This is a genomic window from Desulfurococcus sp. (assembly GCF_038881575.1).
Taxonomy (GTDB): Archaea; Thermoproteota; Thermoprotei_A; order Sulfolobales; family Desulfurococcaceae; genus Desulfurococcus.
This window is the reverse complement of sequence record NZ_JAVZPN010000002.1, coordinates 171,177-228,428: the sequence shown is the minus strand read 5'-3', so window position 1 is coordinate 228,428 and position 57,252 is coordinate 171,177. Positions and strand designations below refer to the sequence as shown.

At 44.6% G+C, this 57,252-nt stretch carries 65 protein-coding genes, 1 tRNA gene and 1 pseudogene (1 of these 67 cut by a window edge); 42 read left to right on the top strand and 25 right to left on the bottom strand.

The features are described from left to right. Positions 1-346, bottom strand: the 5' portion of a protein-coding gene (locus QXV08_RS03015; RefSeq protein WP_342784803.1) for a hypothetical protein. It extends 62 nt beyond the left edge of the window; the window shows 346 of its 408 coding nt (coding positions 1-346); the start codon lies at positions 344-346; the stop codon falls past the left edge of the window. A 323-nt stretch (positions 347-669) separates the two neighbouring features. Between QXV08_RS03015 and QXV08_RS03010 the strand changes: the two genes are divergently transcribed. The 10 genes from QXV08_RS03010 to QXV08_RS02965 all read left to right on the top strand — a co-directional run bounded on the left by QXV08_RS03010 (position 670) and on the right by QXV08_RS02965 (position 7,683). Further along, entirely contained in the window at positions 670-1,335 is a 666-nt protein-coding gene (locus QXV08_RS03010) for an MATE family efflux transporter (RefSeq protein ID WP_342784801.1), read from the top strand. Continuing rightward, the gene (locus tag QXV08_RS03005) at positions 1,332-2,033 is read left to right on the top strand and encodes an MATE family efflux transporter (RefSeq protein WP_342784919.1); all 702 of its coding nucleotides are present in this window, start codon (positions 1,332-1,334) and stop codon (positions 2,031-2,033) included. The genes QXV08_RS03010 and QXV08_RS03005 overlap by 4 nt, the downstream gene beginning before the upstream one ends. Before the next feature lie 43 nt (positions 2,034-2,076). Further along, positions 2,077-2,325, top strand: a complete 249-nt coding sequence (locus tag QXV08_RS03000) for an ATP-binding cassette domain-containing protein (RefSeq protein ID WP_342784799.1) — start codon at positions 2,077-2,079, stop codon at positions 2,323-2,325. Next, complete coding sequence (locus tag QXV08_RS02995) at positions 2,289-2,525, top strand: hypothetical protein (protein ID WP_342784797.1); 237 nt, start codon at positions 2,289-2,291, stop codon at positions 2,523-2,525. The genes QXV08_RS03000 and QXV08_RS02995 overlap by 37 nt, the downstream gene beginning before the upstream one ends. 273 nt (positions 2,526-2,798) lie before the next feature. Further along, entirely contained in the window at positions 2,799-3,950 is a 1,152-nt protein-coding gene (locus QXV08_RS02990) for an alanine--glyoxylate aminotransferase family protein (RefSeq protein ID WP_342784795.1), read from the top strand. Between the two features lie 94 nt (positions 3,951-4,044). Then, positions 4,045-4,986: a D-2-hydroxyacid dehydrogenase gene (locus QXV08_RS02985; RefSeq protein WP_342788040.1), complete on the top strand. Its 942-nt coding sequence runs from the start codon at positions 4,045-4,047 to the stop codon at positions 4,984-4,986. A 2-nt stretch (positions 4,987-4,988) separates the two neighbouring features. Continuing rightward, positions 4,989-5,756, top strand: a complete 768-nt coding sequence (locus QXV08_RS02980; RefSeq protein ID WP_342784791.1) for a DUF5603 domain-containing protein — start codon at positions 4,989-4,991, stop codon at positions 5,754-5,756. Positions 5,757-6,327: 571 nt separating this feature from the next. Beyond that, positions 6,328-6,585 (top strand): zinc ribbon domain-containing protein, encoded by a 258-nt coding sequence (locus QXV08_RS02975; protein WP_342784789.1) that lies wholly within the window; start codon positions 6,328-6,330, stop codon positions 6,583-6,585. Then, positions 6,569-6,730 carry a hypothetical protein gene (locus QXV08_RS02970; protein WP_342784787.1) on the top strand — a complete coding sequence of 54 codons (162 nt, stop codon included), beginning with the start codon at positions 6,569-6,571 and terminating at the stop codon, positions 6,728-6,730. The genes QXV08_RS02975 and QXV08_RS02970 overlap by 17 nt, the downstream gene beginning before the upstream one ends. A gap of 134 nt (positions 6,731-6,864) precedes the next feature. Then, positions 6,865-7,683 (top strand): D-aminoacyl-tRNA deacylase, encoded by an 819-nt coding sequence (locus QXV08_RS02965; RefSeq protein ID WP_342784785.1) that lies wholly within the window; start codon positions 6,865-6,867, stop codon positions 7,681-7,683. Here the strand turns inward: QXV08_RS02965 and QXV08_RS02960 are convergent. After that, the gene (locus tag QXV08_RS02960; protein ID WP_342788041.1) at positions 7,680-8,735 is read right to left on the bottom strand and encodes a hypothetical protein; all 1,056 of its coding nucleotides are present in this window, start codon (positions 8,733-8,735) and stop codon (positions 7,680-7,682) included. The genes QXV08_RS02965 and QXV08_RS02960 overlap by 4 nt on opposite strands. 393 nt (positions 8,736-9,128) lie before the next feature. Here QXV08_RS02960 and QXV08_RS02955 point away from each other — a divergent pair. The 4 genes from QXV08_RS02955 (at position 9,129) to metG (ending at position 12,554) form a co-directional block, all read left to right on the top strand. Continuing rightward, positions 9,129-9,230 (top strand) — tRNA-Thr (locus QXV08_RS02955). 903 nt (positions 9,231-10,133) lie between these two features. Next, positions 10,134-11,390 carry a dicarboxylate/amino acid:cation symporter gene (locus QXV08_RS02950; RefSeq protein WP_342788042.1) on the top strand — a complete coding sequence of 419 codons (1,257 nt, stop codon included), beginning with the start codon at positions 10,134-10,136 and terminating at the stop codon, positions 11,388-11,390. 94 nt (positions 11,391-11,484) lie between these two features. Further along, entirely contained in the window at positions 11,485-12,213 is a 729-nt protein-coding gene (locus QXV08_RS02945; protein WP_342788043.1) for a tRNA-wybutosine modification methyltransferase TYW3, read from the top strand. Positions 12,214-12,227: 14 nt separating this feature from the next. Beyond that, the gene (gene metG, locus QXV08_RS02940; protein ID WP_342784777.1) at positions 12,228-12,554 is read left to right on the top strand and encodes a methionine--tRNA ligase subunit beta; all 327 of its coding nucleotides are present in this window, start codon (positions 12,228-12,230) and stop codon (positions 12,552-12,554) included. Here the strand turns inward: metG and acs are convergent. From acs to QXV08_RS02925, 3 genes are all read right to left on the bottom strand, one after another. Then, a complete protein-coding gene (gene acs / locus QXV08_RS02935; RefSeq protein ID WP_342784775.1) occupies positions 12,529-13,914 on the bottom strand; it encodes an acetate--CoA ligase alpha subunit in 1,386 nt (461 codons plus the stop codon). The two genes, metG and acs, sit on opposite strands and share 26 nt — an antisense overlap. A 145-nt stretch (positions 13,915-14,059) precedes the next feature. Then, on the bottom strand, positions 14,060-14,656 hold the full coding sequence (locus QXV08_RS02930; RefSeq protein WP_342784773.1) for a phosphoesterase: 597 nt from the start codon (positions 14,654-14,656) through the stop codon (positions 14,060-14,062). Next, a complete protein-coding gene (locus QXV08_RS02925; protein ID WP_342784771.1) occupies positions 14,653-15,654 on the bottom strand; it encodes a hypothetical protein in 1,002 nt (333 codons plus the stop codon). Before QXV08_RS02925 ends, QXV08_RS02930 begins: the two co-directional genes overlap by 4 nt. Before the next feature lie 58 nt (positions 15,655-15,712). On the opposite strand from QXV08_RS02925, the gene QXV08_RS02920 reads away from it, so the two are divergent. Beyond that, positions 15,713-16,387, top strand: coding sequence for a phosphatase (locus QXV08_RS02920; RefSeq protein ID WP_342784769.1), 675 nt, complete (start codon positions 15,713-15,715; stop codon positions 16,385-16,387). A 2-nt stretch (positions 16,388-16,389) separates the two neighbouring features. Here QXV08_RS02920 and QXV08_RS02915 read toward each other — a convergent pair whose 3' ends face one another. Both QXV08_RS02915 and QXV08_RS02910 read right to left on the bottom strand, forming a co-directional pair. Then, complete coding sequence (locus QXV08_RS02915; protein WP_342784767.1) at positions 16,390-17,565, bottom strand: nicotinate phosphoribosyltransferase; 1,176 nt, start codon at positions 17,563-17,565, stop codon at positions 16,390-16,392. Position 17,566: 1 nt separating this feature from the next. After that, positions 17,567-17,983, bottom strand: a complete 417-nt coding sequence (locus tag QXV08_RS02910) for a secondary thiamine-phosphate synthase enzyme YjbQ (protein ID WP_342784765.1) — start codon at positions 17,981-17,983, stop codon at positions 17,567-17,569. Between the two features lie 100 nt (positions 17,984-18,083). Between QXV08_RS02910 and hsp20 the strand changes: the two genes are divergently transcribed. From hsp20 to QXV08_RS02880, 6 genes are read left to right on the top strand one after another with little or no spacing between them, the layout of a single operon-like run. Beyond that, on the top strand, positions 18,084-18,662 hold the full coding sequence (gene hsp20, locus QXV08_RS02905) for an archaeal heat shock protein Hsp20 (protein WP_342784763.1): 579 nt from the start codon (positions 18,084-18,086) through the stop codon (positions 18,660-18,662). A gap of 55 nt (positions 18,663-18,717) precedes the next feature. Continuing rightward, positions 18,718-19,242, top strand: coding sequence for a metallophosphoesterase (locus QXV08_RS02900; RefSeq protein ID WP_342784761.1), 525 nt, complete (start codon positions 18,718-18,720; stop codon positions 19,240-19,242). A gap of 18 nt (positions 19,243-19,260) precedes the next feature. Beyond that, positions 19,261-20,115: a uridine phosphorylase gene (gene udp, locus QXV08_RS02895; RefSeq protein WP_342784759.1), complete on the top strand. Its 855-nt coding sequence runs from the start codon at positions 19,261-19,263 to the stop codon at positions 20,113-20,115. A 17-nt stretch (positions 20,116-20,132) separates the two neighbouring features. Beyond that, on the top strand, positions 20,133-21,059 hold the full coding sequence (locus QXV08_RS02890; RefSeq protein WP_342784758.1) for a PfkB family carbohydrate kinase: 927 nt from the start codon (positions 20,133-20,135) through the stop codon (positions 21,057-21,059). A 17-nt stretch (positions 21,060-21,076) separates the two neighbouring features. Continuing rightward, the gene (locus QXV08_RS02885; RefSeq protein WP_342784757.1) at positions 21,077-21,907 is read left to right on the top strand and encodes a hypothetical protein; all 831 of its coding nucleotides are present in this window, start codon (positions 21,077-21,079) and stop codon (positions 21,905-21,907) included. Next, a complete protein-coding gene (locus QXV08_RS02880) occupies positions 21,891-22,190 on the top strand; it encodes a hypothetical protein (protein WP_342784755.1) in 300 nt (99 codons plus the stop codon). The genes QXV08_RS02885 and QXV08_RS02880 overlap by 17 nt, the downstream gene beginning before the upstream one ends. Positions 22,191-22,241: 51 nt before the next feature. Here QXV08_RS02880 and QXV08_RS02875 read toward each other — a convergent pair whose 3' ends face one another. Further along, on the bottom strand, positions 22,242-23,189 hold the full coding sequence (locus QXV08_RS02875; RefSeq protein WP_342784753.1) for a cation transporter: 948 nt from the start codon (positions 23,187-23,189) through the stop codon (positions 22,242-22,244). 156 nt (positions 23,190-23,345) lie between these two features. Here QXV08_RS02875 and QXV08_RS02870 point away from each other — a divergent pair, with 156 nt between their 5' ends. From QXV08_RS02870 to QXV08_RS02860, 3 genes are read left to right on the top strand one after another with little or no spacing between them, the layout of a single operon-like run. Further along, complete coding sequence (locus tag QXV08_RS02870; protein WP_342784751.1) at positions 23,346-24,329, top strand: glycosyltransferase; 984 nt, start codon at positions 23,346-23,348, stop codon at positions 24,327-24,329. Continuing rightward, positions 24,329-25,672 carry an MATE family efflux transporter gene (locus QXV08_RS02865; protein WP_342784749.1) on the top strand — a complete coding sequence of 448 codons (1,344 nt, stop codon included), beginning with the start codon at positions 24,329-24,331 and terminating at the stop codon, positions 25,670-25,672. The genes QXV08_RS02870 and QXV08_RS02865 overlap by 1 nt, the downstream gene beginning before the upstream one ends. Positions 25,673-25,714: 42 nt before the next feature. Continuing rightward, positions 25,715-26,452: a nucleotidyltransferase family protein gene (locus QXV08_RS02860; protein WP_342784747.1), complete on the top strand. Its 738-nt coding sequence runs from the start codon at positions 25,715-25,717 to the stop codon at positions 26,450-26,452. Here QXV08_RS02860 and upp read toward each other — a convergent pair. Continuing rightward, positions 26,449-27,114, bottom strand: a complete 666-nt coding sequence (upp, locus tag QXV08_RS02855; RefSeq protein ID WP_342784745.1) for a uracil phosphoribosyltransferase — start codon at positions 27,112-27,114, stop codon at positions 26,449-26,451. The two genes, QXV08_RS02860 and upp, sit on opposite strands and share 4 nt — an antisense overlap. A 48-nt stretch (positions 27,115-27,162) precedes the next feature. Here upp and QXV08_RS02850 point away from each other — a divergent pair, with 48 nt between their 5' ends. Continuing rightward, positions 27,163-27,360 (top strand): hypothetical protein, encoded by a 198-nt coding sequence (locus tag QXV08_RS02850; RefSeq protein WP_342784743.1) that lies wholly within the window; start codon positions 27,163-27,165, stop codon positions 27,358-27,360. Here QXV08_RS02850 and QXV08_RS02845 read toward each other — a convergent pair. Continuing rightward, a complete protein-coding gene (locus QXV08_RS02845) occupies positions 27,347-28,372 on the bottom strand; it encodes a MarR family transcriptional regulator (protein ID WP_342784741.1) in 1,026 nt (341 codons plus the stop codon). The genes QXV08_RS02850 and QXV08_RS02845 overlap by 14 nt on opposite strands. 79 nt (positions 28,373-28,451) lie before the next feature. On the opposite strand from QXV08_RS02845, the gene QXV08_RS02840 reads away from it, so the two are divergent. From QXV08_RS02840 to QXV08_RS02820, 5 genes are read left to right on the top strand one after another with little or no spacing between them, the layout of a single operon-like run. Beyond that, complete coding sequence (locus tag QXV08_RS02840; protein ID WP_342784739.1) at positions 28,452-28,619, top strand: hypothetical protein; 168 nt, start codon at positions 28,452-28,454, stop codon at positions 28,617-28,619. A 10-nt stretch (positions 28,620-28,629) separates the two neighbouring features. Continuing rightward, positions 28,630-30,066: a sodium:solute symporter family protein gene (locus QXV08_RS02835; RefSeq protein ID WP_342788046.1), complete on the top strand. Its 1,437-nt coding sequence runs from the start codon at positions 28,630-28,632 to the stop codon at positions 30,064-30,066. A gap of 57 nt (positions 30,067-30,123) precedes the next feature. Beyond that, positions 30,124-34,152 carry a reverse gyrase gene (rgy, locus tag QXV08_RS02830; protein WP_342784735.1) on the top strand — a complete coding sequence of 1,343 codons (4,029 nt, stop codon included), beginning with the start codon at positions 30,124-30,126 and terminating at the stop codon, positions 34,150-34,152. A 5-nt stretch (positions 34,153-34,157) separates the two neighbouring features. Then, positions 34,158-35,039, top strand: a complete 882-nt coding sequence (locus tag QXV08_RS02825) for a carbon-nitrogen hydrolase family protein (protein ID WP_342784733.1) — start codon at positions 34,158-34,160, stop codon at positions 35,037-35,039. Between the two features lie 47 nt (positions 35,040-35,086). Further along, complete coding sequence (locus QXV08_RS02820; protein ID WP_342784731.1) at positions 35,087-35,440, top strand: hypothetical protein; 354 nt, start codon at positions 35,087-35,089, stop codon at positions 35,438-35,440. On the opposite strand, the gene QXV08_RS02815 is transcribed toward QXV08_RS02820, so the two are convergent. The 5 genes from QXV08_RS02815 to gatD all read right to left on the bottom strand — a co-directional run bounded on the left by QXV08_RS02815 (position 35,437) and on the right by gatD (position 41,030). Beyond that, positions 35,437-35,835 carry a translation initiation factor IF-5A gene (locus QXV08_RS02815; protein WP_012608490.1) on the bottom strand — a complete coding sequence of 133 codons (399 nt, stop codon included), beginning with the start codon at positions 35,833-35,835 and terminating at the stop codon, positions 35,437-35,439. The two genes, QXV08_RS02820 and QXV08_RS02815, sit on opposite strands and share 4 nt — an antisense overlap. Positions 35,836-35,962: 127 nt before the next feature. Further along, positions 35,963-36,841: a Fis family transcriptional regulator gene (locus QXV08_RS02810; protein WP_342788047.1), complete on the bottom strand. Its 879-nt coding sequence runs from the start codon at positions 36,839-36,841 to the stop codon at positions 35,963-35,965. Between the two features lie 51 nt (positions 36,842-36,892). Further along, the gene (locus QXV08_RS02805; protein WP_342784727.1) at positions 36,893-37,243 is read right to left on the bottom strand and encodes a hypothetical protein; all 351 of its coding nucleotides are present in this window, start codon (positions 37,241-37,243) and stop codon (positions 36,893-36,895) included. A 522-nt stretch (positions 37,244-37,765) separates the two neighbouring features. After that, entirely contained in the window at positions 37,766-39,682 is a 1,917-nt protein-coding gene (gene gatE, locus QXV08_RS02800) for a Glu-tRNA(Gln) amidotransferase subunit GatE (RefSeq protein ID WP_342784725.1), read from the bottom strand. Continuing rightward, positions 39,675-41,030, bottom strand: coding sequence for a Glu-tRNA(Gln) amidotransferase subunit GatD (gene gatD / locus QXV08_RS02795; protein WP_342784723.1), 1,356 nt, complete (start codon positions 41,028-41,030; stop codon positions 39,675-39,677). Before gatD ends, gatE begins: the two co-directional genes overlap by 8 nt. Positions 41,031-41,215: 185 nt before the next feature. On the opposite strand from gatD, the gene QXV08_RS02790 reads away from it, so the two are divergent. Together QXV08_RS02790 and QXV08_RS02785 are read left to right on the top strand one after the other, a co-directional pair. Then, positions 41,216-42,406 carry an aminotransferase class I/II-fold pyridoxal phosphate-dependent enzyme gene (locus tag QXV08_RS02790; RefSeq protein ID WP_342784721.1) on the top strand — a complete coding sequence of 397 codons (1,191 nt, stop codon included), beginning with the start codon at positions 41,216-41,218 and terminating at the stop codon, positions 42,404-42,406. A 14-nt stretch (positions 42,407-42,420) separates the two neighbouring features. Continuing rightward, a complete protein-coding gene (locus QXV08_RS02785; protein ID WP_342784718.1) occupies positions 42,421-43,386 on the top strand; it encodes an NAD-dependent epimerase/dehydratase family protein in 966 nt (321 codons plus the stop codon). Between the two features lie 9 nt (positions 43,387-43,395). Here the strand turns inward: QXV08_RS02785 and QXV08_RS02780 are convergent, their stop codons facing one another. Next, complete coding sequence (locus QXV08_RS02780; protein ID WP_012608483.1) at positions 43,396-43,548, bottom strand: 30S ribosomal protein S30e; 153 nt, start codon at positions 43,546-43,548, stop codon at positions 43,396-43,398. An 89-nt stretch (positions 43,549-43,637) separates the two neighbouring features. On the opposite strand from QXV08_RS02780, the gene QXV08_RS02775 reads away from it, so the two are divergent. The 7 genes from QXV08_RS02775 (at position 43,638) to QXV08_RS02745 (ending at position 49,225) form a co-directional block, all read left to right on the top strand. Further along, positions 43,638-44,858: a C/D box methylation guide ribonucleoprotein complex aNOP56 subunit gene (locus QXV08_RS02775; protein ID WP_342784715.1), complete on the top strand. Its 1,221-nt coding sequence runs from the start codon at positions 43,638-43,640 to the stop codon at positions 44,856-44,858. A gap of 5 nt (positions 44,859-44,863) precedes the next feature. Next, entirely contained in the window at positions 44,864-45,568 is a 705-nt protein-coding gene (locus tag QXV08_RS02770) for a fibrillarin-like rRNA/tRNA 2'-O-methyltransferase (protein ID WP_342784713.1), read from the top strand. Between the two features lie 65 nt (positions 45,569-45,633). Further along, positions 45,634-46,524 (top strand): helix-turn-helix domain-containing protein, encoded by an 891-nt coding sequence (locus QXV08_RS02765; RefSeq protein ID WP_342784711.1) that lies wholly within the window; start codon positions 45,634-45,636, stop codon positions 46,522-46,524. A gap of 121 nt (positions 46,525-46,645) precedes the next feature. Then, entirely contained in the window at positions 46,646-47,194 is a 549-nt protein-coding gene (locus QXV08_RS02760) for an NTPase (RefSeq protein ID WP_342784709.1), read from the top strand. A 40-nt stretch (positions 47,195-47,234) separates the two neighbouring features. Further along, positions 47,235-48,425: a tRNA (guanine(26)-N(2))-dimethyltransferase gene (locus QXV08_RS02755; protein WP_342784707.1), complete on the top strand. Its 1,191-nt coding sequence runs from the start codon at positions 47,235-47,237 to the stop codon at positions 48,423-48,425. 64 nt (positions 48,426-48,489) lie between these two features. After that, on the top strand, positions 48,490-48,825 hold the full coding sequence (locus QXV08_RS02750; protein ID WP_342788048.1) for a DUF167 domain-containing protein: 336 nt from the start codon (positions 48,490-48,492) through the stop codon (positions 48,823-48,825). A gap of 73 nt (positions 48,826-48,898) precedes the next feature. After that, entirely contained in the window at positions 48,899-49,225 is a 327-nt protein-coding gene (locus QXV08_RS02745; protein WP_342784703.1) for a transcriptional regulator, read from the top strand. Here QXV08_RS02745 and QXV08_RS02740 read toward each other — a convergent pair. Together QXV08_RS02740 and QXV08_RS02735 are read right to left on the bottom strand one after the other, a co-directional pair. Next, entirely contained in the window at positions 49,206-49,853 is a 648-nt protein-coding gene (locus QXV08_RS02740; RefSeq protein ID WP_342784701.1) for an HAD-IB family phosphatase, read from the bottom strand. The genes QXV08_RS02745 and QXV08_RS02740 overlap by 20 nt on opposite strands. Beyond that, positions 49,822-50,421 (bottom strand): hypothetical protein, encoded by a 600-nt coding sequence (locus QXV08_RS02735; protein ID WP_342784699.1) that lies wholly within the window; start codon positions 50,419-50,421, stop codon positions 49,822-49,824. Before QXV08_RS02735 ends, QXV08_RS02740 begins: the two co-directional genes overlap by 32 nt. Positions 50,422-50,552: 131 nt before the next feature. On the opposite strand from QXV08_RS02735, the gene QXV08_RS02730 reads away from it, so the two are divergent. Continuing rightward, positions 50,553-51,698, top strand: a complete 1,146-nt coding sequence (locus QXV08_RS02730) for a radical SAM protein (RefSeq protein WP_342784697.1) — start codon at positions 50,553-50,555, stop codon at positions 51,696-51,698. Here the strand turns inward: QXV08_RS02730 and QXV08_RS02725 are convergent. The 4 genes from QXV08_RS02725 to QXV08_RS02710 are packed head-to-tail and all read right to left on the bottom strand — an operon-like array spanning position 51,695 to position 55,216. Continuing rightward, positions 51,695-52,387 carry a recombinase RecB gene (locus QXV08_RS02725; protein ID WP_342784696.1) on the bottom strand — a complete coding sequence of 231 codons (693 nt, stop codon included), beginning with the start codon at positions 52,385-52,387 and terminating at the stop codon, positions 51,695-51,697. The two genes, QXV08_RS02730 and QXV08_RS02725, sit on opposite strands and share 4 nt — an antisense overlap. Then, positions 52,384-53,856, bottom strand: coding sequence for a cysteine--tRNA ligase (cysS, locus tag QXV08_RS02720; protein ID WP_342784694.1), 1,473 nt, complete (start codon positions 53,854-53,856; stop codon positions 52,384-52,386). The genes QXV08_RS02725 and cysS overlap by 4 nt, the downstream gene beginning before the upstream one ends. Further along, on the bottom strand, positions 53,834-54,556 hold the full coding sequence (locus tag QXV08_RS02715) for a purine-nucleoside phosphorylase (RefSeq protein ID WP_342784692.1): 723 nt from the start codon (positions 54,554-54,556) through the stop codon (positions 53,834-53,836). Before QXV08_RS02715 ends, cysS begins: the two co-directional genes overlap by 23 nt. A gap of 12 nt (positions 54,557-54,568) precedes the next feature. Next, on the bottom strand, positions 54,569-55,216 hold the full coding sequence (locus tag QXV08_RS02710; protein ID WP_342784690.1) for a hypothetical protein: 648 nt from the start codon (positions 55,214-55,216) through the stop codon (positions 54,569-54,571). Positions 55,217-55,297: 81 nt separating this feature from the next. On the opposite strand from QXV08_RS02710, the gene QXV08_RS02705 reads away from it, so the two are divergent. Further along, the gene (locus QXV08_RS02705) at positions 55,298-55,786 is read left to right on the top strand and encodes an adenosine-specific kinase (RefSeq protein ID WP_342784688.1); all 489 of its coding nucleotides are present in this window, start codon (positions 55,298-55,300) and stop codon (positions 55,784-55,786) included. A 3-nt stretch (positions 55,787-55,789) separates the two neighbouring features. Here QXV08_RS02705 and QXV08_RS02700 read toward each other — a convergent pair whose 3' ends face one another. Continuing rightward, positions 55,790-56,134 carry a hypothetical protein gene (locus tag QXV08_RS02700; protein WP_342784686.1) on the bottom strand — a complete coding sequence of 115 codons (345 nt, stop codon included), beginning with the start codon at positions 56,132-56,134 and terminating at the stop codon, positions 55,790-55,792. Then, positions 56,118-56,423, bottom strand: a complete 306-nt coding sequence (locus QXV08_RS02695) for a TRAM domain-containing protein (RefSeq protein WP_342784684.1) — start codon at positions 56,421-56,423, stop codon at positions 56,118-56,120. The genes QXV08_RS02700 and QXV08_RS02695 overlap by 17 nt, the downstream gene beginning before the upstream one ends. A gap of 131 nt (positions 56,424-56,554) precedes the next feature. On the opposite strand from QXV08_RS02695, the gene QXV08_RS02690 reads away from it, so the two are divergent. Beyond that, positions 56,555-56,776 carry a hypothetical protein gene (locus QXV08_RS02690; RefSeq protein WP_342784682.1) on the top strand — a complete coding sequence of 74 codons (222 nt, stop codon included), beginning with the start codon at positions 56,555-56,557 and terminating at the stop codon, positions 56,774-56,776. A 29-nt stretch (positions 56,777-56,805) separates the two neighbouring features. Here the strand turns inward: QXV08_RS02690 and QXV08_RS02685 are convergent. Further along, a pseudogene (locus QXV08_RS02685) lies at positions 56,806-57,252 on the bottom strand (hypothetical protein); the annotation flags it as partial.

Here is a 57,252-nt window from a genome sequence, read left to right as displayed (position 1 = left end):
CCCTTTGCATGGTTCTACCCTTAGCTACGAGGACATCTCTAATAGTTTTTCTAACTAGTTCAAGGGCCTCCATTGATTCCGTTTTAGCAACGTATTCGCTATCTTCACTCTTCTCAAATACAACTATGTGCCCTTTATTCTCCTCGATTAATTTGAGGATAAGCTTGTTAAGCCCGCCAGTAGGTACCTTCATCGAGTACCAGCTCTCGGTAGATGGGGGTTTATCAATTGTTTCACCAACTAACACGTATCTAAGGCTCTTCCTACCCTTAGATACAACCACCTGTTTCAATCTGCCTGTGACACGTATCCAGCGGTTTCCACGTAGCTCCAGGTATACCTCCATAGCTGTATCCTCCCATAAATTAATTACGACTAAACAGGAACTCTGGGTAAACTACCTTGATACCGCTATCATGGAGACCAATGTCTTATAGTGGTGAATGGACTTATAAGCTTTCAGCTTCATTCAACCAAGCTCTGAAATGCCACGGTGTGGTTGCCCGTGTCCATTACTTTGGTTATTTTAGTTTCTGTGGGCACGGGTTCATCCCACCTGCTTCTCTCCTCGACCCGCCTACGGCCGGTTGTTGACTAAAAACTGATCACAGCAATCATTATTCAAATATAACTGTGAGCATTATGTAATGTATTCAATAAGTGATTAAAATGGATGACAAGCAGTGGGTTGTTAAACAGCCAGTGTTGAAAACAATGTTTAAACTAGGACTTCCGATAGGGATCACGCAAGCTCTCCAAGTAGTCTACAATCTAACGGACATGTACTGGCTTGGGAGGCTTGGAAAAGACGCTCTCGCAGCAATAAATGCCACGTGGCCGGTCATATTCCTTGTTATAGCAGGCTTAGTGGGGTTGTTTCAAGCAGGCTTGGCTTTGATCTCGCAATTCTGGGGATCCGGTGAATATAGAAATGCATTGAAAGCCAGTGGGCAACTCTTGTTCATTGCTACCGCTATAGGAATCCCAATAGGTATGGTCTCGTACCTAGCCATACCTTTCCTGCTCGAAGTGATCGGGATTCCAAGCGAGGTTCGTCCTGCAGCCATTGTCTACGGAAGCATCTTCGCACTGGGTTTCCCCATATTTGGATTAATGGACTCAGCTCTCTCCATATACTCTGCCACAGGAGACACCATAACACCAATGAAAATTAGATCGCTAGGCGTTTTTCTGAACATGGTTCTAGACCCTATCTTCATTTTTGGAATGCTAGGCGTTCCAACCATGGGTATTGCTGGAGCAGCCTTGGCAACATTGATCAGTGATTTGATCGCTGGCTTGATATCATTGTTTCTACTGTTTAAAAAGGAATAAAGGGGGAAAGGTTATCCAAAATAGACCTCAAACCAGACGTCTCCATAATTAAAAGATTCTTCAAAATAGGGCTTCCAATATCGATTTCCTCGCTCAGTGATGCCGCAGGGTTCACCGTGCTCGCAGCAATCATAAGCATGTTAGGCTCTAGCGCTCTGGCTGCATGGGGCATCGGGGATCGTCCATTCGGGGTCTTAGACATTATAGTCGGGAGCATCCTAGCAGCATCCTCTACAATAATAGGCCAGAACCTGGGCGCTGGGAACTATGAAAAAGCTAGGGAGACAGCGTACAAAGCATTATTAATATCTATCGCAATAACGAGCCTAGGAGTCCTAGTAATGATTGCTTTAAGATACAATATTGCAAATCTCTTCATACCTTCAGACAGTGAGGTTATAGAGTACGCATCAGACTTTATCCTCATAATGGGGCCTTCAATAGTCTTCTTCACAATGCTCAGAACCGCTTTCAGCGTAGCCCAGGGCTCCGGCCACACCAGAGCTGTCATGTACATTTCAATAATAAGGCTATGGTTTCTACGAAATATTCTATCATACCTCTTTGGCCCGGGACCATTAGCCCTAGGAGTTCAAGGGCTATGGATCGGGATGTCTTTAAGCAATGTAATAACCGGGTTGATCTCATTAGCCTGGATATTCCGCGGTAAGTGGCTAAAACCCGTTATAAAAGATTAAGGTTTAAACCAGGGATAAACGTGATTTTCAAGGGAGAACCCTGTTGAACGCTATAGCTGTCGAACACTTAAGAAAGAAACACTGTGTCAGCGAAGAATTTAGAAAAGCAAGGTACATTGAAGCCGTAAAAGACGTGAGCTTCCAGATTGGAAAAGGGGCAATCCATGCTTTACTAGGGCCTAACGGTGCTGGAAAAACAACCATTACTAGGATACTTTCAGCACTTCTACTCCCAGACGGGGACGCGCAGAGGTTTTGGGATACAATGTTGTTAAAGATGCTAAAAGAGTAAGAGCACTTATTGGATTAGCGATCGATGTTTCAAAAGGATTCTACTCTTCTCTATCAGGCTTCGAAAACCTTGTTTTCTGCGGATTGTTAAATTGGATGACCTTATCAAACGCTAAGGGGAGAGCTAGGGAAGTATTGGGCATGATGGGTCCTGAGGACTTGAAAGTCTCAGACTCCCTATTTCAACAGAATATAGTTTAGGGATAAGGATCAGACTAACTATGGTGAAAGCCTCCTAACCGATCCTAAAGTTTTACATGAGATATATTCTTTAAGAATATGCCGAACCTTCTAGAAACGGGATCTTCCTTGGGATGTTGCCATGATGATTAAATAAGGAGTTTAGAGATAGCGAGGATCCGGGATGACCGGGCAGAGACGTACTGAGTTGATGATGTAGGTGGAGCGACTGGGACTCCTGAATAAATTATTTAACCAGGCTTCGACAATACCTTTTCACATGGGTGTGAATATATGTCAAGCTACATGGATGTTGTTAAGGAAGTGGAGAAAATCCTATGGCCTAAACCCATGAAGCTATTCACAGCAGGACCTGTTGCATGCTTTCCCGAAGTCCTTGAAGCCATGAAGATACAGCAATTAAGCCACAGGAGTAAGGAGTATCAGGAGCTACACAAGGACACTGTTAAAAGGCTCGCCGACTTCCTCCTGGCTAGAAAAGCCACTGTTTTACTGATACCATCAAGTGGTACAGGCTTCATGGAGGCGAGTGTGAGAAACGCTGTTACCCCTAGGGGTAAGGTGCTTGTAACAGTGATAGGCGAGTTCGGGAACAGGTATAAGGAGGCTGTGGAGAGGAATGGCAGGATACCAATAGTATTGGAGAAGCCACTGGGTAAGCCAGTCCTGCCAGAGGAGCTGGACGACGCGTTAAAGAAGAACCCTGATGTGGAGGCAGTCACGATAACATATAATGAAACCAGTACAGGAGTATTAAACCCGTTGAAAGAGCTGGCCAAGGTGGTGAAGGAGCATGGTAAACTACTCTTCGTCGACGCTGTTTCAGCTATGGGTGCAGCTGATATCAGGGTGGATGAATGGGGCATAGACCTGGTCTTCGCCAGCAGCCAGAAGGCATTTGGTGTTCCCCCAGGCCTCGCTATGGCTGCTGTAAGCGAGGAGGTATTTGAGAAAGCGAAAAAGATACCCGAGAGAGGACTATACTTCGACCTACTGGAGATAAAGGAGTTCCTTGAGAAACAGTGGTCTACACCAACGACGCCACCGATTCCACAAATAGCAGGCCTCAACGTCGCACTGAGAATAGTTGAGAAGATGGGTGGGAGAGAAGCATGGCTAAGAATGTATGCTGAGAGAGCTGAGAAGATTAGGAGGGGTGTGCTGGAACTCGGCTTAAAACTCTTCGCAGAACCAGGCTATTACAGCCCTACCATAACAGTTGTATATAATCCCCCCGGAGTCAAGGGGCCGGTAATATATGAGGAGCTTAGAAAGAGAGGTATTGAAATAGCTAAAGGATATGGTAAGGTGAAAGACGAGACCTTTAGGATAGGTCATATGGGCTATATAACCGAGAAGGATATAGAGGACTTATTCAGGAACCTGAAGGAGGTACTTACAGCCTTAAGTTTTAAACCAGGGTAATCCTTCCCTTAAGCTTTTTCAAGCTGTAAGAGCGGCTATATTCCTTAATATTTTTATTTGGTTGAAGCAATATGGTATGAGTAGGGGGATATAGATGAGTACATACAAGTATAGAGTTCTAGTTGCGAGCCACATTCATGAGAAGGCAATCGAGTTGTTGAGATCAAACGGGTTTGATGTCGTCGTGAGAGAGGAGCCAAGCGAGGATGAATTAGCCTCAATGATAAAGGGGTTCCACGCACTTATAGTCCGTAGCAAGCCCTTGGTCACAAAGAGGGTGATAGAATCATCCGATGTCCTCAAGGTGATTGCTAGAGCCGGTGTGGGATTAGACAACATAGATGTCGAAGCTGCTAAAGCCCGGGGGATAGAGGTCATCAATGCCCCTGCATCATCATCGGTGAGCGTTGCGGAGCTCGCAGTGGGATTAATGATTGCCGTGGCCAGAAAGATAGCCTTCAGTGACAGACGTATGCGGCTTGGCGAGTGGCCGAAGAAGCAGGCTATGGGGATCGAGTTGAATGGTAAGACCCTTGGTATAATTGGTGCTGGCAGAATAGGTTCAACTGTTGCAAAGATATGCAGGCTAGGTCTCGGGATGAGTATTCTCTATTATGATTGCGGTAGAAATGAGCAATTAGAGAGGGAGTTAGGGGCTAGATACGTTGATCTAGAGACTCTTCTAAAGGAATCAGATGTAGTCTCAATACATGTTCCCCTAACACCTGAGACGCGGCACTTGATAAATGAGAAGAGACTAAGGCTCATGAAGAAAACCGCGATACTTATAAATACCTCGAGGGGGCAGGTAGTGGACACTAATGCACTTATAAAGGCATTGAAGGAAGGCTGGATCGCTGGCGCCGGGCTAGACGTATTCGAGGAGGAACCCTTGCCAAAGGATCATGCATTACTAAAACTCGACAACGTAGTTTTAACTCCGCACATAGGCGCTAGCACTGTGGAGGCGCAGGAAAAAGCCGGCATAGAGGTTGCTGAGAAAATAGTAGACTATTTCAGGAAGCACGGTGCCTAGTTATGAGTAGTGAAGCAGGTAAAGTAATAATTAAGCTACCTAAGACAAGCATCCCCTACAAGTATGTTGAGCCAACGCTAATAGATGTGGATAAACTGGTTAACCACGAGGAACTAGTTGAGGCAAGGTTAAGAGAACTAGTTGATAAGATTCGGAGCGAGAACGCCGTAGACATGCCAATAATAGTCACCCCTATACCCGGCACCGATAAATTCCTCATTGTTGACGGGCATCATAGATGGGCGGCTGTAAAAGCACTCGGTTACAGGAAGATACCATGCGTGATCATAGACTACTTTAGCCCCGATGTGAAGCTGAAGACGTGGTTACCCGGCATAATAGGTGATGTTGAACCAGTGTTGAATGAGGTATCAAAGAGGGGATTGAAGATCTCCACGTGTAACTATGATCCCGATACGCTGGGAGAGATAGATGTGAAACTACTTGAAGAATCCTCCTTTATAGTACTGGGAAAGAATCTTTGCAGAGCGATAAGTGGAGGCATTGAAGGCCAGAAGATAGTTTCACAGGTATTGAACGAGCTCAATATGAAGGGATTATTCACCCTGGTATACTATGGCGAGCTCTCAGAGGCGTTAGAAGACCTTAAATCAGGGTGGCTTACATATTTATTCATACGTAAAATATTAACAAAAGAAGACGTAATGAACTATGTGAAGAAAGGACTCGTATACGCGCCTAAAACAACCAGACACATTCTACCATTCTATCCAGCCAAGACATATACTCCACTTAGTAAACTAGCCTAAATACCTCTTTTACCTCCTGTTTCTTTTTATTATCCTAACCTTCATTATAGCTTCCTGAATAGGATATTGGAAATTGCATCAAATAACGTCACGACCAGATCTAAACATTTCAGTATTATTACGGTAGTAGACTTGTATTGTTGTAGCAGTTATCGCTGTTACTATGGCTATGACGAACACCGCTATCACCACCGTTATTGGTTCAACTGCACGCATCTCATACCGTAAAGGATTTGATCTGCCAGGGTACTCGTGTATGTTATCAAGTGACTTATAGTTAGCTCGTTGATCCCCAGCTCTACAGCTGTCACTTAGGCTACAATTTCGAATTACGATGTGGGTTGAATTTTTAATTTAAATTAAAGATGTAATCCAAAATGCTTTGAGGGGATGGATTTAAGCTATTGTATAAAAAAAGGCTTTCTTCGTCAAAGCCGGACTGGGGGATTGAAGAAAAAGTTTATTGGAGCCACTAATCTTGCCACTGATCAATAACCCAGGTTAAGAGCTGTGAAGATTCTCCATAAGAACCCTCATGCATGTTAGGCTCCACTACTGGGTGAAGTGACACTTGGAGAAACATGGAGACCTAGTAGTAAAAGTCAACCCAAAGGAGACATCAACCACCTGCCCGGCATGCGGAAGCAAAATGATTAGCAATGGCTATAGAAAAATAAGGTGCTCAAACTGCGACTTCGAAGAGAATAGAGGTGTAGTAACAGTTCTAAACATCGAGAAAAGAGCTCTAGAAAAATGGGAAGAACCCTATCCTCTTCGACCGTCCGCGTATGGGGGGTGTAAACCCGGAATAGATGCAGGGAACCGGTGAACCACCCTTCAGGGCTGGAGGAGGTCAGCTCTACCACCAATATGGTGAAAGTAATGGTCTCATATACGTGTTAGACGCAGAGATTGTTAAGACCATGAGGAAGTTCCTAATATACCTGTCAAAGGAATACCGGGAAAACTATTAAAGCTATGTGGAAAGAAAGTAAAGGTCATAGTCATAGAGGAAAACGATTAAAAATAATGATAACAATGTAATTAAAAATCAACAAAAACCAGCTACGGCTTTTAATAGTGGAGAATAGATAGCGGGTGAAGCTAATTGATAGGCCTAGTTTATAGTGTCGGTGATCCGGCTGGTAGAGGAATAGCATCATATATAGTTGAGGCTCTTAAACCGCATAGGACTGCTAACCCGTATGCTGTGGAATACTATGAGGGAGACAGGTTTGTTTTAGCGGGCTTCAATGAGGATGTCATATACTTTGACTTCCTTGAGGAGAGGCTACCAATGGTCTCCGAGTACATTGTGCTCTCGCGGCATAGCAGTGAGGCAGGGGTTAAAAGCTATACTGTTCATCATACCGGGAACTATGGGGGTGAGGCATTATATGGTGGAAGACCCGGTGAACTCGGAATTGCTTCGCCACGTACAGCTTGGCTACTTCTCAGACTATTAAAAACATATAGAGATACCTACAGTAGAAACGGGTACGAGGTTAGCTATGAGGCAACGCACCACGGGCCCACAAGCCTCTCTAAGCCACTTGTATTCATAGAGATTGGCAGCAGATTAGATGAATGGGGGGATAGGGTAAACCACGCTGTTGTAGGCGATACCGTGGTAGAGTTTCTCCGGGGAAGCACCAGGGATGAATGCGTCCCTGTGATAGGTATTGGGGGTGGACATTATCCTAGGAAGCATACAGAACTAGCGTTGGTTGAGCCCGTATGTTACGGGCATATAATGGCTAAATACGCTCTCGAATACTTGTCGCGTGTAGTACTGGATAAGATGATTGAGAGGAGCGTGGTGAAACCGGTTGGAGTAATAGTTGAGAAGAAGGGAACAAGGCAGGAGCATAGGTCTTTACTAGAGGAGTATGTCTCTGAGAAGAAGCTTAGCCTGAGATATATCTAGGGCACGAGTATCTGCTTCTCAGTGAACCATGTTCTAGATAGCTTGCTCCAAACAATCCTCAGCGTGACGGTTTCACCTGTTTTAACCATGTCGGGGATGATTAATTCGCTGATACTGTGTTCGCTGGGCTTTAAAGGCTTATTAATCTTCATGCTTGTTAACATGCTTCCCTTATGTAGCACTGTGAAAACAATGAAGTCCGGCGATGACTCACCTTTATTCATTAGTGAGACGATGATCTTTAGTTGCCCCTCCACTCTACTCGCATTTATATCTTCAACCTCGATAACAGGGATAGGCATTCTTATCGAATACAGTATTATGTTGGAGGTGATGATTGCTCCTCCTTCTCCCTCATTAACCAATGCTATCTCGCCATCTCCTATGGAGGTATCAATGTTATTAATAATGTATTCCTCGAATCCCTCAGTATACGGGCTCGTTAACTCGTGCCTCATGCCATTAATGAGCATAATTAATCTGCTGGTCTTCTGAGGAATGTAGCTTGAAATCCTTATACTGTGGCCCCCTATATTTCTACACTTTGCTAAAGGATATGACTCACCTGGATATAGGACGAGCAGTCCTGTCCAGTATCTAAGGCTTGTGGAGGCATCTGCATCCTCGTATAATGTTGCAAGCTGGATCTTCCGCAGCTTTACTGGTGAACCCCCCTCGTGTTTAACTGTTAGATTCACCCATTCCCTCCTCATTGATTCCTCCGTGTTTAGGAGGGATGTTACATCATACACGAACTTAGAGATTAATCTATCCCTGTATCTAACCATGTAATGAGGCTTGTACTCTTTTGTAACACTTATACCGTTGAGTTTCAGCCTCCAGTCAACACTCTCACTACTCGACTCTGTCACAACCTCAAGTAATCCAAACTCTATTCTCCTACTCTTCCTGTTAGGTATATTCAACACTATGTTATCCTTCGAATGATATCCATGTAACTGGAGATCGAGAGGCTTAAATACTGTGTAGAGATCACCATTGAATACCTTATCTACTATATTATCGAATACCCCCTGCATTAAGACGTTCACTCTCCTAGCTATTAGTATAAAATCTCCTAGAGGGTTATTTAGTAATCGGATGAAGACGCCCTGCCGCACGTGATTGGTGAACGGCTTGAACCCCTGGCTGACCCACAGGAATGTATTACGTGGTGATGGTGTGCAAAGCGATAGCACGTATCAGGAGAACCAAGGGATGAAGCAAAGCAATCGAAAGAAAAAGCGGTTAAAAGTATCTTTCAGGCCTGAACCCTATATAGAGGAGAGTATTGTTGTAAAATATGGATGAGTTATTCATTAAGACATTAATAGTGAAGTACGAGAAAGAATGAGGAGAGGAACGCATCTATGCATCATATAGAAAGCTATAGATATCATGCTGAAATAATTTTAAACCCTGGATGCAATCATGGTTCAAATAGTGCCGCCGTAGCTCAGCCCGGTGGAGCGCCGGCCTTGTAAGCAAGTACTAGGTAGGCCCGTCGAGAAAGCCGGTGGACGCGGGTTCAAATCCCGCCGGCGGCTCTAGGGTTTATCAACCTTTTTCGGCCCCATCTATTGGAGAATTCTGAAACTCTTGTTTGGGCTCTGATACGACTTCAAGTGGTTTAAGAGTAGCAACATCGATGCAATTGAGGAAGCTATTACTGACCTCCTCCAGCCCTGAAGGGTGGTTCACCGGTTCCCTGCATCTATTCCGGGTTTACACCCCCCATACGCGGGAGCCAGGACTCCCTTCATCTTGGCTAGGCTTTCTCCTCCAGCTGTATTAAAGAATCATTGTCAATAAGCTATTAGACGCTTATAGCTAGGACTATAGTGGATCCAGGGGTCTTTAGATATGGAGATAAAGTGTTAGAGTTATTTCCGTTCATATGAGGGTAATTTGTTCAGTAACTACTCATGACGTTGAGGTTACTGGTTTAGAGGATAAAACTGGCAGTATTGAAAAGGGAAGCTAGTGGACATCATTATTATGGATGAAACCGTTTTACCTGGGCCATAGTATCATTTATCATTCTGTAGCATATGTACCTGCCATGGTTAGGCTCATCGTGGTGGTGCTCTGGCTCTTCACCGTGGTTTCCCAGGGTGTCTCTGGATCTAGGGTTCACCGGTAAATCTATAGCACCTATTTAAGATCCATGGGCCTCCCGGAGACAATATATTCAGCCCACCCATAGCCCTAAGACGCATAGAAGGACACACCCTAGCATTTCTATCCATCTTAAATCCCTGGGTCATCATGAATGAAGTCAAGATACTTATAGTAATAAGGAATGGAGTGATAGTTGATAATAACTCCTGAGATCCACTCATTGATCATAATATCTATTTATTCGTAACTCATACTTATTTATATTTATTTATAACTATAGGTTCTATGATTACGACAATGTTTTTATATACTATACTTACATATCTACTATGGGACCCGATATGAGTAGTGAAGAAGTTGTATTCCAAATAAGGCTTGGTAAGAGACCTATATTACTCCTTGTAGCGGCTATACTGGGATTAATAACAGGAGTGGTTGTTGGAGAACCGGTTAAAAATATATCGATACTCGGAGATATCTATGTCTCGCTACTGAAATTCATAGTAGGTCCACTAGTATTCCTAAGCATTGCATGGGCTGTTATGTCCATGAGTGACTTAGTTAAGCTCGGCAAGATCTTCATTGGGTTCCTTCCATACTGGTTAGTAATGGGCTTGCTCTCAGCGTGGACAGCCTATATAGTAGGTAGTACATTGAGGCCGGGCGAAGGTGTGCGACTTCCAGGAGGCGGCACTGTGACACCTGCATCGTTAACTATTACAGATTATATAAAAAACATTGTCCCATCGAACTTCGTAGACATGTTTCTCAACATGAAGATGCTTCAGATAATATTAACAGCCATACTAATAGGCATCGCTGTCGGCATGATTGGTAGAACAACGCCTCAAGTAAAGGATTTCATGACACGGTTATTCGAATCCCTTCTCGCAATAATATACAAGTTACTAGACTTCGTGCTATGGTATGGTCCCATAGGTGTCTTCGTGTTAATGGCGAATGTTGCCGCGGTAGTAGGGGTCCTGGCTGTTTCCGCGTTCGCTAAGTTAATACTATCATTCTATATAAGTGGCCTCATAATTCTACTGGTACTCCAGCCACTAATACTTGGATTAGTTGCAAGAGTGAACCCGCTTAGATTCTGGAAGAAGTTCTATCCTGCAATGTTGACAGCCTTCTCCACTGCAAGCAGTAATGCCACATTACCGGTCACTATAAGTTGCGCGATAAATACTGGGATATCAAGGGATGTCGCAACAGTTATACTACCTGTGGCAGCAACGATCAACATGCAGGGAGCCTGTGCAACTATCACATTATTCACCTTGTTCGCTTTCCAGGCACTTGGAATACCTATAGGATTCGGTGAAGTAATCACCCTAGTGGTTCTCGGATTCCTGGGTGCAACTGCGGCTGCCGGAGTGCCTGGTGGAGCAGCCATAATTGCTATAGCCACTGCTACAACACTGGGTATCCCAGTGGAGGCAGCCGGATGGATGGTTGGTATTCACCCAGCGGTAGATCCATTCGAGACCATGCTTAATGTAATAGGAGACCCTATAGGAGCCCTCCTAGTTTCAAAATACGTTACAAAAGACTTTGATGAAGAGAAGTGGAAACAATAATAATTTTTTCCAGCTTCTCCACCTACTATACCCATAAATACTATAAAAATCCCTCCAAGAGAAGACAATTATAGATGGTACCCTACAACGAGAGATGATCATAGTGAAAGTAGATAAGGATACGTGGCTTAAGCGGAAGAAGTCCTTTTGGCATAGAATGTTGGAGGACTTAGAGATAGGCTACCTGGATAAGGATCTCCTGCCATTATTAATAGTCTTAAACATAGAGCAGGGGATACATACTATGAGTAGTTGTAGCGGTAGGATCGTTGCAAGCGATTCCAGGTCACCGTGGAGCCGTGAAAGTGACTCCACTGTAATCTTCAAGAAGCATACACCGGTTAAACCAGAGGAGATACTAGAGCTATACAAGATACCTGTCTACAGGAAGATATGGCTTAACGTGACAGGGCCCATAATCCACTTGTCGGCAATGGATTTAGCCATAGCTATAAAAATACTCAGGATAGCTAGGCTGAGCGGCTATAAACACAGCGGTATAATAAGTCTTAGCAGGGATAAGGGGGTAGTCCTTGAATTGACAACGGGAGTCTACATGTCGACGCCTTTAAGAACGAGAAGCAAGGACATTGTTAAACCGGAAGAGGTGCCGGAGCTAGTGGAGCTGGTTAACAATATACTGTATGAAGGTAAGAAACGGCTTGCAAAGCTATACATGGAGTTAAAGAAAGCTCTACCATGGAGACCAGATGAAGAAATAGTTGAATACATCGAGAAACACGGCATAAGGATTCATGAGAGAAACCCTATCGAGGTCTTTGAAGAGTTATCAAGTAATTTAAGGGATAACCATAATAGCTAATCTAGGTGGCTCCCATGGAATTAATTGGAATAGATGAGTTCCAGAAGATCGATTTAAGGGTTGGACTGGTTAAATCAGCTGAGAAAGTCCCTGGTAGCGAGAAGCTAATCAGGCTCATAGTAGACCTGGGGGAACTTGGCGAGAGGCAGATTATAGCTGGACTCGGTAAATGGTATCAGCCAGAGTTCTTCCAAGGCAAATACGTTATCATAGTAGCTAATTTGAAACCTAAGAAAATGATGGGTTATGAGAGCCAGGGAATGCTTCTGGCAACGGATACTGATCCACCTGTTATAGCTACCGTTGAAAAAACAGTTAAGCCTGGGGCAAGGCTTTTCTAGCCTCTAGGTATCTCCTATACCATATCATTTTTGAAAGCGCGTAAACCGCTCTCTCAGGCGATGGATAAGCGGGTATATCATGCCTGTTCAGGTACTTTATTGCCTCATATGTGTCCTCGCCGCCTACGAAGCCGGCTACTGTCGTCTTACTTATATGCTCTGATTCATAGAGCTCTACTATGGCCTTGGCTAGTTCACGCGGATCCAGTACAGCTGTTCTACAATATAGTATGACTATGTTGTCGACCTCGCTTGATTCAGCAGCTATCTTTAATGCTTTAACATAGTTATCTACGATGGCCTGCCCGGTTAAGTCAACCGGGTTCTTCGCGCTACCGAACCATGGCATGGTAGTCTTAAGTTTCTCCTTGAGCTCCTGGCTTGGTTCAAGTAATTTCACATCATTAAATTCCGCGGCATCGGTGGCGAGGACTCCTACCCCGCCGCCATTAGTTATTATTATAGTGTTCTCGCCCTTGGGCAATGGTTGTGCCGCGAATGCCCTGGCTATGTCGAACATCTCCTCCACAGTGTATGCCCTAATAATGCCTGCTTGCTTAAATGCTGCCTCATAGAGGTTATCGCTGCCTGCCAAGCTACCAGTATGGCTTGCAGCTGCCGCTGCACCACGCCTGCTTCTACCTGCCTTTATTACTACAACGGGCTTCTTTAACGTGACCTCCCTCATCTTTTTAATGAATTCCCCTCCTCTGCCAGGTTTTATTCCCTCGAGATATATTGTTATAACCCTTGTATTGGGATCATCTGCAAGGTATTCTGAGAGCTCAGCTACATCCAGGTCTGCCATGTTTCCTACGCTCAACAGCGCTGACAAACCTATCTCATTCATTATCGTCCAACCCATTAACGCTATACCTAGTGCCCCGCTCTGTGAGATGAGTGCTATACTGCCTCTTGAAACCTCCAGAGGGCCGAAGGTAGCGTTTATGTTTGAAGGTGTATACACATATCCGAAGATATTGGGGCCAAGAATCCTCATTCCATATTTCCTAGCCGTCTCAACAATTTTGTTCTCTAACTCTACGTTACCGACTTCAGAGAAACCGGATGTAATTACAACCGCTACTTTAACGCCTTTCCTACCTGACTCCTCGATTACTTCTGGTACTGCATCGGCTGGTACAGTTACTATGGCTACGTCGACTTCATCCGGAACATCTAGTATCGATGGATACGCCTTATACCCTAGTATTTCGTCTGCATGAGGATTTATAGGGTATACCTTGCCCTGGAATCCGTATCCCTTGATGTTTCTAAGCACTATGTATCCTATTTTCCCTGGGGTACGGCTAGCACCTATCACGGCTATGCTTCTGGGCATGAATAATTCCTTAACCATGTTTCCGCACCAATCAATGCTAAACACCATTCATGTATTTAAATATAAATATCTCCCTGCTTCACAGGGTTAGAGTTAAAGCTACATGTCTTCTACCTTCATCACTTAAATGTATTCTAGACGTAAACCTCGCAAACACCCTATTTTAGAAAGACGGGGCTTCTAGGTGTAGATCACGTAGAAGTTTCCTGAGGCTAATTATTTCCGCAACATAGTCACCGCTCTTGAATTCCACGTATGCTAGGTAATCCTTCTGAATACTGCCCGGCGCGATCGCTTTGTCAGCCATACATGGGTCTCTGCATCCCCCGGCTAAGGTTAGTGATGGATTCATGGCCTCTATTATTCTCCCCACTACATCACTATACATGTTACAGCAGTTCATCCTGAAGCCGGGTTTAAACGTGGCGAGAACATCTATCTTTCCATGTACTTGGGCTATTGGTGAAGCCCCGAGCCCCGTTATTTTATAGCTCTTTAACTCGAGTACCCTGCCGTCCAGTAGGCCTCCAATACTCTTCAGATACTGGGGTATTGATTCGTCGTCAAGCCTACCTGTAACCCCGAGTACTCTGAGGCTGCATTTCTCATAAAGCCATTTAATAATTAACGGGGATACCGTGTCACCTAGAAGGATAACTGCGTCAACGCCAAGGATTCTCGCTGCTAGACATGTAAGCCTGGATAAAGTCCTTGAAGCATTTAGCTCATAGAGTGCGAGCACTCTAAGTATATTGTTCAAGGAGTCTCACCGGGCACAATGAATCCTTTCTCCTCTAATCCTCCAACTAGTATTCTACAAGTAGTATCGCTGCATTGGAGAAGCCCCTTTACCACAGCTTTACCACCCTCATAAAGAATGGGCGTATACAGCGACTCAAAGCTCTCAATATATGTAACATCCATCAATGGCTTAACGCCCTCGATGACAGTGTAATACTCGACACCGCTTACTGAGGGATAGCTTAACGCCTCTACACCCCCCTTAATCTCCACCCTTGCCAGTATGCTCCCAATAGTTTTAAACTCTGGTTCGCTGGTGAGAAAACCGCTTACATCATTATTGTACAGGATAGAGTACTCCCTGCCATTAAATAAGCCCCGTCTCCAGTTTCTATATAGGGATAAAACCTGCTTAAGTGTTAAACCTGTCTTACCGGCGATCCTGTGAGCCCATTCCAATAGCTTTCCCTCGGTGAATGGCTTAAATATATCTATGTTCTCCCTAATCGACTCCACTATATCCACTGCCCTCCTCCACCCGTAGACCACTATATCAACATCGCTGTAAAGTGGGTTATGTATACCGGGGAGGATAGAGCCTGAGACGCCGAGCCCCGTTAACCCGTTCACTAAGCCACTGAGTTGCTGGGCGAAGCCAGCGACGAGTTCTTCCAAGCTGTCTCTCGGGGAACTAATTATCTCGAGTAGGCGGTCCACCGGGTCATAGAGATCAACTATGAAACCCCTTGGAACATATGGTAGTACTGCATCATAGTGGGGCACGTAGATTTTCCACGGTGTAAAGCCATGAACCTCCCTGACATCATACCATTTGACAAGCCTCTCTAAGGGAACACCTTTAAACACCCATATTGATGAACCAGTTATTGATGGACAGTATTTAACATACCCTATGAAACCGTAGTCTAAGTGCTTGTTCCCTACCACGACGAATAAGCAATTGTTTACCAGTCTCAAGTAGTAGTGATCCAGTATACAGTGGTTAAAGCCTCTCATCCGCTATTATCCCCGTGATTTTAATTAGAATTACACTGATATAAGTTGGGTGCCCTACATGGCTAAGATAGCCGTTGCATTAGATTACGATGGAGTACTCATCGATAGCTATAGGGGAGTACCATTATTCTACCTTGAAGACTTCCCAGCTTTAACAGGGACGACTATAGATTACGCGAGGCAACTACTATACCTTGAGTACTTAACGGAGAGCCTTGGCATATTAAGGGAGGATTTATGGCCTAGATATATCCCGGGTTTCTCGAGCAGTTTATTCGACGAATTAATCACCAGGTATTGGGAGAGGAGGATAGAGTATTCGAGAAGCCTCCCAGGCGTGAAGCCGGTATTAAACACCCTGAAAAATCAGGTGGACCTGTACCACGTGGGGCACAGGGATGACATCTACGGGTTGAAAACACATAGAATCTATATAGATGGGTTTACAGATTATTTCAAATACATATACGTGGTCGAGGAGAATACTGAATCCAGGCTCCAAGCACTCATGGAAATCCTGAGCACTCATGACTTAGTAATATATGTCGACGATAAACCAGTGAACCTAGCCGTGATAGAACAAGGTTTGAAAGACCTCAGGGAACACGTAGTACTGGTTAGACAAGTATTTAAATCCATCTATGATACGCCATGGATTGATCCAGTTGAAAAATATATAGCTATCAATAATCTCTCCGAGTTAAGCAAGTTGATTGGGAGGCTTAAGCAGTAATACTACTCGAGAGAGGGCTCCGGCACCTCTCTAAGTTGCTCGATAACATATCTCCTAATGTCTTCTATACTGGGTGGCTTCCTCACTAGCTCACCATTATCAATGTATTTAACTAGGAGGGGGGTGTACCCGCTGGGTACTTCACCAGGGTTCTCCATTAGTGTAATGATGTCATTTAACCCTGGTCTTTTCCTGAATACCTGTTTTGCCCCAGGTAGTTTACCTCTCTTTGTGAAGGGTCTCCATGCATTGTTATCGTATACCTCAACAATATCAGCACTAATGTCAACACTGGGAGGCATTGATATGCTTGTTCCAACACCGAAGGCGTCTACGATGTCTCTAAGCCTCACAATTTCTTTTTCATCTAGCCCCCCGCTCACAACTATTTTAACATGTTTAAACCCGTTTACATCGAGGGTCCATCTAACCTCTTCTACTATTTGCCTCATATCGCCGCGTCTACTGCTGGGTGTATCCAATCTAACACCATGTAGCCTATTACCCAATAATTTAGCAGCCATCAATGCTTCCTCGCGTTCATCGAGTAATGTATCTACAAGCATAATCCTGGGTACACTGGGCTCCACCACTTCGTCAAATGCTTTCCACGCCTCTCTCTGGTCGCCAAAGACCAGTATTAATGCATGGGGCATTGTCCCCGATGGCTTAATCCCTAGATATTTCTCGCTTAGAACCCCTGAGACAGCGTCTGCCCCACCGATGTATGCTGCTCGATCAACCATGGGAGCTATTACAGGGTGGACGGCCCTAAGCCCGAAGAAGAGTATTGTTTTATCCATTGCAAGCCTCTTAATACGTGCCGCCTTACTAGCTATGCTTGAGTAGTGTCTAAGTATACCCAGTACAGCTGTCTCATATAATGCGAAGTCATCATAGTAGCCCTCTATGATAAGCAATGGCTCGCCAGCCTTGAATAATGTTCCCTCAGGCATAGAGTATACTGTTACCGGCTTATCCTTCAGTAAGTAGAGTACTTCCTCGAGCCCAGCATATACAGCCCACTCATAGCCCTTGGGTAGCCTCATTACATGGAATTCCATCCTAACCTTCTTCCTGACACCCTTGGCTTTAAGTATCTTATAGGTCCTCGTGAAGTACACGTCTGTTGCGGATCCATCCAATATCTCGTTCTCGCAGGCTATATAGAACCTCATATCACTCACCCATAACAGTTATCACAATCTCCCTATTTGAACGCGGTCCATCCATTTCAACGAAAAATATATTCTGCCAGGTTCCTCTAGCTATCCTCCCATTTATAACTGGGATGATCCTCTCAGCCCCGATAATTGCTGAGCCTATGTGTGCATGAGCATTATCATCTATCATGTTATGCCTCCACCTTCTGCTCCCCGGCTCCGTGAGATCCCTTAGCTTATCAAGTATATCATTGATCAATCCCTCCTCGTGTTCATTAAGCATTATGGCTGCTGTTGCATGAGGAGCATGGATGAGGACGATACCGTTTAAGACGCCTGATTTGGCCACAGCCTCCTCAACCATCCTCGTTACATCTATTAACTGGAACTGAGCATTGGTCGAGAACCTCACAGTGTGATGGTATATTTTCACAGTGATCACCTAGGAAATAATATTATCCACCAGCGTGTTTAAAACATTATCAAAAACTTAATATAGGCTGATACATTTATTTTAGTGATGGTGATACCCTGTGGAGGATGACTGGTGGTATCGTAGAAGGAGGAGGCCATTCTGGGGCGAGGACCTCTTCGACGAGATAGACAAGGTGTTTGAAGACATGGAGAGAATGGTGTGGGATTTAATGCGTAGATTCAGTAGAGGCTTCACTCCTGAAGAACTCAGGGAGATAGAGCGCCAGCTTGAAAGACAAGGGATAAGGCCATATGTGTATGGCTTCAGTATAACAATAGGCCCTGATGGAAAACCGGTGATCAGGGAGTTCGGCAATATGAGGAGGGAGCGCGGTAAGCCTGTGATCACGGAGGAAAGGGAGCCATTAATAGATGTATTTGAATCAGGCGATGAAGTCACGGTTATAGCTGAGATCCCTGGTGTAGAGAAGGATAAGATCGATGTAAAGGTATCCGATGACGGTAGAACACTTATCATCAGCGCCAGTGATACAAACAGGAGGTATTATAAGGAGGTCGAGCTACCGAGTAAGGTAGATCCATCCTCGGCTAAAGCCTCGTATAAGAATGGTGTTTTAGAAGTAAAACTCAAGAAAGCGGGTAAAGGAAGAGAGGGATTCAAGATTAGTGTTGAGTAGTTTTACTTGGGATCATGAATAGTTTTTCATAGCGTTTTAAACCTTGGTGTCCTCAATGATCATTGGCGTATTAAGCGATACACACGACAATATTCATGCAACCAGGAGGATTCTTAGAAGGTTATCCAACCATAACGTAGAGCTCATAATCCACCTCGGAGACATTGTGAGCCCATTCACCCTTAAAGCCGTAAGGGAGGAGATCGGGAATATTAAACTTATTATTGTTAAGGGAAATAACGATGGCGATGTATACCTATTGAATAAGCTGTCCTCGAGCTATGGATGGATGTTCTATAGCGAGCCAACCATACTGGAGATAGAGGGTAGAAGAATATTTATAATGCACGGATACGGAGACGCATCCACAACAGAGAAAATAGTAGACGCCCTCGCTAAATCCATCGACACCGATATACTGCTCTACGGGCACACCCATATAGCTAGGAGTAAGCACATAAATGGCAAGCTAGTATTAAACCCGGGCGAAGCATGCGGCTACATAACTGGGAGACATACCTACGGGATCATAGATATCACTACTTTAAATACTGAAATATTCGAAGAAGATATAAAGTAAAATACAGGGGGCGATGTCATGAGTGAGAGGCTCAAGAGTGCGAGTCGCCCCGAGAGCGGAGAGGGTAGACAATACCATTTACAAGTGAAGCCGGGGGATGTAAGCCGTTACATTCTCTTACCCGGGGACCCCGATAGAGTGCCATGGATAGCTAGCTTCTGGGATAAGGCATGGAGCGTTGCGAAGCATAGAGAATACGTGACGTATAGCGGCTATTATAAGGGAGTATTTATCTCAGCCACCAGTACCGGTATAGGAGCGCCGGCTACAGCGATAGCTATAGAGGAGCTTGTAAGAGTGGGTGGGGATACGTTTATACGGGTTGGGACAACCGGGGCTCTCACAAGGAGTATAAGCGTGGGAGATATAATAATATCCACTGGAGCAGTCAGGTTAGAGGGAACCAGTAAACACTATGTTATGCCTGAATACCCTGCTGTAGCAAGCTATGATGTAGTCTTAGCACTCATAGAGGCTGCTGAAACCCTTGGAGTAAGGTATCACGTGGGGTTAACGGCCAGTAGCGATAGCTTCTACGTGGGGCAGGAGAGACCCGGCTTCAAGGACTACCTACCCCCGTTTCAAAGAGGGCTCATACAGTATCTCAGGAGCATTAACGTGTTAAACTTTGAGATGGAGGCAGCCTTAATCTTCACGCTTGCAAATATATATGGGCTCAGAGCCGGAGCCGTGTGTGCAGCCATAGCTAATAGGGAGACCGAGGAATTCGTGGTGAACGCCGGGGTAGAAGACGCTATAAAAGTAGCTAATGAAGCAGTGAAAATACTGAGTGAATGGGATGAAGAGGTTAAGCGGAGGGGTAAGAAATATATAAGTGCATCAATTATTAAGCAAGCCGCATCTAAACACTAGGAGAGCCGTGGCTATATATGGGTACCCCGATACATGTAAGCATAGGTAATTTCAACATAGACATAGCCGTCTACATTGATAAAGCGCCGGGAATAGATGAAAGCGTGAACGCAAGGGAAATCGATATAAGGCCTGGTGGGGCAGCCTCGAATTATGCTGTAGCTGCATCGCACTATGGACACAGGGCTATACTTATAGCATCGGTTGCGGATCACCTACTGGTGAAAACCCACCTGGAATCAATAAGGAGACTAGGCGTTGACATATCGCATGTAGCATACATCAATGCATCACCAGGGATAGTTATATCAGTGATCTACCCGGATGGCTCAAGATCTATGATTAGGAGCCTCGGTGCTAACGCGTATCTATCACCGGATAAGATAAGCCAGGAAATACTTGATTCAGCCAGCATAGTTCACATGGCTACTTTACACCCTGAAAAAGCAGCCGGAATCGCAGAGAGGGTTCATGGAGCAATGGTAAGCTTTGACCCGGGAATCTACGTGAATACCCAGCGGGAAACATTGGAGACAGTGTTAAAGCACGTAGACATACTCTTCCTGAATAGTAGTGAATTCAAGGAGTTAACTAGTAAAATAAAGCCAGGTGAACTATTTAAACTAGGAGTAGAAGTCTTAGTGATTAAACTAGGCAGTAAGGGGGCGACTGCTGTACTAGGGGATGGCAGTATATATCACGCACATGTAAAACCCCTGGGCAACCCGGTTGATACAACAGGAGCTGGCGACGCATTCAATGCATTCTTCAACGCATCGTATATTGATACAAGGAATGTGATGATAGCTCTTAGACATGGAGTGGCTGCAGGAGCATTAAAGACTCTCTGCAAGGGAAGCATTCTATGCTGGGATAGAGATCTATTTATTAAGCACCTGGAGCTAAGTACTATTGGTAAGGAGACTGGAATACCTGGATTCTAGTTATAGGGCTACATAAAATGAAGATTAACGAGTTGGTTAAAGACCTGATTGAGGCGTGGGAGAGTAATTCTTTCAGGATTGAGGCATGCGAGCCCTACATCAAGATGGTTTTCACAGATCCTATACTGGTTAACAAGTATGGTAGGGAGTCATCGATCCCGGTGCATATTATACAGCTGGTTCCACCATTACTAGTGTTTGAGGAATCCGTTAACAGGTTACTGAGGCTATACAGGTACCTAGCTAGTTTCGCCTCGAGCACGAGGTGCTTCAGCATATTGGTAATAATAAATGATTGTGGCATAGAGGATCAACATGTGATCACCGTTTACACTGCTTTATCGAGGATCATGGGTGCTGGAGAGCCAGTGCTAGAGCTAAGCGTCGTGATCTCAAAGCTCCTGAGATTCAGTGAGAGACTGAAGAAGCTCCGCGGCATGAATGTAAGTGATGAAGAATACATCGAATATCAGAGGCTTCAAGGCGAAATTGAGAGATTAATCGTGAAAGGTATAAGATTAGCTGGCAGTGAAGCCAAGTTATTAAATGCCCTCAGGCTAGCTGAAGAAGCCGTTAAGAACACTGAAATACAGGCCAGCCATGCTGGGATACTGGACGAAGCGCTCAGGCTACTTATACACGAGAGCATAGGCACTGTTAGATTATCCAGCCTCGTCGATAACTGCAGTAAGCCACGCCTAGAACTATATCTCTCCGCCTTTAATAGATTATGCTCCACGCATATATACACATACCTAGTGGCCACACCAGAATACTCTTTCCTGAAAAATATACCTGGGTTAAGCGATAAGCTTATAGTAGTGGATCTAGATGAGCCACGGGATTAAGATATATAGGAATGAAGATGTCGAGGAAATAGTGGCATGCATACCTGAGGGACACCGACATGTTAGATTGATACTCAAATTAAGTGATCAAACAATAATACTACAGGAGGCAACGGTTGCAGCTATAGTCAGGGCATATCTAAATATCGCGCTTCATCCAACGCGGAAATACATAAGACTAGTTAAACGCAGCCTCACCGATTTAAAACAAGGATTCGCGAAAACACAATTAATGGAGGAGTCCGAGGATAATAAATGTCCCGATATTCCTCTGAATAAATAGAACAATCAGTTATTAAAGCCGTGGAGGCGCGGCAACCTGTTTCTACGAACACTATGAACCAAGCTTTTTCCTCCGTTTCCCTTTAAGCCTTGCTTTAGCCTTATACCTTGGATAGAATCTTACATCAACATGGTATATTAGTTCAGAGGAGTTCCTGATGGATCTCGTGATCCTCCTCCTTAAATCATGGATTTCATTTATCGTTGTATCTGGATCCACAAGTATTTTCACTGAGACAATGTAGAAGGAGCCTATTTTCCTAGCGTCGACATCGTCTATCTCTAGGTTCTTGTTTTTATACTCATCTATCAATAGCTCTTTTACCCTTGCCCTTAATTCATAGTCTATGTTGGCCCCGCTCAATGTCTTCACAACGTCTTTGAAGACCTCGAAGAGACTGTGTGCAACGAATATCATTGATATGAATGTGAATAAGAGCTCGACCGAGTAGTTTTTACTTAAATACGTTAAAACTATACCGAGCGACGCCAGTATAGAGGCTATGAAGTCTATTAGGGCGTGCTGGGCGTCCAGTTTCAATAATTCTATTTTATACCGTTGATAATTTCTCTTTTGTATAACATGCATCAGGAGTGTGATTACTCCTCCACTTACGGTGGCTATCAACGGTGTTAGGTTGCTTGTGGATACTTTCCCTATCCCCACTATAGAGGAAAGGTAATCTAGGAAGAAATAACCATAAAGCCCCAGGATAACCAGCAGAGCCAGCGTAACAGAGATGCTCTCGATTATTACAATGGACCAAGGGAATTTCCTTCCGATTCTACTCGCTAAGTATATAACCAATAGAAATATTACCTCGAGCACTGTGTCAACGCTCCAATGGAGTAGATCTGTTAAGAGAATTATACTGGGGGCTATTACAACTATTATTAATTCAATAATGAGCCCTACGAATGAGAGTACAGCGGACCTGACAAAGCCTTCACGGGCACTTCTTAATCTATGCTCTATATTGGTGTTAAACATTACGCTCATGCATGATCGCCTCTTCAAAAACTATGGGCTGGGTAAAACAATATGGTACCTGCTTAGATAGCAACCTTAAAATCTAATCGATAGTTAATTAATGGTTCCAATTATATATTTATCCGGCTCCAACACTACTAGAGCTACAGCTATAAGGGGGTGCCAGTGTCCAGGGTATTATTAATAGCTGGCTACGGCGGGCACAGCGGCTTCGCCTATACTATTGGGTATTACCTGGTTAAGAAAGGCGTGGAGCTAGATATCCTTGTGCCCAAGGGTTATGACTGGGTTAAAGAGAAGTTAAGGGGACTTGGAGAAGTATACGAGGTCACATTACCAAGGAGACCGGCTGAGCCTCTTTACAAGGGGATGGCGAGGTGGCTCCAGGCGTTCGGTGAGTCGGTAAAGTTATGTAGGAATAATAAATATCCAGTGGTGTTTGCATCAGGCTCGAATTTTTCTATACCTCCATCACTAGTCTGCTGGCTGAAGGATTCAAGGATCTTAACGATTGAGGATGTAGCAAGGTTCACTAGGAGGTCCAGAGCTACAAGCATTCTCTATAGGCTGGGTGCAGAGGTATTTCTTCACTGGGATGAACAACTACAGCTGTATAGGAGGGGTATAGTAGCTGGGCCAGTATACGAGCCTGCAATATATGAATCAAGGAATGAAGGCTACATATTAGTCACCACAGGGACCTTCGGGCATAAAGCACTCTTTGACACGTTGGATAGGCTGGAACCAGGTAGGAAAATAGTCCTACAAACAGGCGATGTAGATCCGGAGCCGTATAAGAGGAGGCATCCAGAATGGATAGTATTCCAGTATACTAGCGATATACATAAGTGGATAGCTGGGGCAAGCCTGGTGATTACTCATTACCCAGGCACAACAGCCTTAACAGCCAGGCTCTCATACAGTAAACCCGTTATAATGGTGTATTCCCCTAGACACAAGCTCGCTGCACCCAGAGAGGACTCCATTACCCTAGCTAGGAAACTAGGCGTTATATACCTGGAGAGCGTTGATCCCGGGAGCCTGGAGGAAGCCATTAGGGAAGCGCCGTTATTAAAGCCGCCGAAATACCGTAATGGCGGTGAATACATTGCTGAATACATTATGAGAATACTCCAGGGTGCAGGGTAATGAAGAATTATTTCTCAAAGCTCCTAAACGATCCAGAGGTAAAGTCTTCTCTAAGAATCTCATTACCACTGGTATTCGTGGAGTTGGCGAACAGCCTCTACTCATTGACTGATACATTCTTCGTTAAAGACCTTGGTAGTGAAGCATTAGCCGCAGTGGGTATCGCAGGCTACTTACTAATGCTATTACAGGTCTTCTTTACATTGTTTCAAACACCCTTACTCGTACTGGTCTCGCAGAGTATTGGAGCAGGTTATAGGGATAAAACCAGGCTTATAACCGGTGAAATCCTGATCGAGGGAAGCATATACGTGGTTTTTCTATCCGTTATATTCTACATGGCAGCACCGCTACTTATCACCGTACAGTCAGGGGCAGCCGGCCTCGCATTCCAATATACACTGGATTATCTCAGAATAAGGGTCGCCTGCTTTGTAATATTCTTTGTTTCAGCGTCATTCGACACGGTTTTCATAGCCAGCGGGAGATCAGATATATCATTAATATCAAATACTATTGGATTAGTCTCCAACATTATTCTAGACCCTATAATGATCTACGGGTTGGCAGGCTTCCCAAGGCTTGGAGTTGCTGGTGCAGCATGGGCGTCAGTCATTGCTTCATTCTTAGTTATACCGGTCCAGCTATATTACCTAGGGAAACTCCAGTTGCTACCCATGCGGCCTAGCTCATTTATTCTGCTAAGGAAAATAATAGACCTTGGGTTGCCAGCCTTCATAGAGAGAGGTGTTGTCTCGCTGGGAAACAATATATATGCTGGAGTAATATCAAGGTTAGGCAATACAGTTATGGCGGCCCATAATATCGGGCTTAGAATCGAGAGTATAATATACATGCCGGGCTTCGCATTCGCTATGACGGCCTCAACGATTGTTGGAAGGCATGTTGGCGAGGGGGATTTCAACCGTGCTAAGAGGATGGGGGAAAAGGTGATATATATGGGGGCTTCACTAATGGGGTTGCTGGGTGCTGTAGTTGCTTTATCCAGCTACTATATTACAGCCCCCTTCGCGCCGACAAGTGAGATCCGCGAGCTAGCATCACTCTACCTCATTCTAGCAGGATTCAGCGAGTTCGGTCTAGGATTAGCAATGGTCTCCAGTGGTGCTATAAGGGGAGCTGGTAACACCAGGGTACCATTTATCGCTAATACTGTTTCCCTACTATTATTCAGGGTCGTCCCCTCACTAATCCTGGTGAAGTCTCTAGGGGTGCTAGGTCCTTGGACGGCGATGTTTATCGAGGTGTATGCAAGGGGCATCATAGCTTACACGATATTCAAACGCTGTTTCAACCGGTTGGCCAGAAGACTTATTAGCTAATCTGGAGAAAAATAAATGATGGTTAATCAGCGGTGGATCATTTTGTCCGCAAACATCACCTCCCTTATACTGGCAGGGGGTCAGGGTGAGAGGTTCCGTCCCTATACCGATATAATTCCTAAACCAATGATACCTGTTGGAAACAATGAGAAACCGGTACTAGAGTTAATCGTGAAATGGCTTAGAAAACACGGCGTAGAAGACATGGTGTTCTTAGTTAACTATAAGTGGAGGTATATCTATAACTACTTCGAAGACGGCTCCCGCTTCAAAGTCAGGATAAGGTACTCCATCGACGAGGCAAACGGCTACACTAATACAGGGGGCTCAATACTGAAGGCTTACAGGGAGGGCTTGGTAAATAGGAGAACGCTTATATGGTACGGGGATATACTGGCTCCCCTGGACATTCAAGACCTACTTAAATATCATGTCGAATCAAAAAGCGATGTAACACTGGTTGTAACCAATAGATATCGTGTCCCTGTTGGAGTAGTGAGGATAGATAGCGATAACAATATTGTGGAGATGAGGGAGAAGCCCGAACTCGATATAAATGCCACAATAGGCATCGCCGTTATAGAGCCACATATCTTGGAGCTGAAGCTAGAGGATGAGCTGGGCAAGGACTTCGACTTCATGGGGGATCTCGTGCCATGGCTTATTATCAATGGATACCGGGTCAAGGCATACATATATAATGGGGAATGGTTTGATGTGGGAAGCCTTGAGAGATATAAAAAACTGGATATGGAGTGGATTACACGGGTATTTGGCTAAGAGCCGAATGCCCTATCTCCAGCGTCCCCGAGACCGGGGACTATGTATCCTTTTTCATTTATCTCTGGGTCAACCGCGATAGCGTATAGTTTTAAGTCCACCCCGGATTCCTCAGCATACTTCTTCAACCTGCTTATAGCGTGTGGTGTCGTTATAACTGATGCTACATAGTATTTCTTAGCCGCCCCCCTTTCCCTTATTTTCTCCAACACGTTCACCAGTGTCGAAGCCGTGGCAACCATTACATCGCTTATGACAACTATATCCCTGCTCGTTATTCTCGGTGTTTTCACATAGGATACTTCTATCTCGAAGGATCCAGCCTTCATCCCTTTCTCCTCTACACGCCTAGCAACGACTACCCCCTGTCTAGCTGTATACAGGATCTTAATTAATCCCTCGGTTAGAGGCCAAGCCGCTCTAAGCACTGTGATTACTATAATGTTGTCTAAATCCTTAATCCTACAGCCATGTACCTTAGTGCCCAGCGGTGTTTCAACCTCAATTGTTTCGCACTCAAGGTCCTCGATTATTTCTAATCCAAGTATCCGTCCTAACCTCACTAGCCCCTTGCGGAACTCTATCTGGCTGGTGTTCTTATCACGTAGAGTAGTGAGGATAGCCTGGGCGTATTTTCTATTAACTAATCTTACCTCAAACATCTATGCCCTGGTTTAAATATGCCATGGGAATTTTTAAAACTATGACTGGTGCCCTGTGTAGAGGGTTTTAAACACGACAGAGATGTCATAGGAGCCGTAAACCTAGTTAAGAAACGCCTCCTAGATGTGGGGAGGGTGCCGTTTGCCCCGAAGGGTGCCCATGACCCCTGCGTGGAGTGGCTTGTAGCCACAGTGAAGCACAGGATCGAGGCACAACCCATCCTAGCGAGACCTACAATGACCTAGGATAGGAAACGGCCTCATAATATATAGTGCTATCTGGGAGTCCATTATTTAGCTTGGAAACAATGTCTCTAATAGTCTGTATATCGACTTCCGGAGAGGGCTTATATGATTCAACCGCATCGCTTAATACTGAGACAGGTATTCCCGTTACGGCTGAGTAGTAGCTTAGATATCTATATGGGTCTCCAATATATCTGTTAATGGAGTCTAGGTATGTCTTCCTAATCAGCTCAACGGTTTCGCTGTCAAAGATAGTTGATACCGCGAGTGTACAGCAATTCCCAATGCTTATCCCGGTTTTACTGGTTAAATCCTGGAACCCCTTATTCCTAAATAAATGGTAAAGCGGATGCCATAGGATAACATATCCCTTAATCCTGTTGAGGTTGCTTACTAGGTCGGGATACTTGAAGTAAATCGTTTTAACTGCGCCCCTCAACCCAGATTTCTCAATGTATTCTGATCTAACATAATCCATGGTACTAATTCTACTTGAGTAAACCACAATGCCCTCTCCCTCATTAGGTGACCTAAGAATCTTAAAGCCTCCTGTCATGCCGCCAGCGATTATCCTGTAGGATTTATATAATGGATACATGTATAGCTGGCTGACTAATGGTGAGAGGGCTAGGTCTACCTCCCCCTCGGCTAGGGCGCGTGTGGTATCTAATCCATCCTTAAATACCTCTACATGGACACTATACCCTTTCTCCCTCAATTTATCAATAAAGTACCCTAGGAATAAGTACTCGCTTGAGTAGACTATGCCGAGTTTAAGTGTTTTTGGCTCGTGCTTGATGGTTTTCTCAGCGATACCTTTTTTGACATAGATAATCTTGCTTCTACCAATGCTTCTCCTCTCTATAAGGCCATCCCTCTCAAGCTCCTTAAGTATCTCGCTAACCCTGCTCTTGGAGGCGTTGAGCGCTCTATGTATGTATGACTGGGGTATCTCCCTGCCCTGCATACTGGAGAGTAGCTTCAGTATTGTTTCCCGTAAACCCTTATCCATGCCTTATGCCTCTAACCACTGGTTAAATTTATAAATTACTCCATATTTTTATTTTATCGAACATATGTTCGGTGATCCCATGTTAAGGAAACTCTATATGCTGGGAAGCATCCTCGTGATTATGGCTAGCTATATAGTGCCATATCTCATCCTGTATAATGCTAAAGGATTAGAATTATTCCTCTTCTGGATCCTACTAGCGATCACGTGGATCACCGTCTCAATAATATACTTGAGGCGCGTCTAGGGTGTGATCCATGAATATCTTGTTCATCGCTATACTAGTAATATATATAATCATGGGCACCGTAATAGCCTATGCATCCAGGAGAATGAATATCAAGACCACGAAAGACTATATTATTGCGGGAGGTAGAGTCGGTAGTATAGTCAGCTTCGGAACCTATGCAGCCACAACTTATAGCGCGTTTATGATGATAGGGCTAGTTGGATTAACCTATGCAACAGGTGTAGGGGCGTTAGGCTTTGAATTACTATATCTACTAGTAACGGTGATACTGCTTTCAACAATAGGCTACAAGATATGGGAGTTATCAAGGATAAATGGGTGGATGACTCCTTCACAAATGCTCAGCGACCTATATTCATCGAGATACCTGGGCGTACTTACCGCGTTCCTCTATTTATTCGTAATGGTGCCATACACAGCAGCACAAATACAGGGGCTCACAATAATCTTCAACTATGCTGGCCTAGACCCTATGGTGGGGACTATTATAAGTGCCGCTATAACATATACATGGATATTCATAGCTGGGATGTGGAGCATCGCTACAACTGATTTATATCAGGCTCTTCTCATGTTAGTTGGTGGATTACTATTTATTACCCAGTTAACGCTCCCTGGAGCAGTGTTTAATATTGAACCTGTAAAAGCGTTAATGTCTAGCGGTGAGAAAGGCTTCCTCGGGATAACTAGTTTCTGGTCGCCTCAAGTCTTTCTAGCATATACTATACCATGGATCTTCTTCGCTGTCACGAATCCACAGGTCGTTATAAGGTTATTCATTCACAGGGATGAGAAAACCTATAAGAGAAGTGTATCGTTATTCGCGTTCTACGGGTTACTCTATACTCTAATAGTCGTGTTAGCTGGGCTCCTTGCAAGAGGGTTCGCTGAAAACGGGTTGATTCCACAGAATCTTAAACGCGATGAAGTAACTATTTACCTGCTTAACTTATTCAACCCATTGATCAGCTCATTAATAGCTGTATCAATAGTTGCAGCAGCCGTTTCAACAGTGAATAGCATTATTCATGCAGTAGCCAGCAGTATTTATAGAGAGATAAGGAGCCATGGGGACAAGGATTCCCTAGTGATACTCAACCTAGTTAGCCTGGTATTGGTTGCCCTCTCAACACTTCTAGCGTATGCAAGGATAACCTATATCGTTGACTTAAGCGTGATGACATCGGTGTATCTCCTACCACTAGCCCCGCTGACTATTCTTGGAATCTACCTGAATAAATATATTGGAAAATATACCAGGACAGCCGCTATCGCCTCCATTGTAGTGGGAGTTTTCATAGCAGGCGTGAGCACCTTTGTGAATGGCGGTAGTAGGGCATTTACATCGATATACATGGGTATCCCGATATCGCTCTGGGTGTTGTTGGTTTCCACAATGATTCTTCTCATAGGACTCCTTATCGATGCTTATACACGTGTGTGAGCAAGAAAAAATTTAAAAATACTCGGTGAAAACGTTTTTATCTAATGGTGAATTACATTGATTAATTTAAAGACCTTACTAGAGAGTTTTAGAGAGTTTAAACCCCATGGAATTTACCGTCACGCCTGCCCTAATTGTGGGGGTCCTATAGATGATTACAGGCTAATCTTTAAAGCTCCCTGCTCGAAGTGTTTAGATGAAGAGGGATTTAAAGCCGTAATTAAGGATTTAAACGGGGAGATCACTCGCCTACAACTTCTTGAACTCTACTATAATAAGTTAAGTAAGAAGCTAAAGGAGTCCGGCGATTTAAGGAAACTCGTGGAGAATGAGAAAGTGTTAAAAGACTTCGAGAGGTTCTTCGAGAAGGCAACAGGCTTTAAAATGTGGAGTGCGCAGAGAATGTGGGCCCGGCGTATTCTAAAGGGCTCATCATTCAGCATTGTGGCTCCCACCGGCATGGGTAAAACAGTTTTCTCGCTTATAGCTACACTCTATCTCGCTTCACGCTCTAGAAGCAGAAATGAAGAGCAGAGGTTTTACCTAGTCTTCCCTACGACACCCCTCCTACTTCAAGCTGAGAGGAAGATAAGGGATTTCTCGAGGAACCTCGGTATTGATGTTTGCATGGATGGCAACTGGGGTAGCAACTGCCTGAGGATACTCTGCATCTATGGACACCAGGGTAAAAAAGAAAAGGAGGCTGCTTTAACCAGGCTCAAGGAGGGAGACTTCGATATACTCCTCACCACAAGCACATTCATGCATAAGCACTACGAGCTCCTCAAGAACAAGAATTTCAAGCTAATAGTCATGGATGACGTTGATGCTGTGCTAAAAAGTGGGAAGGCTGTCCGGAGAGTATTAAATATCATAGGTATTGGAGACGAATACATTGATAAGGCGTTAACCCTGGTTAAGGCAAGGTCCAAGCTAACTGTTCTAAGCGGTGAGGAAAGAAGTAAATTAGAGAAAGAAGTGGAAAGCCTTGAAAAAGAAATCTCCACTGTGAAGCAGAATATAAACACTATACTCTTAGTAAATACTGCCACCGGTAGGCCTAGGGGGATCTATCCGAAGCTATTTAAGATATTCATGAACTTCGAGGCTGGATCGAAGCCAGAGGCTATTAGAAACATAGTGGATACTTACATCGGGCCCGTTAAAGACACTGAGGAAAAGATAGAGGAAAAGATAAAGGAAAAAATAGTCGAGTTAGCCCTTAAGCTCCGTGATGGATTACTGATCTTCGTTCCAGTTGATAGGGGAGTAGAATACGCTGAGGAAATAGCATCACTACTCAAAGAGAAGGGGTTGAATGCTGAGGCGTTTCACTCTGGGAAACCCGCTAAACTACTAGACGCGTTTGCGAGGGGGGAAATAAACATACTTGTTGGCGTGGCAACCTATTATGGAGTCATGGTCAGGGGGATAGATCTCCCGGAAAGAGTGAAATACATTATGTTCATCGGGGTCCCCAGGCATAAGTTCGCCCCGGAGCTCGAAGAGTTATCGCCAACGGATCTACTCAGAATCCTCACAGTGCTCCGCGACGCCAGCGAAGGGGAGAGAAAAGAAGCCATTGATAGACTTATCGGTAGGTTATCAAGTAAAATCAGGAGAATGAGCCCCGGCGCATTGATGATGATTAGAGGGGAGCTAGCTAAGAAGCTCAGGGGGGAGCCCGTCGAGGAGACACCGTTTCTAAGGGATGCTATGGAGGCATATAAAATAATCAAGGAGGAGCTCTCAAAGGATGAGACATGGAATAAAATATCTAGCCTAGGGGATATAGGCGTCATTAGAGAGGGTAATAAGTACTATATGTTAATACCGGATGTCGCAACATATATCCAGGCTAGTGGTAGAGCTTCAAGACTTTATCCAGGCGGCATAACCAAGGGCTTGTCGATAACATTGATTGATGATGAAAGACTATTGAACGGCTTAGTGAAGAGGATGAGATGGATTTTCGAGGACTTTAACATGGTACCACTAGACCAGGTAAACTTAGAGGAATTAGTAAGGCAGATAGAGGAGGAGAGAAGAAGGGTTGCCGAGGTCATTAGAGAGGGGGCAAAAGCCACTACACAGGTTGAACCAGTTAAAACAGCATTAATGATAGTTGAATCACCCAACAAGGCCAAGACCATAGCCAACTTCTTCGGTAAACCAAGTATTAGAGTCGTAAAGAATATTCTACAAGTATACGAGGTAACTGTTGGAAACTACGTGCTCTCCATAGTGGCGAGCGCCGGGCATGTGTATGATTTGATCACTGATAACCCTGGTGAATCAATGAGTGAGAGCCTTTACGGCGTATTAAAGGTAGAGAACAGGTTCATCCCGGTGTACACGGATATTAAGAAGTGCTCCAGCGGGCATCAATTCACGGATGAAGTCATAGATGATACGAGTGAATGCCCCAGGTGTAGAATAAATGGTAAAGTATCCCGTGTCATAAGGAAACTTGACATCGTAAAGGCCCTGAGGGAGTTAGCTGAGGAAGTCGATGTCGTCTTAATAGGTACAGACCCTGATGCAGAGGGAGAGAAAATAGCCTGGGATTTAAGGGTATTACTAGAGCCCTACGCCAGTGATATCAAGAGAATAGAATTCCACGAGATCACTAGAAAAGCAATTCTCAACGCTCTCAAGAACCCGAGAGACTTCGATCTAAAGCTTGTAGAATCCCAGATTGTTAGAAGGATAGATGATAGATGGCTAGGGTTCTCCCTCTCAGAGAAGGTTCAAAAGTATGCGTGGCTGAAATACTGCTCCGAGTACCTTAAGAATAAAACAGCGAGGAGGAAGAAAGAGGATTCTGAGCCACACGAATTAGACTGTTGTACCCCGAATAGGAATCTGAGTGCTGGAAGAGTCCAAACCCCTGTCTTAGAATATGTTATCAGGGAAACGGAGGAAAGACAGAAGCCTGAGAGACGGTCTTATAGAATAAAAATATATGTTGGAGAAATAGGCGACTTCATAGAAGTCACGATACCTTACATCGATGCCGAGGAACTGGGAGTTATAAAATCTCTTAACAAGAAGAAACCTCTACCAGTTGAAATAATAGTTATAGGTGAGGATGTAGAGGAGGTTAACCCGCTGCCACCATTTACAACAGACACGCTATTAGAGGAGGCATCAAGGAGTCTCGGGCTCTCAGCTGTAAGGGCAATGGAGATAGCACAGAATCTATTCGAGACAGGCCTTATAACCTACCATAGAACCGACAGTATAAGGGTAAGTGATACAGGCATCTCCATAGCTAGACAATACCTTGAGGAGAAATACGGGGAGAGAGCTCAATCCTACTTTAAGGCCAGGACGTGGGGGGAGGGCGGGGCACACGAGGCGATACGTCCGACGAGACCTATAGATGCTGACAGGCTTCTTGAATTAATCAAGGAAGGAGTGTTAACATTGTCTGTGAGATTCACGAAAGACCATATAAGGCTCTACGACCTCATATTTAGAAGGTTTATAGCGAGCCAGATGAGACCAGCTAAACTAAGGAAGTTGAAGTTTAAAGTGGTTATAAAGAACCGTGAATACTATTCTGAGGTATACACTGAAGCCGTTGAAAAAGGATACCTTGAGGTATACAAGAACATCGAGCTGGTTCAGGGCATCAGGTTGAAGCCCAGTGAGCCTGGCAGGAGGATTGACGGGGAGATCCATGAGGGCGAAGTAATTAAGCCACCAATGCTGAGGTTCCATGATATAGTGAGATGGATGAAGGAGAAGGGTATTGGTAGGCCGAGCACTTATGCTAAGATAATTCAAACAATAATAGATAGGAGATACGTGATAGTAAGCGGGGAGGCGAAAGCCCTGATACCCGTAGAACGCGGTAGATACGTGTTGAAATTCCTTAAAGATCACTATGGTGACATAGTCAGCGTGGATACTACTAGGAGACTCGAGGATCTAATGGAGAAGATCAGTAGAGGCGAGAGGGATTACCAGGAGGTATTAGAAGAGATCTATAGAGAGGTAAAGAATATAGTGCTTGAAAACAAGGACATCAATGATTCACTGGAGAAAGAATATAATGAAAGATGTGTCTCAACGACGTGATCTAGTTGAGCATCGAGGGATTTAATCTAGTTGAACTATATAAAAGTATTTCCGGCCCAAGGCTCGGGATAGCACATATACCAATACTATTCAACGCCTTCGGGATAAACCTCAACAATATACGTAAAATAGTGTTCTATGCTAGTGAGAGAAATATATACACACTTATCATACCATACTCAGCCGCATTCGGACCCGTTATCGAGTTATACTCGAAAAACATGAAGGCCGAGGAATTTCGCAGGAGATACGGTATAGATGAGGAGCATCCATATCTTAGAACACTCAAATATCTCTCAGCTAACTACGGGTTGAATATTATTTCCCCCGCAATAATGGAGCGCTCGGGGAGTAAATACTATGTTTCCACAGTATTCATATCCTTCGAGGACGTGGAGAAGCATTTATCCCAGAGAAAAATACTTGTATCAAGCGATGAGGAGAAAATAGGTGTTAACCCTGGACGTGAAATAATAGTCTTCGACGACCATTACTTGAAGTACATGGCTCTTATATCGCGGGAAATCCTAGTACCAGAGTTCGGTAGAATAGGATCTATAAGAGGCTGTAATACATTAGTGGCTACTATATCGCCATTAAAACCAGTTGAAAACTATGTCGACATCGTGAAAACACTAGCACAAATGCTGAATAGATGGGTTATTCATGTAGGCGGAATATTCGTTGTTGAAGACAATAAGTATGTGTTAAACTCCATGATAGTGGATCCCGAGGGAAGACTGGTTACAATGTATAGTGATGCTACCCCAGCATTAATATCGATACCCTATAAGGAGATGACAAGTAGAATACATGAGGCAAACAAGGAGGAAACAATCGGTATCCTTAAATTTGTGTCAGGACAATTAAGAAAACTGGAAAAATAAGGGAATTTCCGGGATAAAATCGGGGAAAGCTGGTGTAGGTGACCACTTTGGAGGAAGTAGAGAAGGCTGTCCCCATCAAGGTCGCCTCATTAAACGATCTTGTGAGGCTTGCAACGTCGACGATGATTCCACACCAGTTTAACACGTATATTATTAGGTTCAAACATAGAGGGAAGACATATCTGGGTATACTAGGTGTTTTCAGAGATTACTATAAGTATTATGGAATCCCCGTATTCTACTATTATTCAACCGATATGGAGGGTATTGAGGAGGCGAACTATATTATAGTTAGCACCAGTGATGAAAAAATAGAGTTCTCCAAGAACCCTAGGCCAGGCATAGCTATACCTATAATATCGCTTGCTGAAAAACCAGTTTTTCTACCGGATGACATCTAGCGGGGACGGATGATAAGTCTCTTACCCATTACAACCCAGTATTCTACCTCTGAGCCTACTCCCAGCTTGTTTCTAATATCCTCCTCTATGGAGTCTTTTTCCACCTCGAAGGTCTCATATGTCTCCATATCCATAACCTGGTACATAGTGCCCATATCAGCTATTATCTGACCTACATGTTTCTCTATAACCGGGACCTCTACCTGAGTGTCGACAGGGGCTACGAGGGTTTTCTTAGCCTTCGAGAATAAACCTATCGCTACTACATTAGCCTTAGCACTTCCATGTTTCCCCGTCTTAGCACGGGACATCTCAACTATCCTGCATGGTTCTCCATCTATTACTATAAAGCTGCCGACCTTCAGGTTTCCAAGGGTATCATATACCTTACTCATCGAACACCACCTATGTGAATTAGCTCACATAAGCATTATTACACCATTTAAGCCCTAAAAATAAATTTCTCTTGTTGATACCTGGAGTTCTGAAACTGAAAGAACTATGAAGCGTAAACGTTACCAGTTAGTGAACCGAGAAAACCGGGTAAATGGCATATGAAACACCCTCGATTAAATCATGTCCCTTACTATGATCATACAGCTTATCCAGGGATATCCATGCATGAATTACGCCAATGAATGGATGAGTACTCACCATGTTTGCTTGCTCCACGTCTATAAGTATCTGGGATTCATGTAGCTGACTCAGTAATGCTGCTAGAGCGTCAAGTGTATCCGATGATGCGAGTATTAGGGAGTACATACCGCTGTCTTTATAAACATATTTTCTGCGTGTTAAGGTTACGGCATGTCTGGTGAAATGGTGATAGGTATCCCTTGCCCCAAGGCTCTTCTTAAGGGTTTCAACCAAGTCACTTGTTCTCCACTTGCCAAATATACAGGGGTTGAAGAGCCTGAATAACTCGAGGGCTATCACTTCGTCTGCCTCATCAAGTAATATACCCTTATCCATGAATACGCTGGACTCTAGGAGTGTAAACCCGGGGTTTTGAACCCCTTGTATAGGTACTAATACCCGTGATATTCTGCCGTAAAACACAATCCTACATGTGTCGGCAACTATAGATCTGACATCTATCCCGCTATAGTCGTCTCTCACATAACTTATGATGGTTGGACGCGATGTATACGAGTAATAAGATATGATTAAAGGAGGGTTTCCGAGAAGGCACCTCAGGTCTACTGCCTTCTGCTTAAGTTCCCCAATAACTATGGAAACAGGTGTTTGCAGGTGATCTATAAAGATATTCAAGTATTTAACCAGTAAATTCTTCTTAATCAACGTATTCAGGTGCCTTGACAGCTGGGTTCTATTAACACCAAGTGTTTTCGAAACAATGTTGAGGCTGACCCCGTTGTTAAGTAATGCTATGGCATTCATTAAGACCTCGCGTGTTATCATTAAATATGCCTCTCCTATTCAATAGTGGTTTTAATCCAGTGACTTAACAAGTAACTCCCAGATATATCTCGCCTCTGTTTGAACATTATTTATTCTTAGTGAGAGAATGGTCTCTTCATCTCTTACATCTATTTTCCATCCATCCTCCTCAAGCTGAGACGCCTTTTCGTTGCTTAACGGATTTCTTAGAATTACTGTTAACCTAATAGAATTCATGCCTAGTCTAGCTATAACTACACTATCCTCCTTAATACCGTAGATCAGTCTAAAACCCATTGTCCCGCTTGTAAGACTCTTCTCCCGTATATCTTTAACTATAACCCTGTACTCGTTCTCAGCGAGAACACTTTTTATTACCTCCTCAACTTCGGAGGCTACCATATTTCATCACTTACCCACCGGGGTATCTGTGCGGCCAAGGATCCTCATCCATTATGATACTGTATTCCTAAGCCTTAAAATAAATATAGTTTAAAATAACCGGGGATCCGACTCTAGGCTAGATCGATTTAATAGCTTCTTACAAATAATTATGAGCCAGGCATAAATGTTAAGCCCAGTGATGAGTATCCCCGGTCCGAGCTCGATGCGATGAGTTAATTACGAGCGTGCTGACAAGTAATCGTATTCCTCGCCCAGCCAGCCTCATTCACCCTGAAGCGCGGGGCAGGAAAGCTTAAATATCTCGTTTCATATCGGGGATGAATCCTTCTAGGTAATGGGAGCAGTGCTCCAAGCCTGGGTGAATTAATCGTAGATGGGAGGGTTATAGGTGATGTTGAGTCCTACCGCAGATATAAAACCTGGTCTTAAATAGAGTGAAAGCGGTGGAGATAAATAGCTCAGCCAAATGCCTTCTAATCACCACTCATTGACGGGAGTACTCGTCATCGCTGCATAATTTTATTTCAGTATCTCCTTTAATTTCTCTCTAACCTTTTCAGCTACGAGGGCTCCATCTATTCTACCCCTAACAGACTTCATGACCTCGCTCATAACTATCTGGAAGGCCTTCTCCTTTTTAGCAGTGATCTTATCCATGTTCTTCTTTATTGCTTCATTAATCAACTCGTCTAGCTCACTGATTGAGACAACACCTAGACCAAGCTCTTTTATAACATCCTTAATGCTCTTGCCCGGGTTCCTCGCTATACTTGACAATACATCTGGTATGGCCTCTTTAGCTATCTCATTGTTTGCCACTGCATCTAGGACCTCCTCGATCACGTAGTCATCAATGTTCTCGATAGGTACTCCATCACGCCTTAATGAGGGAATAATGTTGACTAGCGTTGACGCTATAATTGTTGCCGGTATCCTATCCCTGTATTTCTCCACGAGTCTCTCATAGAGGTCGAGTCTTAAATCATTAATTACTGCTTTAGCTAGTTCCATGCTTAATCCATGCTCCCTTACATACTTCTCCAACTTCTTCTCAGGGGGCTCTGGGATTAATTTGCGGGCTTTCTCCATGAGAGCAGGGGTAACATATATGGGTGGTATGTCTGTCTCGGGGTACATTCTGGCTGAGCCGGGGCGTGGACGCATGTATTTCGTTGTACCATCCGGGTTAGCGGCACGTGTTTCCTCGGGCACACCTATAACAGCTATCCTGGCTCTCTCGACCACCGCCTTTAATGCTTCCACAGCCTTGTGCTTGACGTCTGCTACTATTACTATGGCATCTATACCTGGATCAGCCCCTGTCTTCACGTATAAAGCTTGAACCTCTTCCCTAGTGATCCCATAGTTTGGCAACTCATCCGTGTGAAAGATTCCGCCTACCCCTCCCCAGACCCTAGCATAGTCGGCTAGCTCGCTTCCAAATCTTCTCCCAGGCTGAATTTCTATCCCAAGTAATCCTTTAAAGCCCCGTAATACAACAGCGTATACGCCGCCCTCAGGTATTGAGAGAGCCTTCTTCACTATTTTCGAACCTGTATCCCTAAATACATCTGTGACATCTATTATATTATCTGATATGTTCTCCGGCCTCACGCCACGCTTAACTAGCTCGTCACGTATCTCGAGGAGTTTAAGCTGCCTTAACACCTCATACTCTATTACTTTCGAGATCAAATATAGGTGTTGCACTCCTTTGATCTCTACTTTCGCACCGCCCTTGATACTTATGTTTAGATCCTGCCTAATGGTTCCCAGGCCTCGTTTAGCCTTTCCCGTGAGCCTGATTAACTGTCCTATCTTCAATGCCACCCTGACAGCTTGCTCCGGGTCATGTATATCCGGTGCTGTAGCCACCTCTACTAGTGGAATGCCAAGCCTATCGATTCTATATCTTACAGTGGTCTCAGACTCATCGATCTTCCTAGCTGCATCCTCCTCCAGGCATAGTGTCTGGATACCTATTTTCCCCTCGTTATCCATTATGTAACCATTTACAGCGATTAACGCTGTACGTTGAAAACCACTGACATTGCTGCCATCGATAACTATCTTCCTCATTACATGTATTTCATCAATGATCCTCATGTTCATGGAGCTGGCTAATGCTAATGCAACTAGTAATGCATCCTCGTTTATCTCATGGGGCGGCTCCTCATCGGCTTCAACAAGGCAGCTTGACTCCAAGGGGGACTCATATTCATACTTCTTGTTCTTCTTCCACTCAAGCAGTGCAGCCCTATCTACCTCGCCTACCTCGCTCTTAGCCGGCCTGAGGTATCTCGTGAATACTTCCCGGGCCTCTGTCTCACTGAGGAGGGTTGGGCATTTACAGAAGAGCTTTCTCGCTGTATCTAATTGCACATGTATCTCGAGGCCGACCTTTAGCCCGGTTTCACTATAGTTGATCCTACTCATGATTCCACCTCGGGTAGAGGTCTAGTGTGTGTCTCTCATTGAATTCTCCAGCGAGATTCGTGAGGAAAACTTTCCTAACTTCCTCAAGATCCCTTGATACACTGCCAAGGATCCATGAGAGCTTCACATAAGCTGTCTCGGGAAGTATATCAGAGCCTGGTATCACGCCTGCTTCGAGTAGTCTTCTACCAGTACTATAGACGTAGAGGTTGACGCGGCCGAAGAGGCATTGACTAGTCATTACCACGGGTATATTGTTTTCAACAGCTCTCGCTATAACTGGGATGAGCTTGTTAGACATGTGTCCTAGCCCGCTTCCCTCTAGGACTATCCCATGGAAGCCCTTATCTATCAATGTCTCGAGCACCTCTGGTTGGAGGCCCGGGTAGACTTTAACCAGTGCTACCCTGTCATCAAATTTATTCTTTAACTGTGCCTCCTTGTTTTTACCACGGTGCTCAATGATTCTTCCCACGATCCGTACCTCCAACGTCTCAGGATATACCTTGGCTATCGGCTTATCGTTTATTGATTGAAATGCATCTCTTCTACTAGTATGCATCTTCCTGGCTTTCACGCCTCTATGTACTAGCGCGTATGTATCGGATGTTTCACCATGCATTACGATTACGGATTCAGCGAAAGGACCCCTAGAGGCAGCTATGAATGCGGCTCTTAGATTAAAAGCTGAGTCACTGCTCGGCCTATCGCTACTCCTCTGGGAGCCAACGAATACTATTGGAACAGGCTTATTCACTATTGAGAATGCTAGGGCTGAAGCAGAGTATGACATCATGTCTGTGCCATGGGCTATTACAACACCATCAACTCCTTCAGCGAGCTCCTTATATACCTCCCGGGATAGGTTCTCCCAGTGAGACGGTTCTATATCCTCGCTGAAAATACTCATTACCTCCCTGGCTTTAAAGACAGCTATTTCAGCCAGCTCCGGTACCCATTCAAGTATCTCGCCAGGGGTGAGGACTGGTGTAACTGCTCCCGTCTCATAATCCACTCTAGAGGCGATCGTACCTCCTGTACCCAGTAATACTATATGGGGTAACCCCCCTGCTCCCCCAATGGCTTCGACGCCTCCATGGTGATGAGCCTGCTTCTTCGAAGCCAGCCTTAAATCGCTTACCTCATCAATGTTTAAACCTATATTATAGCCGTTATCCAGTTTTAAGACCAGCACAGGCCTCCCGGAATAAAGGGCCTGGCGGGGCATGAGGATCCCGTTGAAAACGGTTCCATCCTTCAACACTACGGTTATTCTATCACCTGGTTCAACCCCTATACTTCTAAGTATCCTGGCAACATTACCGCTATAACCATAGTATAACTCCATTCAATCACCAGGTTAGAAGATATAGAAACATTGCTTAAATATCAATAAGTAGCATAATATACGTGCATCATTGAGACATCCCTGGGGACGGCTGGCCTCCTCCCCGCCATAAATGGGGATGCTTCCGGTTGTAAAAATTATAAAATAGATGGGTAAGTATAGTATATATGTCTATGGTGAAACATATGGTGAAACCCTGGGTAAAGGAATACTATGGGTTAAAGCTCAAGGAATTAATTGAGAGAGGGGAAATATGGGAGATAAAGAGACTCATGGGCCCCGCTGGCCCCCGTGCCATAGTTGATGGAAGAGAGGTTATAGTGCTTGCCTCCAACAACTACCTGAATCTAGCCAATGATCCCAGGCTTAAACAGGCAGCCATCGAAGCCATGGAGAAATATGGATGGGGTCCAGGCGCGGTCTGGGCTATTGCAGGATACCATGAGATACTGGATGCTCTACACAAGAAGATAGCCGAGTTCAAGAGGACAGAGGCCGCGCTAGTCTTCCCCACAGGCTTCGCCGTGAACGCTGGCACTATTCCAGCCATAGTTGAGCAAGGAGACGTCATAGTCTCTGATGAATTAAACCATGGAAGCATAATTGACGGTATAAGGCTTTCAAGGGCTGATAAAGTAATATATAAGCATTGTGACGTAGCGGACCTAGAGGACAAGCTTAAACAAGTACATGGGAAATACAAAAAGATCCTCATAGTAACCGATGGAGTATTCTCAATGGATGGTGACATAGCGCCCCTGAGAGAGATAGTTAGGTTGGCGAGAGAGTATAATGCAATGGTATATGTAGACGATGCCCATGGTGAAGGTGTATTGGGAGAGGGACATGGATCCCCAGCCCACCTGGGCGTCGAGGAGGAAGTAGACTTCCACGTGGGCACATTCTCTAAAGCCCTTGGCTCCTCAGGAGGCATGATAGGCTCAGACTACGAGGTCATAGAATTTATTAGGAACAAGGCTAGGACATGGCTGTTAAGTACTGGATTCCCGCCAGCAGTAGCAGCAGCCAACCTGAAGGCGCTTGAAATAGTTATGAGTGATGAAGGGAAGGAGAGGATCAGGAAGCTATGGGATAATAGAAACTACTTCAAGAAGGAATTAGACAACCTTGGATTCAACACAGGGAAGAGCCAGACACCCATAATACCAGTTATAATAGGTGACACTAAGAAAACACGTGAACTAGCCAAATCCCTCTTCGAGGAAGGAGTATTCGTTGTACCAATAGTATACCCGATGGTTGCTAGGGGGACAGAGAGAATTAGGAATCAAGTCAATGCAGGGCACACCAGGGAAGACTTGGATAAAGCATTAGCAGCATATGAGAAACATGGAAAGAGGCTTGGAATAATATAGGGTGACCTGGTAATATGCCTCATGTACTAGTGATCGGTGCAACAGGACAGATAGGCTCGGCACTTGTGCCGGCTCTAAGGAAGAAATACGGGAAATACAATGTTGTAGCAGGCTATCACTCTAAGAAGCCGGAGTTACCTGAGCTCCTTGATGGACCGGTTGAACAAGTAGACGTCTTAAATAGGGATGCACTGGAGAAAGTTATAGAGAGGTATAATATTGACACGATATACCATTTAGCAGCAATACTTTCAGCTGCAGGTGAAAAGAACCCCATGCAGGCATGGAGGATAAACATGGATGGTTTAATAAACGTGCTTGAAGCAGCAAGGGAGCACGGTATTAAAGTGTTCTGGCCCAGCTCGATAGCTGCATTCGGCCCCAGTTCTCCAAAGTACAATACTCCCCAGTACACTATAATGGATCCAACCACGATGTACGGTATAACGAAATACGCTGGTGAACTACTTGGAAGATACTACGTGTTAAAGTATGGGGTTGATGTAAGAGGGGTCAGATACCCGGGTATTATAAGTAGCGAAGCCCTGCCAGGTGGGGGTACAACTGATTATGCAGTTGAAATATTCTACTATGCTCTAGAGGGTAAGAAGTACAAGTGCTACCTGAGAAAGGACACGATGCTGCCGATGATGTATATGCCAGATGCTGTGAAAGCAGCGATACAATTAATGGAGGCCGATAGATCCAGGCTTAAACTCATGGTGGGCTATAATGTCACAGCATTCAGCTTTACACCAGAGCAATTAGCCAATGAAATAAAGAAGTACATACCTGGCTTCGAGGTAGAGTACGAGCCAGACTTCAGGCAGGCAATAGCTGATTCATGGCCTAAATCACTCGATGACTCTGTTGCTAGGGAGGAATGGGGATGGCAGCCTGAGTGGAGTTTCGAGGCAATGGTTAAAGACATGCTTGTTAAACTAGGTAGGAAGCTAGGTAAGAAACTCGTTATAGAGTAATTTTTATCTCTAAGCAGCCTCCTTGGGCGGGCTTTCAATCCTCCTGATATACTCCCATTTATTCCTGATCCTAGGCGGCTTATTCTTCTTCGGCTTAGGCGGTATCTTAGGGGTTTGACTCCTTACTTTCCCAGCCTTTGTTAGCGAGCCATGGCTTGGCATATTGAACCACCTAACATGATAGTATAGTTTAGGGATATTTAAATATGGTTTTACTCGATCTCTTAACTAGGAAGGCGGGTGTTATCGTGATGAATAAGATTTATCTTGTAGAGAGCGTTATAGGGGTAATCGCTTTAAGCGATGACGGCTCAATAATAGCGTATGCTAAGTCACCTGAGAGCATTGATGACAACGTGGAATACTTGCTCAGCATTGAGAGGGGAGAGGAGACGCCGCAGCATTCTGAAGTAATGAAGAAGCTGAAGGAGAGCGGTGTAACCAGTGTAATTGTTGAAGCATTACCGCTAGCTAGAATAGCGTCCACTTATGGATTAAGCCCTGAGATAGTGCCAGGGCACCGTTTCTTCATAGAGGTAAGGGAGAATATTGTTGAATTAGCGGTTAAACTAGGATACATTGATTCACAGGAGAAATTCTTCGAGAAGCTCCATAACATAATGCTTGAGTATACGAGGAGGAAATTAAGAAGGGAGGCTCAGAAAAGGGACTTGCTGGCTGTGCAAGCGATAAGGGCGACTGATGACATAGATAAAACAATAAACCTATATGTTGCAAGGCTTAGAGAATGGTATAGCATTCACTTCCCAGAACTAGATGAACTAGTAAAGGAGCACCCTGAGTACGCTAAGCTAGTATATGAGTTGGGAGACCGCTCTAATTATACTGTGGAAAACCTCAGTAAACTAGGGTATAGTGAGGAAAAGGCTCGAAAGCTTGCTGAGGCGGCAAAGAACAGTATAGGTGCCGACCTAAGTGATTTCGACATGAACTATATAAAGATATTGGCTGGAATAATACTGGATCTCTACAAGTTGAGAAGCACTCTGGACGAGTATATTGATGCAGTAATGAAGGAGGTTGCCCCGAATATCTCAGCGCTTGTAGGACCTAAACTAGGGGCGAGACTACTGAGTCTAGCCGGGGGACTAGAAAAACTAGCAGTCCTACCAGCAAGCACCATACAGGTACTAGGTGCTGAGAAAGCATTGTTCAGAGCCCTCAGAACCGGTGGCAAACCACCTAAGCATGGAGTGATCTTCCAGCATCCATACATACATAAGAGCCCTAGGTGGCAGAGGGGTAAGATAGCTAGAGCGTTGGCTGCGAAACTATCGATAGCAGCCAAGATCGACTACTTCAGCGGTAGGCTAGCTGGAGACAAGCTAGTAAAGGAGTTCGAGGAGAGGGTTGAAGAAATAAAGAAACTATATCCCAAGCCTCCACCAAAGAAGGAGGAGGAGAAAAGGCCGAGGCCGCCTTCTAAATCCAGGAGGAAGGGTGGGAGGTGATCCATGTGAGTCAACCGGTCTCAGTAAAACCACATGAAAAATACTACGGGGTATATGTTGTAGAGCTTGATGATGGTAGCCTTAAACTTGCCACAAAGAACCTGGTTCCAGGTCATAGGGTATATGGTGAGAAACTATATAGGATAAATAATGTTGAGTACAGGGAGTGGAATCTATACAGGAGCAAGCTGGCTGGTGCATTAGCCAATGGTCTCAGTGAGCAACCGATCAAGGAGGGGCATAGAATACTATATCTTGGAATAGCCTCTGGAACCACTGCCAGCCACATCTCAGACATCATTGGCTTAAAAGGCAGGATTTACGGAGTGGAATTCGCTCCCAGGGTTATGAGGGAACTAGTATTAGTAGCCGATGTGAGAAAGAACATCTATCCAATACTAGGCGATGCTAGAAAGCCGCATGAATATAGGCATGTTGTTGAAACAGTTGACGGGATATACGCGGATGTTGCACAACCGGATCAAGCTGCTATAGTCGCAGACAACGCGTTACTATTTCTAAGAGATGGGGGATATCTGCTACTAGCAATAAAGGCTAGAAGCATTGATGTGACAAAGGAGCCTAGTGAAGTATACCGTAGGGAGATAGAGACGTTAAAGCAGAGGGGATTCGAGATAGTCGACGTCGTTCACTTGGAACCCTACGATAAAGACCATGCAATGATATACGGTATATACAGGAGAAAGTAGCTGGGCATGGAAAATAAATCTCCTTTTAAACATGTTTTAACATAGTTCAGAAAACGGGGTCCGTTTTGTCTAGAAACAGTGATACAGGGGGCATTGCTGAAGAAGTCTCTAGAACCCTGAGGAAAGCTGGCTTCCGAGTCGAGTTTCTTTCATACCCTACCTCAGCCAGAAGCATCGATATCATTGCGTGTAGAGGCGATACCAGGGTTTTCATAAAGGTTTCACAGGATTTGAAGGAGGTCTCCTGGATAGAGGTAAATGACTTAAAGAAATCAGGGATGGTGTATGGTTCGAACACTATCATAGTGGCTGAGAAAAACGGTAGGCAGGAGCTTGAGGATGATGTAGTATATGTTAGGAACGGCGTCAACATCGTTACCACGAATCTTCTTGGCAACTATTTATTGAGGAACAGTAAGCCTATTGTTGTAAACATTAGAGGAAACTACCTCTTGAAGATTTCTGCGGAGAAATTCCAAGTGAAAATGAAAGAATCAGGGCTGACGAGGGGCGAGTTAGCGGAGCTACTTGGAGTAAGCAGGAAAGCTGTCTATATGTATGAAAGAGGCGAGCTAATGGTATCACTTCAAAGAGCTGTGGAATTAGCCAGGATAATGGGGGAGGACATATTTGAGGAGATAGATATACTCGGAGACAAGCCCCCGGAGCCTCATGCAGGTACACTGGAAAACGAGTACTCGCCGAGCGACGAGATAGAGGCAACCCTGTGGAGGCTCCTAAATAGACTCGGAGACCTCATAGTGAAATTATCTAGAACTCCCGTGGACATCGTTGCAAAAGGCGGAAACGTGATAACTGTGACCAGGCTGGATAAGGCTGAGAATAAGGCCGAGAAACTGGAGAACGCTGAGAAACTAGTAAAGACAACGGGTTCCAAGCTCGTAGTTATTAGAACGAAAAACGACTTAAAAGAAATCCGTGACGCCCATTCGTAAAGCATGAAAAAAGATGGAGGAAAGCCAGGTCCAGGTCAAGTGGGCGCGATGCGTATTTAAACCCATCAATCCATGGGCTTCCATGGATCACTAGCCAGGTTCTAAAGTAAAGGGGAGATTTATGAAAATCGTTATTACAGGCCGCCCCGGCGTAGGTAAGTCAACGCTTTTCGAGAAGTTAATATCAGAGCTCAGGGAGAGCAATCTATTGGTTGGCGGTATTAAAGCGCCTGAAGTAAGGGAACATGGTGTGAGGATAGGGTTTAAAGTTATTGATTTATTAAGCGGTGAAGAAGCATGGTTAGCGAAAAAGAATATCCCTGGCTCGGTGAGGATAGGATCTTACACTGTGCTCGTTGAAGAGGCATCCAGGATTATTGAGACAGCGTTAAGGAGGGCTCTTGGAGAAGCCAGTGTCATAGGTATAGATGAAGTGGGGCCCATGGAGCTTAAAATACCTGTTTTCAAGCCATTGCTCCTGGAGATCCTTGACTCCGGTAAACCAGTTATACTTGTCGTACATTATAGATTGACCGATAGAGATATACTGGGTAGACTTAGTGACGCCGAAAAAATAGTGTTAACCATGGAGAACAGGGAGCACGTTAAATCAAGTACAAGGTGGTTGATTAATAAAGTAATCGAGGCTCTGGCCTCGCCCCGTTCCTGAGGGAGGATCTCAGCCGTGGAGATGGGGTGATACATAGTCAATGAGTGGTGTAAAGATACTTAGCCGTGAACAATTGATCCAGGAGGGATTAGCTAAGCTCGTAATACCCCGGATGGATGAGTATAGAAGACCCGATGGATCAATAGAGCCGGCTTGGATGCCTGTCTTCTATAATCCGCAGGCCATAGTAAGCAGGGATGTAACTGTTTCAGTCCTCAGAACCCTGTATGGATCGAGGAATATATTTTTCATTGATCCACTAGCCGGTACTGGGATACGTAGCATCCGTATAGCGCTCGAGAAGGGCGGTGAGGGCATAGTAAACGATATTGATCCACATGCATTATACTACATAAGGAAAAACCTGCAACTCAATAACCTATATCCTGGAAAACTACACGTATACTCGCAGGAGGCAAATATCCTCCTCAATAATTTAACCTTCACGGGTATATCATTCGACTATATAGACCTAGATCCCTATGGCTCCCCGGTCCCATTCGTGGACTCAGTGTTTAAACCCCTGGGTAAGAGGGCATTGATAGGTGTCACGGCAACCGATACAGCCCCGCTCACATGTAGTCACTACAGGAAAACCCTTAGGAGATACTGGTTTACTTGTGTTCACACTGATTTCGAGAAAGAAATAGGGGCCAGGCTGCTCATCGCGTACATAGTTAAACGTGCTTCAGCACTCGACATTGCTGCTAGGCCGTTGCTTACATTCGTTTATAAGCATTATTATAGGGTTTTCTTTGAAACCTTGAGGAGTACGGGAGAAGCATATCGATTAATTAATGAATGCCTGGGTTATATATGGTACTGTCCCTCGACGCTGGAAAGAGGATATATTAAATCCCTGGATGAAGCCAGGGATCTAACATGTATTGATAACGGGAGGCCGGTTCTAACGGGTGAAACATGGATCTGTAGCCTAGGAGAAGCCGAGTTCATTGATAAGGTATTCAATGAAGCCGATAAACTAAGCTGGCTTCACAAGGACTCGAGGAAAATACTTGGACTCCTCAAGGATGAGACTAGGTTAAATAACCCGTATGTACGAATAGATAAGCTATGCTCTATTATTGGGAGAAATATGCCGAAATACGAGGCCCTCATAGAGGCTTTGAAGCAGCATGGCATCACGGCTTCCCGTACACACTTTGATCCACGGGGATTAAAGATAGATAGCGATGTGAAGGCCTTGGCCGAGGTGTTAAAGAGTATTTAATCCAGTGGTTAACATGTCGCAAGATTTTTTACTCTTCACTCTTAAACTATAATTGGGGATACCCTTGTCTCAATTACTCGATAAAATCCGTGGAATAGTGTCAAAACATATAAGTGAATCCTCCCAGGGCATTATTCTATCTATAAGGGTGAAACCTGGAGACGTCGAAGACTACATAACTATCGAGGGGGATGAACTGGTTTTTCACACAGCTGAGCAATCAGAGAAGGGCCGGGAGAATGCAGCACTAGTGAAGTACTTGGCAAGGGAGCTGAAGATCCCCGTGTCCAAGATAGATATAGTGTACGGTCGTCGTGAAACACTTAAGAAAGTACTACTCAACGATGTCGATCCTGATGAGCTAGCGATTAAGCTGGCTAAGCTGGTTAGACTCGTATAGTCATGGAACCACCTATAATTACTTCTCCTTCATCCAAGTTTTTAACTCAGTGTATAGGGCATGGGTGGCTATAGTGAACGATTTTGAAACAAGTAGGGAGAAAATAACAAGGCTATTAAGGGAGACCACTAGGCCTTTAACTGTTAGGGAGATAATCAGTATTCTCCAATTGAACACTACACCTAGAGAGGTATATGAAGATCTATCGCATATTGCTAAAAGCGTTTACTCTAAGTCGAACGGGGAAGAAGTACTTCTCATGGAGCCCCCTAGATGCAGGAAATGCGGCTATGTATTCAAGGATCTCAAGAGGCCTAGAGAGGTTTCCCGGTGTCCCCGATGTAAAAGCGAGTGGATTGAGCCACCCCGCTTCATGATTTCTAAACGCGGAAACCATTAACAATACCTATTATCTCCCTGAGATCCGAGACCACGTGTTCGGCGAACCCGCAGGCTTCACCACATGGCTTTACAGCAATCGAGTGCCCTACGTTTCTGAATACTTCTATATCCCATTTACTGTCCCCGACATAATATGTGTCATGAATGCTTATCGAGAGGGATTCGGCCAGGTTCTTCACTATTCTAGGCTTCTCCCTTAATGGTACTAGTGCTTCTCCACCCGGTATTAATTCATCATTATGGAATGCGAGCTTGTTGTAGAGGCAAAGATCAACTCCAAGCTCACGGCAGACCCTCTCGACCAGTATGTCGATACCGCTGCTTACAACGGCAACTATGTAGCCGGCATCCTTGAGTGCCTTAATAACCTCCGGGGCTTCCTGTTTAACCCTGATGGATGACAATGCATCCTCAACATCCCGTCTCTTTATCGGCTTACCCCATGAATGTATCATTAATGCTATATCTATCTTCATCCAGTCCAGGTATGTTATCAGGTTTCTCTCGTAGAGCTCGGCGAAATACTTATTGTCTCTGCTACCAAAGTACTCATGTAATTGTTGCCAACTACTATGGTTATATGTGAGTACACCGTCACAATCGAAGACTATTAATCCACTCGGCAATTCTCACTACCTCTTTCATTAATTCACTTGTTTTACCACCATTGTAATTCTTAGTGAAATTAATCTTCAACCTATACCCTTTTTTACTGCTTGAAACACGTAGTAGCCACCCGTTGTGGGTCTCAGCCACTAGGCTGTTTCTACCCCGTTCAATTCGTTTAAACAGATTAGTGTTTTTAAGCATGGATTCAAGCATGCTTATTACGTCTTCTTCCCCTCTTTCACCTGTTTCAATCTGTGTTTCTCTCTTCAGCGAGGCTAGTGCTTGGTTTAAAGCTTCCTCAACCTCCTTGATGCCGCTGTATGATGCTAGTGCTTCACTCAGTATCTCTGTGATCAAGTATGTCATCCCAGCCGACTTTAATATGTTCACGATCTGCGTAAAATTATCGCTTTTAAGGAATGCGGCGAGGTTTCGTGGATCTCCATTATATATGCTGAACCTATATACTTCCTCGCCCTGCTGAAATAATTTCTTTACCTCTATTAAAACCCTGTTTTTCTCCTGGTTCACCATGTACTTGTTTAATACTGGATTCACTATGTGGCGAATGAAGTCAACGTTCAATTCTTACACCTGTTCTACATTAATCGTGTTCAACCTATTATAACATGTATTATTCTAACCTATCTCTAAGCGGTTAAAACCTCCGGTGTATTATTATAGTAGCAGGGATACCTGGTGTTAAAGGATCAGCTATGAGCAAGGTCTCCAAGTATTATGCGACATTAAGGAGTAAAATCATGGATGAGGTATCCATGATTCTCAACGATGAGGAGAAGAAAGCATCCCTTAGAGACCCTCATTCGAAGCGGGCTCCGAGACCCTGCGGCTTAACAATACATACTGGTATTGGGTGTGCAATGGGGTGTTCATACTGCTACATAGGTGACATGGGGTTCCCCGTGAACTCGATAAAGCCGTATCCTTTAAGCGGTGTGCAGTTGGTCTATGCGTTGCTTAATAATAAATATTTCCTCCCAGGTGAAAGGGGAACCCTGATCGCCATTGGTAGCGTAACAGAGCCGTTTCACCCGGCAGTCCTCGGGAAGACTCTTGAATATATCTGGGCGGTGAAGAAGTATCTGGGCAACTACATTCAGTTCTCCACGAAAGCCTATATATCAATGAATACGGCTCTTAAAATAGCTGCAATAGACCCAGGTATATCGCCATTGATCACCCTAGTCTCAATTAACTACTCTAGAGAGTTGGAGAGGAATGCACCTAGACCAGAACTTAGGCTTGAATCGATAAGAAATCTCAGAGAGGCAGGGTTAAAGCCGGTATTGTTCTTGAGACCCATAATACCGGGGATAACTGATAAAGAATACGTAGAGATCATAGATAAGGCAGCCGAATATGGAGCGGTAGGGGTTGTTGCAGGGGGTTTAAGGGTGACTCCGAGAATCATTGAGAACCTAAAGGAGGCTGGGGCCGATATAAGGGAAATAGAGAGGAGGTTGCATATACCTCTAGAGAAGATGCATGAAGGAGTACAATACAGTATCAATGTGGCAGATATAAAGGAGAATATAGCGGCTTATACCAGGAGAAAAGGCTTGAAGTATTTCCCACTAGCATGCATGGCTAATATTTACAGCCATGGAGAGCTATGTTGGAGGATGATCTCCATGGGAATAACGGATACTGCAAAGCCACTATACAAGCCCGAGAAAGATGCTGTCGAGGAGTTATTAAGGGAGATAGGGTGTTACGGTAGCTTCAAGGGGTTTTCAAATGGTTTCACCAGGATAAGTATACGGTCCAAATGCGACAAGGTGCTGGCTGGGGAAGTGATCAAATACTGGTTCAGGGCCTGCCCTATCTTCACGGGTAGCTAGGTTGGGTTTCTCTCCCTGCAACTGCTTGCTAGGAGCCTCTCAAGCCCTCTTATCCTCTCTCTTAGTAAAATTATCTGGGCATACATTTTCAACTCATAGTAACTCTTAGTATCCTCGGGTAGAATACCCTTAGACTGGATCCTTCTAACCTGCCTCATAGCGTTTTCCACTGTGGTCTTTAAGGAGTCCGCAAATTCCTTTATATCACGTGAGCTAGCGAGGGCCTCTATTACGGTGTAATCCTGGGGTGGAATAGGTTCGCTGCTTGTGATAACCCCTAGTATCTTTCTGAGTAATCCATAAATGGCTGATTCAACAATTATCTCTAATTCCTCGGAGTCCACGAGATACTGGTCGCCTAGCTCTATGACCTTGACATCAAGCTCCCTTGCAAGCATCATCGCCGAGTCATCGGCATAACCCTTCGCAATGATAAGGGGCTTCAGGCCCAGGAGTAATGCGTTGACGTATGCCTGCCTAATCCCTGCTACATCAACCCTGCCCGCTTTTATTTCAACCGCGTATTTCTCTCCACTAGGTGATATAGCTATGGCGTCAACCTCCCCTATCTCAACTCCTTCGATCTTTATCTTCTTCCTCGTCTCCTCGATTCTAAATCCTTGTTTCTCAAGGTATTCTAACGCTATTAGCTCGCTGCTTCGCCATTTTCTACTTGAACTAATACTCACTTTCTAACCCTTACCCACGTTGTTTCAAGCCCCTTATCCATTAGCTGTATACCTATCTTTGATAAATCACTCCTTATAGCGTCTGATAAGTCGTATATACCTCTCTTCCTGAGCTCCTTCCTGACATTTATAAGTATTTCTACCATGCTATCCAGCAACGCCTCGCCCTCCTCCACTCCTTCCAGCTCCCCATCTAGCACACCGAGCACTGTATTGAATTCCCTGAGCAACTTGATGCTTGTTGATACAAGTAGGTGTCTTGGATTATACTGTATATCCCTGAATAATATTGTAAGGTACTCGTTAACCACTGCGAGAGCCTCCGCCGTGTTAAAGTCATCGCTTAACGCGTTATGGAAGCGTGTGTGGAGCGATACAAGCTGGTTAAATATCTTCAAGTCCTCCTCGCGTGCATAGTGTAAGCTTGTTGATTCATGGGCCAGCCTCCTCAGTAGCTGGGCTGCTGTAGTTAGTCTCTCATATAGTTTCACAGAGTTTTCGAGAGCCTCCTCGGAGAAATACAGTGGCTTCCTGTAATGCGTTGAGAGATACCAGAGCCTCAGGGGCATGGGACCCCATTTATCGAATGCCTCCTTTAACGGTATAATATTCTTAAGGCTCTTACTCATCTTATCCTTACCAACCATCACGAGCCCTGAATGCATCCATATACTTACCCATGGCCTAGACCCGAAGAAAGCCTCGCTCTGAGCCCTCTCATTCTCATGGTGTGGAAATATCAGGTCGGTTCCACCGCCATGTATATCGAACCTGGAGCCCAGGTACCGGCTACTCATAACGCTGCATTCTATATGCCATCCAGGCCTACCCCTCCCCCATGGGCTCTCCCAGTATGGTTCACCAGGCTTGGCAGCCTTCCAGAGAGCGAAGTCGTATGGGTTCCGTTTCTCCGAGAGGAACTCTTGCTCCTGACCCCATGTCTCCTTACTCACTCTACCGGATAAGCGGCCATAGTCATCGTACTTGTCTACATTGAAGTATACGCTTCCACTGGGCGCAATATAGGCATACCCCTTGTCTATTAACCCCTGGATAAAACCTATTATCTCATTGATGTGTTCTGAAACACGTGGATGATGATCTATTGTCACATTCAATTTCTCCAGGGCTGATAAATAGTCGCGTGTGTATTCATCTACAATCTCACTCCAATCCCTACCCTCATCCTGGGAGCGCTTTATGATCTTGTCATCTATATCAGTGATATTCATGACGTGGACTACGTGATATCCCCTTAGAGAAAGATACCTCTTGAATGCATCATATACAACATATGTCTTCCCATGCCCTATATGCGTGTAATCATAGACTGTTGGCCCGCATACATACATTTTAACTATGCCGGGCTCAATGGGCTGTAGCTCCTTTAAATCCCTGGATAAAGTATCATATATTTTTATAGCTGGGAGCATACCTCCCAATCCTTCAATAATACTTGTAGAAGACATCGAGAACCAGCTTCGCAACCTTTAAGAAGACCTCGGCCAGCTCCTCCGTAGTCAAGTATTTCTTCATGGCTTCCTCGCCGTGGAGTACATCGCTAACCACTAGAACGCATGCGGTCTCAAAACCCCTTAGCCAGCCAAGCGTGAATAATGCTGCAGCCTCCATTTCCACTGCGACGACCCCGTAGTGCGACAGCCTCTCTGCGAATGATGGGTCTTCAGCGTAGAATGCATCACTGGAGAAAACCGGGCCCTTCTTATATTCTACTCCATGCTCCTCCATAGACTCGATTATCCTTGTAGTTAACACGGGATCCGGTGAGGCGGCACCGCATATCCCAGGCATATACTGGCCTAGTCCACAGCCATTGACCGTGTAGGCTGCACCAGTTGCAACGATCACGTCACCTATCCTGGTGTCTTTTCTCACACCACCAGTTGTACCTATCCTGACTATCCTCTTGGCTCCTAGCTGGCGTAGCTCCTCGAAGACTATGCTGGCACTTGGGGCGCCTACCCCGTGTGTCGCGATGGTTACCTTCTTACCGTTATACAAGCCAGTAACTATCTTGAATCCCCTATGAGTGTTAACGGTTTTAACGCTGCTGAGTAGCCCAGAGAGAATGTCTACGCGTCCAGGATCACCGACAGCTATAACGTTCTCGGCTATATCGCCTGGGGAAGCCTTAATATGTATGGGCAAGCCGACACACCCCTACCTCCTCTTACTCTTCCTACCCTTCTTTTTCCTTGTCTTACTCTTCTTTCTCTTGGTTTTTGAGGTTTTAGTTTTTTTCCTCCTAGCCCTCCTCTTGGTTGATTCACCGCTTAGTTTCAACGGGGATAGAATTAGCTCGTGGGGAAGAAGTATCCTTGTGTCGTCGACGGTATCGATTAGTATGAGGTCGTATTGGAGATCAGGGTTCTTAATGTTGAGGAAGCCGTCATATATTATTGACTCCTTCGAGGGCTTGAATTCATGTATAACACGGTATTTTTCAGGTTCTTCAACCTTAACGATGCGTATCCTCATTAAAGGCGATGGCTTAGGGGCAAGTATTGTCTCAGTGTCTTTAACCACTCCCTCGCCAAGCGTGATGCTTGCTCCCGGAGCCTCGACATCAATAAACCTGTAGCACCCGGAGTCTTTCTCACTCGTCATCCACATGGTTAGCTGGTTGCCGGCTATCTCAAGCATCTTCTCGAGCAAGCCTTCATTACCCTGCTCCTTAGTATTGAAACCGGGTTCCTCCACCTCGGACCAGTGCCTGTCCCCCCTGGTGTATAGTCTCACCCTCACTGTATCGGATTCCTCTTCGAAGGGGCATAGCTCGAAAGACTTTATGATCAGCTTCAAAACCATCACCTAGACCAAATATTATTGTCCACACAGCATAGATTTATTCCTGGCTATCCTAATATATAATCCCGGTGAGGATCCGGGATGAGCGTCTCCCTGCATGTGGTGGATATACCTATACCAGAGGGCGCGAACATTATAATAGGCCGGAGCCACTTCATAAAGACGGTTGAGGATATATATGAGGCACTGGTCACCAGCGTGCCCGGTATAAGATTCGGGTTGGCGTTCAACGAGGCCAGTGGTAAGAGGTTGGTGAGATACGAGGGTAACGACGAGGAGTTAACTAAGGCAGCCATCGATGCAGCGTTAAAGATAGGTGCTGGGCACACATTTGTATTGTTTATAAGAAACGCTTATCCGATAAACGTGTTGAACCAGTTGAAGAATATACAGGAGGTGGTTTCACTATACGTTGCAACAGGTAACCCGGTGCAGGTTATAGTAGGGGAGACTAATCAGGGTAGGGTAATACTCGGCGTGGTAGACGGGTACCCGCCGCTCGGTGTGGAAGCAGAGGAGGATAAAAAAGAGAGGAGGGATTTTCTGAGGAAGATAGGTTATAAAAAATAGTTTTTACCCGTTGCACTTCCTAATAGCATCTTCTAGTAGCTGTATGTTTTTCAATACCTCGTCTTTACTACTAGTAGTAATCCAGCACGAAGACTCCTTACCCGTTTTCAAAAGGTAGAACACATGGTTGTTGCCGATTCTAAAGGCTATGGCATAGCATTCCACGTTTTCCCCTATTTCTTCATCCTCGAAGAGGATGGTTGTCCTATGTCTTTGCATCAGTAAATCCATTACAAGCCATGCTTGCTGGCCTTCCACGTGCTCCCCTGCCTCAAGCTTCTCCGCTATATCAATACCTAGGTTCAAGGCTATTTCAACGAATATGTTATTGTTACTGGTATTTCTCATTTGCTTCACTCAGGACTTCCAGGATTTCCCCGTATGCTATGTCGTCATTGACCTTGGTGATCCTTATCTTTACCTTTGAGCCGAGGCTCGCGTTATAAACTATTATCTTGACCCCCTTGTAGTCTACAATCCCGTTTCCATGTTTGTCTACATCGCCTATTTCAACGGTTAGTACCTTGCCTGGTTTCAGGGAATCCTCGTGTGGTGTCTGTATTCTTGGATATATGCTGAACCTCTGGACATCACTTGTATATGGATTCCAGCTATGTTTTTTCTGCTGCCTAGACACGTCTATATCCCGCTCTACTATAGTTGACCTGCCCTATCAATTAAAGCATATAGGGGTTATTAATATTTATATCTCGCTAATGCTTATTAGGTTTATGACTCAATCAGAAAGGTAAAATGGGTGGTGTCGTCATGCCTAAGACGATTAGTGTACTGTTGAGAAGAGAATTGTTGAAGCATGACGTGGAGTTACTGGACATATACAAGTTCAAGGACAAGGAGTTTGTGAGGGTCAAGGATAAGATAGCAGGTAGAGTCGTGTTATACGCTCCAAGGATAAAGCCGTCGTCTGTAACATCACGGGAGGATCTAGCGAGGATCGCGGATGAGATAGCTTCAGCCTTGAAGAAGTAAAATGGTTTTCCACCGCATGCTTCAATCATTTAATTACTTCCCCCGGTTAAATACTCCTTCAAGGTATTTAGGCTGCTTTCTGAACCGCTTTTCAAAGGGCGTTCAGAGCTGATTCTCCTATAGTGCTCGATCCTACTGAATAACTCGAGTATTAACTCTACTAGTTTATCCGGCTCGCATCTATTAGTCTTTATGATTATCTTGGAATCCATGGGCGTCTCAATATCGCTGCATACTATGATTGGACGGGTATTATTGTACAGTGCACTTAATACTATATGGCTCTCAACGCTTTCATCAATTATGAGTCCGGCTATCGCGCGCTGGGTAAGCCTGAGGAGATTATCGATGGTAACATTTATTATCCATGGTGTGCCACTGCAATCCTTCTCAGAGAAGTTTATGATTAATGGGTTGAACCTTATGCCTTCTAGCTCCCTCGCCACCTCAACTATATCTACGCATTTATCACTATG

Coding starts and splice junctions, on each gene's coding strand:
- QXV08_RS03010 (WP_342784801.1), top strand. CDS start 670: ATGGATGACAAGCAGTGGGTTGTTAAACAGCCAGTGTTGAAAACAATG.
- QXV08_RS02990 (WP_342784795.1), top strand. CDS start 2,799: ATGTCAAGCTACATGGATGTTGTTAAGGAAGTGGAGAAAATCCTATGG.
- QXV08_RS02985 (WP_342788040.1), top strand. CDS start 4,045: ATGAGTACATACAAGTATAGAGTTCTAGTTGCGAGCCACATTCATGAG.
- QXV08_RS02980 (WP_342784791.1), top strand. CDS start 4,989: ATGAGTAGTGAAGCAGGTAAAGTAATAATTAAGCTACCTAAGACAAGC.
- QXV08_RS02970 (WP_342784787.1), top strand. CDS start 6,569: ATGCAGGGAACCGGTGAACCACCCTTCAGGGCTGGAGGAGGTCAGCTC.
- QXV08_RS02950 (WP_342788042.1), top strand. CDS start 10,134: ATGGGACCCGATATGAGTAGTGAAGAAGTTGTATTCCAAATAAGGCTT.
- QXV08_RS02945 (WP_342788043.1), top strand. CDS start 11,485: ATGATCATAGTGAAAGTAGATAAGGATACGTGGCTTAAGCGGAAGAAG.
- metG (WP_342784777.1), top strand. CDS start 12,228: ATGGAATTAATTGGAATAGATGAGTTCCAGAAGATCGATTTAAGGGTT.
- acs (WP_342784775.1), bottom strand. CDS start 13,914: ATGGTTAAGGAATTATTCATGCCCAGAAGCATAGCCGTGATAGGTGCT.
- QXV08_RS02925 (WP_342784771.1), bottom strand. CDS start 15,654: ATGAGAGGCTTTAACCACTGTATACTGGATCACTACTACTTGAGACTG.
- QXV08_RS02920 (WP_342784769.1), top strand. CDS start 15,713: ATGGCTAAGATAGCCGTTGCATTAGATTACGATGGAGTACTCATCGAT.
- QXV08_RS02915 (WP_342784767.1), bottom strand. CDS start 17,565: ATGAGGTTCTATATAGCCTGCGAGAACGAGATATTGGATGGATCCGCA.
- QXV08_RS02900 (WP_342784761.1), top strand. CDS start 18,718: ATGATCATTGGCGTATTAAGCGATACACACGACAATATTCATGCAACC.
- udp (WP_342784759.1), top strand. CDS start 19,261: ATGAGTGAGAGGCTCAAGAGTGCGAGTCGCCCCGAGAGCGGAGAGGGT.
- QXV08_RS02890 (WP_342784758.1), top strand. CDS start 20,133: ATGGGTACCCCGATACATGTAAGCATAGGTAATTTCAACATAGACATA.
- QXV08_RS02885 (WP_342784757.1), top strand. CDS start 21,077: ATGAAGATTAACGAGTTGGTTAAAGACCTGATTGAGGCGTGGGAGAGT.
- QXV08_RS02880 (WP_342784755.1), top strand. CDS start 21,891: ATGAGCCACGGGATTAAGATATATAGGAATGAAGATGTCGAGGAAATA.
- QXV08_RS02875 (WP_342784753.1), bottom strand. CDS start 23,189: ATGAGCGTAATGTTTAACACCAATATAGAGCATAGATTAAGAAGTGCC.
- QXV08_RS02865 (WP_342784749.1), top strand. CDS start 24,329: ATGAAGAATTATTTCTCAAAGCTCCTAAACGATCCAGAGGTAAAGTCT.
- upp (WP_342784745.1), bottom strand. CDS start 27,114: ATGTTTGAGGTAAGATTAGTTAATAGAAAATACGCCCAGGCTATCCTC.
- QXV08_RS02845 (WP_342784741.1), bottom strand. CDS start 28,372: ATGGATAAGGGTTTACGGGAAACAATACTGAAGCTACTCTCCAGTATG.
- QXV08_RS02840 (WP_342784739.1), top strand. CDS start 28,452: ATGTTAAGGAAACTCTATATGCTGGGAAGCATCCTCGTGATTATGGCT.
- QXV08_RS02835 (WP_342788046.1), top strand. CDS start 28,630: ATGAATATCTTGTTCATCGCTATACTAGTAATATATATAATCATGGGC.
- QXV08_RS02815 (WP_012608490.1), bottom strand. CDS start 35,835: ATGAGTAAGGTATATGATACCCTTGGAAACCTGAAGGTCGGCAGCTTT.
- QXV08_RS02810 (WP_342788047.1), bottom strand. CDS start 36,841: ATGAATGCCATAGCATTACTTAACAACGGGGTCAGCCTCAACATTGTT.
- QXV08_RS02805 (WP_342784727.1), bottom strand. CDS start 37,243: ATGGTAGCCTCCGAAGTTGAGGAGGTAATAAAAAGTGTTCTCGCTGAG.
- gatE (WP_342784725.1), bottom strand. CDS start 39,682: ATGAGTAGGATCAACTATAGTGAAACCGGGCTAAAGGTCGGCCTCGAG.
- gatD (WP_342784723.1), bottom strand. CDS start 41,030: ATGGAGTTATACTATGGTTATAGCGGTAATGTTGCCAGGATACTTAGA.
- QXV08_RS02790 (WP_342784721.1), top strand. CDS start 41,216: ATGGTGAAACCCTGGGTAAAGGAATACTATGGGTTAAAGCTCAAGGAA.
- QXV08_RS02785 (WP_342784718.1), top strand. CDS start 42,421: ATGCCTCATGTACTAGTGATCGGTGCAACAGGACAGATAGGCTCGGCA.
- QXV08_RS02780 (WP_012608483.1), bottom strand. CDS start 43,548: ATGCCAAGCCATGGCTCGCTAACAAAGGCTGGGAAAGTAAGGAGTCAA.
- QXV08_RS02775 (WP_342784715.1), top strand. CDS start 43,638: ATGAATAAGATTTATCTTGTAGAGAGCGTTATAGGGGTAATCGCTTTA.
- QXV08_RS02760 (WP_342784709.1), top strand. CDS start 46,646: ATGAAAATCGTTATTACAGGCCGCCCCGGCGTAGGTAAGTCAACGCTT.
- QXV08_RS02755 (WP_342784707.1), top strand. CDS start 47,235: ATGAGTGGTGTAAAGATACTTAGCCGTGAACAATTGATCCAGGAGGGA.
- QXV08_RS02730 (WP_342784697.1), top strand. CDS start 50,553: ATGAGCAAGGTCTCCAAGTATTATGCGACATTAAGGAGTAAAATCATG.
- cysS (WP_342784694.1), bottom strand. CDS start 53,856: ATGTCTTCTACAAGTATTATTGAAGGATTGGGAGGTATGCTCCCAGCT.
- QXV08_RS02710 (WP_342784690.1), bottom strand. CDS start 55,216: ATGGTTTTGAAGCTGATCATAAAGTCTTTCGAGCTATGCCCCTTCGAA.
- QXV08_RS02705 (WP_342784688.1), top strand. CDS start 55,298: ATGAGCGTCTCCCTGCATGTGGTGGATATACCTATACCAGAGGGCGCG.
- QXV08_RS02700 (WP_342784686.1), bottom strand. CDS start 56,134: ATGAGAAATACCAGTAACAATAACATATTCGTTGAAATAGCCTTGAAC.
- QXV08_RS02690 (WP_342784682.1), top strand. CDS start 56,555: ATGCCTAAGACGATTAGTGTACTGTTGAGAAGAGAATTGTTGAAGCAT.